We start from the raw sequence: 57,671 nt of genomic DNA, 5'->3' as shown, positions 1-57,671 counted from the left end.
GCACCGCTCCGGCTCTGACCGGCGGGACCGCGGCGCCCCGTCACACCGCGGCGGGGCGCGGCGGTGCCGTCGTCCCCCGCACGACGAGCCGCGGCGCCAGCACCACCTCCCGGGCCGCGGTCCGGTCGCCGTCGAGCCGCTCGGCCACCAGGTCGAGGACGTGCTCGGCGGTGCCCGGGACGTCCTGGCTGACCGTCGTCAGGTCCACGTGTGCCAGCCGGGACAGCGGGCTGTCGTCGTACCCGGCGACGGAGACGGTCCCCGGCACACCCGTCCCGGCCCGGCTCAGCGCGTCCAGCAGTCCGACGGCGCACCGGTCGTTGAACACCGCGACCGCGGTGGGCAGGTCCGCGGTGCCGTCCAGCAGGGTCGCGGCGGCGCGGGCGCCGTCGGCCTCCCCGTGCCCGCCGGGCAGCACCCGGTCGGTCAGGCCGGCCGCGCGCATCGCCGCCCGGTAGCCCTTCCGGCGGTCCGCGGCGATCGAGCCGCGCCCGCCGTCGACGTGCACGATCTCCCGGTGCCCCAGGCCGATCAGGTGCTGGACCTGCTCGCGGGCACCCTCGTCGTCGGGGACCCGGACGACGTCGACCCCGGTCCCCGGCAGCCGGCGCCCGACGGCGACGACCGGTAGCTGGCGGCCGAGCTCGGCGAGCCGGGCGGCCGGGGCGTCGCTGCCGAGCAGCACCAGCGCCTCGCACCGCGAGTCCACCAGCGACTCCACGGCCCGGCGCTCGTCCCGCGACGGCGACCGCGCGCCCAGCACGAGATCGTGCCCGCGGCGCTCGGCGATCTCGAGGAGCTGCTCGACGAGCTCGGCGTGGTAGGTGGAGCGGATGTCGAGGACCACGCCAAGGGTCCCGCTGCGCCGGCTCGCCAGCAGGCTCGCGGCCCGGTCCGGCCGGTAGCCGAGCCGGTCGGCCGCGGCCAGCACCCGTTCCCGGGTCTCCGCACTCGGGCCCGGCGCGCCGCGCAGCACCAGCGACACCGACGCCGGGGACAACCCGACCTCGGCGGCGACGTCCGAGAGCCGAGGACGGCGGGCGGTCGATCGGTCGGTCACGTCCCGCATCATCGCGCCGCACCTCCTCCACGAGTTTGTCTTGACATGATCAGCCACGAGCCCGGAGACTCGACCCGTCATTAAAGCGTTTTAAGGCGCGCTCGACGAGGAGCTGAGGAGGTCCCCGTGACCACGACACCCTGGGCAGCCACCCGCGACCCGGCCTGGCTGGACCCGGCCGAGGCCCGGGTCGAGGACCTGCGTGCGCACGTCGAGCGGGGCACCGATCCCGCCGCGCACCCGCGGGCGACGACGATCGAGCAGGGCGTGCCGCTCTACCGGGCCGCCGACCTGACCGCCGAGGCCGCGACGCCCGAGGGCCGGCGCGCCGTGCAGGCCGAGCTGGTGCACACCCTGCTCGACAGGCCCGGCATCGCCGTGTTCACCGGTGCGTTCGCCGCGGCCGAGCTGGGCCCGGCGACGTCCGCGTTCGATGCGATGATCGCGGAGCAGCGCGCCTCCGGCGCGGTCGCGGGCGACCACTTCGCGAAGCCCGGGGCGAACGACCGGATCTGGAACGCCGTCGAGAAGCTCGCGCTGCGCGCCCCCGAGGTGTTCACCGCGTACTACGCCAACCCGCTCACCGCGCTGGTGTGCGAGGCCTGGCTCGGCCCGGACTACCAGGTGACGTCGCAGGTCAACGTGGTGAACCCGGGCGGTGCCGCGCAGAACCCGCACCGCGACTACCACCTCGGTTTCATGGACGCGGCCGGTGCGGCCCGCTACCCGGCGCACGTCCACCGCCTCTCCCCCGCGCTGACCCTGCAGGGCGCCGTCGCGCACTGCGACATGCCCGTCGAGTCCGGGCCGACGATGTACCTGCCCGGCTCGCAGACCTACCCGCACGGCTACCTGGTCGCCGGCCGTCCCGAGTTCCGGGAGTACTTCGCGGACGCCCACGTGCAGCTGCCCCTCGCCGCGGGCGACGCGGTGTTCTTCAACCCGGCGCTGATCCACGGGGCCGGGCACAACCGGTCCGCCGGCGTCCGCCGGATGGCGAACCTGCTGCAGGTGTCGTCGGCGTTCGGCCGGGCGATGGAGAGCGCCGACCGGGCCGCGATGGCCCGCGCCGTGTTCCCCGCCCTGCGGCGGATGCTCACCGGCGGAGCACCCGACGAGCTGGTCGCGCACGCCGTGACCGCCGCCGCGGAGGGCTACGCCTTCCCGACCGACCTCGACGCCGATCCGCCGGTCGACGGGCTCGCCCCGCCGTCCCCGGCCGCGGTGCTGCTGCGCGCGGTCCGCGAGGGCTGGGACGCCGACCGGCTCGACGACGTCCTCGCCGGCCAGACCGCACGCCGCCGCGGGGTGCCCGCATGAGCGGCGCGGGGCTGCTCGACGGCAGGGTCGTGCTGGTCAGCGGCGGCACGGCCGGTGTCGGCGCCGCCTGTGCCCGCACCGCGGCCCGGGAGGGCGCGGCGGCCGTCGCCGTCACCGGGCGGCGCCGGGAGCCGGGCGAGAAGCTCGTCGCCGAGCTGGTCGAGCAGGGCGTCCGGGCACTGTTCGTGCCGTGCGACGTCGCCGACCCGGACGCCTGCCGGAACGCGGTGGCCGCCGTCGTCGCCGAACACGGACGGGTCGACTGTCTGGTCAACGCGGCGGGCCTGACCGACCGCGGCACTCTGCTCGACACCACACCGGAGCTGTTCGACCGGCACGTCGCGGTCAACCTGCGCGGGCCCTTCTTCCTGATGCAGGCGGCCGTCGCCGACATGGTGAGCCGCGGCGAGCCGGGGACCGTGGTGAACGTCGTCTCCGAGGCGGCGCACGGCGGGGCCCCGGTGCTCGCCCCCTACGTCGCGGCGAAGGCCGGGCTCGCCGGTCTGGTCCGCAACGCGGCGCACGCCCACCGGTTCGACCGGGTCCGGATCAACGGCCTCAACATCGGCTGGACCAACACCGAGGGCGAGGACGCGACCCAGCGCCGCTTCCACGGTGCGGGCGACGACTGGCGCGAGCGCGCCGGCGAGCGCCTGCCGATGGGGCGGCTGGCCACCGCCCGGGACGCGGCCGAGGTCGTCGTCTTCCTGCTCTCCGACCGCTCCGGCGTCGTCACCGGGTCCGTCATGGGCTGGGACCAGAACGTCGTCGGCGCCCACGACTGAACACGAGGGATCACCCATGAGGATCGGACTCATCGGCCTGGGCCGGATCGGCGCGTTCCACGCGCGGACGCTGGCCGGGCTCGACGCCGTCGGCGAACTGGTTGTCACCGCCGCCCGGCCCGACGTCACCGCCGTGAGCTCGCCGGACGAGCTGCTCGCGTCCGGGGTGGACGGTGTCGTCATCGCGGCGACCACCCCGGCGCACCCGGAGCTGCTGCTGGCCGCCGTCGACGCCGGGCTGCCGGTCTTCTGCGAGAAGCCGGTCGCCGGGCGGATCGACGACGCCGTCGACGTCGCGGCGAAGCTGACCGGCCGCGACGAGCGGGTGCAGATCGGCTACCCCCGCCGGTTCGACGACGGCTACGCGGCCGCCCGCGCCGCCGTCGCCGCCGGGGAGCTCGGCCGGGTGCACACGGTGCGCGCCACCACGCTGGATCCCGCCCCGCCGCCCGCCGACTACGTGCGGATCTCCGGCGGGATCTTCCGGGACTGCTCGGTGCACGACTTCGACGCGGTCCGCTGGGTCACCGGCCGCGAGGTCGTCGAGGTCTACGCCACCGGCGACGCGCACGGTGACCCGGTGTTCGCCGAGACCGGGGACGTGTCGACGTCCCAGGCGATCCTGACCCTGGACGACGGCTCGGCCGCCGTCGTGTCCAACTCCCGGTACAACCCGCGCGGCTACGACGTGCGCCTGGAGCTGCACGGGGACGCCGACTCGGTCGCCGCCGGCCTCGACGCCGGGCTGCCGCTGCGCTCGGTGGAGCCGGGCGTCACGTTCCCCGGCGGCACCCCGCACGGGTTCTTCATGGACCGGCTCGCACCCGCGTTCCGGGCCGAGCTGACCGCGTTCACCGAGCTGGTCGCGGGCACCCGGCCCTCGCCGTGCACGGTCGCCGACGCCATGGCCGCCGGCTGGATCGCCGAGGCCGCCACCCTTTCGCTGACGTCCCGCCGCCCGGTTCGGGTCGAGGAGGTCGTCCGATGAGCGGGCGGATCGCCGGAGCCCCCATCTCCTGGGGCGTGTGCGAGGTGCCCGGCTGGGGTCACCAGCTCGCACCGTCGCGGGTGCTCGCCGAGATGCGCGAGGTCGGCCTGTCGGCCACCGAGTTCGGGCCGGACGGCTTCCTGCCGGACGCGCCCGCCGAGAAGGCCGCCACCCTCGACGGGTACGGCCTGCAGGCGGTCGGCGGGTTCACCCCGACCCTGCTGCACGTCCCCGGTCACGACCCGCTGCCGGGCGTCGAGGAGCTGCTCGCCGGCTACGACGCCGCGGGCGCCGCGACGCTGGTGCTGTCCGCCGACTCGGGCGGCACCGGCTACGACTCCCGCCCCGAGCTGGACGGCGCCGGGTGGGCCCTGCTGCTGTCGAACCTGGACCGCATCACCGGGTACGCGGCGACCCGCGGCGTGACCGCGGTGCTGCACCCGCACGTCGGGACGATGGTGGAGACCGGCGACGACGTGGCGCGCGTGCTGGAGGGCTCGTCGATCCGGCTGTGCCTGGACACCGGGCACCTGCTGATCGGCGGCACCGACCCGGCGGCGCTGACCCGGCAGGCGCCGGAACGGATCGCGCACACCCCCCTCAAGGACGTCGACCTCGGGCTGGCGCGGCAGGTGCAGGACGGACGGCTGACCTACACCGACGCCGTCGGCAGGGGGATGTACCGGCCGCTCGGCGAGGGCGACGTCGATCTCGACGGCGTGCTGTCGCACCTGTCCGCCCACGGCTACGACGGCTGGCACGTGCTGGAGCAGGACACGATCCTGCACGGCCCGCCCTCCGGTGCGGGCCCCGCGGCCGACGTGCACACCAGCGTGCAGAACCTGCTGAAGGCGCTGGCCCGGTAGCGACCGCGCCGCACTCCTCCGCCCCGGGTCGTCGGTGACGGCCCGGGGCGGAGCCGTGTCCGGGGTCAGACCACCAGCGAGGTCTGCACGGTGTAGCGGTCCGCGCGGTAGAGGTGGCGGCCCAGCTCGACGAGGGCGCCGGCGTCGTCGTAGACGGTCAGCTCGGCCGTGACGCAGGCCAGCGGCGCCGGACGTTCGAGCAGCGCGGCCTCGTCGTCGTGCGCGAGCCGGGCACCGATGGTCTGGTGGGCGATCGCGATCTGCGCACCCTGCTCCCGCAGCAGCGCGTACAGGCCACGCTCGGCGAGCACGTCGTCGTCGAGGTCGAACCGCGCGGGCAGGTAGTTCGTCATGATCGACAGCGGTTCGCCGTCGGCGCGGCGGAGCCGCCGCAGCATCTGCAGCGGCTCGTCGGCCGGGAGGAGGTCCCGCAGCGCGGGCACCCCGGAGGTCGCCGGCGTGACGGCCTCGTGGGCGAGCAGCCGGGTCTCCGGTGCGCGCCCGGCGTCCGTCAGGTCCTCGTAGAGGCTGGTCAGGCGCACGTCGCGGTGGATCGCCGGGCGCACGACCTGGGTGCCGAGGCCGCGGCGGCGCACCAGCAGACCCTTGCGCACGAGCTCCTGGATCGCCTGGCGCGCGGTCGGGCGGGCGAGCCCGAGGCGCTCGGTCAGGGTGATCTCGTTCTCCAGCCGGTCCCCCGGCTGCAGCGCACCGCGGTCGATCGCCGTCTCGATCGCCTGCGCGAGCTGGTGGTAGAGCGGCACCGGGCTGGAGCGGTCCAGCCGGACGTCGATCTGCACGGCGTCGGAGCGGGTGGCCATGTCCCCCACCCTACCGCGCGACGTCATGTTGTCCTTATGTCTGTACAAACTATTGACCACGGAGGTGACCACGGCCTACCGTCGTCATCGTCACCGCCGCACACACGAGAGGTCGCCGAGGACCCATGAACGCCCCCGCTGAGATCCTCACCTTCGGCCGCGCCGGGGTGGACATCTATCCGTTGCAGGTCGGCGTCGGGCTGGAGGACGTCACCTCGTTCGGGAAGTTCCTCGGCGGGACCACCGCGAACGTCGCCGTCGCCGCCGCCCGGCTGGGGCGCCGCGCCGCCATCGTGACCGGGGTCGGCGACGACCCGTTCGGCCGCTACGTGCGCCGCGAGCTGCGCCGGCTCGGCGTCGACGACCGGCACGTCGTCACGAACACCGAGTACCCGACGCCGGTGACCTTCTGCGAGATCTTCCCGCCGGACGACTTCCCGCTGTACTTCTACCGGAAGCCGACCGCGCCGGACCTGCAGGTCGCGCCGTCGGACCTGGACCGGGACGCGATCGCCGGGGCGGGCCTGTTCTGGCTGTCGGTGTCCGGGCTGTCGGAGGAGCCGTCGCGCTCGGCGCACCACGAGGCCCTCGCGGCCCGGGCCGGTCGCCCGACGGTGCTGGACCTCGACTACCGCCCGATGTTCTGGGAGTCCCCCGCCGCCGCGACCGAGCAGGTCCAGAAGGTGCTCGGGCAGGTCACCGTCGCCGTCGGCAACCGCGAGGAGTGCGAGGTCGCGGTCGGCGAGACCGACCCGGAACGCGCCGCCGACGCCCTGCTCGGCGCCGGGGTGGAGCTCGCGGTCGTCAAGCAGGGCCCGAAGGGCGTGCTCGCGAAGTCCCGCTCCGAGCGCGTGGTGCCCCCGCCGATCGACATCACCCCCTACAACGGCCTCGGTGCCGGTGACAGCTTCGGCGGGTCGCTGGCCCACGGCCTGCTCGCGGGGTGGCCCCTGGACGAGGTGCTGCGGCGGGCGAACGCCGCGGGCGCGATCGTCGCCTCCCGCCTGGAGTGCTCCACCGCCATGCCCACCGACGCCGAGATCGACGTCCTGCTGTCGGGCGGCGACCCGAACGCCGCCACGACCTCCGAGGAGACAGCGTGAACTTCGCGCGGAACTACGACGAGGTCCGCGAGATCCGCGCCCTCGCCCCCGAGCGCATCCCGGCGCTGCTGGCGTCGCGGCGGCGGCGCCCGTTCGTCCCCGCCGACGGCCGGCTGATGATCGTCGCCGCGGACCACCCGGCCCGCGGGGCGCTGTCCGCCCGTGGCCGCGCCGACGCCATGGCCAGCCGCCCCGAGCTGCTCGACCGCCTGGTCACCGCGCTGCGCCGCCCCGGGGTCGACGGGGTGCTCGGCACCGCCGACGTCCTCGAGGACCTGTTGCTGCTCGGCGCGCTGGAGGGCAAGGTCGTCGTCTCGTCCATGAACCGGGGCGGGCTGCAGGGCTCGGTGTTCGAGCTGGACGACCGGTTGACCGGCTACGACGTGCGCGGCACCGTCGACGCCGGGTTCGAGGCCATCAAGATGCTCACCCGCATCGACCCGGCCGACCCCGCGTCGGTCGCCACGCTGGAGACCTGCGCGCAGGTGGTCACCGAGGCCAACCGGGCCGCGCTCGTCGCGATGGTCGAGCCGTTCTGGTCCCGGCGCGTCGACGGGCACGTGGTCAACGACCTCTCCCCCGAGGCCGTCATCCGGTCCGTGCACGTCGCCCAGGGCCTCGGCGCCTCCAGCGCCTACACCTGGATGAAGCTGCCCGTCGTCGACGAGATGGAGCGGGTGATGGAGGCGACCACGCTGCCGACGCTGCTGCTCGGCGGCGACCCGACGACCAGCCCGGACGAGACCTACGCGTCCTGGAAGGCGGCGCTGGAGCTGCCGTCGGTGCGCGGCCTGATCGTCGGGCGGGCCCTGCTGTACCCGGAGGACGGTGACGTCGCCGCGGCCGTCGACACCGCCGTCTCGCTCGTGCGGCCGCAGGAGGTGCGGGCCGCGTGAAGGGGAACGACGAGTACGTGATCCCGGCGGGATCCGCCCCGGCCGACGGCTACGAGCTGGAGGTCACCCCGAGGACGGCGGGCTGGGAGCACTCCAGCCTGCGGATCCTGGCCCTGCCCGCGGGCGGATCGCGCACCGTGGACACCGCGGGCGAGGAGATGTTCCTCGTCCCGCTGTCCGGCTCGGCGACGGTCACCCGCGGCGCGGAGTCCATCGTGCTGGCCGGGCGGGCCGGTGTGTTCGAGGGCCCGACCGACTTCGCCTACCTCCCGGTCCGGTCCGCGGTCTCCGTCACCTCGGAGGCCGGTGGCCGGTTCGCCCTCTGCGGGGCGCGCACCGAGCGGGAGCTGCCGTTCCGCCACGGCCCGCGGTCCGACGTCCCGGTGGAGCTGCGCGGGGCCGGGCAGTCGTCGCGGCAGGTGCGCAACTTCGGCGCCGCCGGGGTGTTCGAGGCCGCGTCGGCGATCTGCGTCGAGGTGGTGACCCCGGGCGGGAACTGGTCGAGCTACCCCGCGCACAAGCACGACGAGGCCGGTCCGCACGAGTGCGAGCTGGAGGAGATCTACTACTTCGAGATCGCCCCCGGCCCCGCCGGGCAGCCGGGCCTCGGCTTCCACCGCACCTCCAGCTCCCCCGGGCACGACATCGACGTCCTCGTCGAGGTGCGCGACCGGGACACCGTGCTCGTCCCGTGGGGCTGGCACGGCCCGTGCGCCGCCGCTCCCGGGCACGACATGTACTACCTCAACGTGATGGCGGGCCCGGGCGAGGAACGGGCCTGGCGGATCAGCGACCATCCCGACCAGGCCTGGGTCCGCGACACGTGGGCGGACCAGGAGATCGACACCCGGCTCACCGGAGGCCAGTGACCATGCCCGAGACGATCCGGCTCACCGTCGCCCAGGCGACCGTGCGGTTCCTGGGCGCGCAGTACAGCGAGCGCGACGGCGTGCGGCAGAAGCTGTTCGAGGGCTGCTTCGGCATCTTCGGCCACGGCAACGTCGCGGGCCTCGGCCAGGCGCTGCTGCAGGCCGAGCTGCACGACCCGGACCTGCTGCCCTACGTGCTGGGCCGCAACGAGCAGGCGATGGTGCACACCGCCGTCGCCTACGCCCGGGCGAACGACCGGCTGCGGACCTGGGCGGTGTCCTCCAGCGTCGGGCCGGGCGCGACCAACATGGTCACCGGTGCCGCGCTGGCGGCGATCAACCGGCTGCCCGTGCTGCTGCTGCCCGCCGACACCTTCGCCGACCGCGCCGCGTCGCCGCTGCTGCAGGAGCTGGAACGCCCCGACGCCGGCGACGTCACCGTGAACGACGCGTTCCGGCCGGTCTCGGCGTACTTCGACCGGGTGTGGCGCCCCGAGCAGCTGCCGGCCGCACTGCTGTCGGCGATGCGGGTGCTCACCGACCCGGCCGCCACCGGCGCCGTCACCGTCTGTTTCCCGCAGGACGTGCAGGCCCAGGCCCACGACTGGCCGGTCGAGCTGTTCGCCGAGCGCACCTGGCACGTCGCCCGCCCCCGGCCCGAGTCGTGGGCCGTCGACCAGGCCGCGGAGATCATCCGCGGCGCGCAGCGGCCGCTCGTCGTCGCCGGGGGCGGGGTGCACTACTCCGCCGCCGCCGACGCCCTGGCCGCGTTCTGCGCCGCGACCGGGATCCCGGCCGGGCAGAGCCAGGCGGGCAAGGGCACGCTGGTGTGGGACCACCCGCAGTGCCTCGGCGCCATCGGATCCACCGGCACCACCGCGGCGAACGCGATCGCCGCCGACGCCGACGTTGTGATCGGGATCGGCACCCGCTACTCCGACTTCACCACCGCCAGCCGCACCGCGTTCCGGAACCCGGACGTGCGGTTCGTCAACGTCAACGTGGCGCCGATCGACGCGGTGAAACACTCCGGGGTCTCCGTCGTCGCCGACGCCCGCGAGACGCTCACCGAGCTCACCGCCCGGCTCGACGGCCACCGCGTCGCCGACGGCTACGCCGCGGAGTACACCCGGCTCGACGCCGAGTGGGCCGCCACCGTCGACGCCGCGTTCCACCCCGCGGTACCCGCGCGCGGCACCGGCGGCCTGCTGACCCAGAACGAGGTCATCGGCCTGGTGAACGACCTGTCCGACCCGCGCGACGTCGTCGTGTGCGCAGCCGGGTCGATGCCCGGTGACCTGCACAAGCTGTGGCAGACCCGGGACGCGAAGGGCTACCACGTCGAGTACGGCTACTCCTGCATGGGCTACGAGGTCGCGGGCGGCCTGGGCGTCGCGCTCGCCTGCCCGGACCGCGACGTGTTCGTCATGGTCGGCGACGGCTCGTACCTCATGATGGCCACCGAGCTCGCCACGGCGGTGCAGGAGGGCATCAAGGTGATCACCGTGCTGGTGCAGAACCACGGCTTCGCCTCCATCGGCGCGCTGGCCGAGGAGCTCGGCTCACAGCGGTTCGGCACCCGCTACCGCTCGGCCGGCTCCGGACGGCTCGACGGCGACCGGCTCCCGCTGGACCTCGCCGCCAACGCCGAGAGCTTCGGGCTGCGGGTGATCCGCACGCACACCCCGGCCGAGTTCGCCGACGCGATCAAGGCCGCCAAAGCCGCCGACGACAGCACCGTGATCCACGTCGAGACCGACCCGCTGATCGGCGCCCCGGACTCGGCGTCCTGGTGGGACGTCCCGGTGTCCGAGGTCAGCGAGCTCGACTCGACACGGTCCGCCCACACGGTCTACGACGGGCACAAGACCACCCAGCGCCCGTACCTGCGCCCCAGCAGCTCCTGAGGAAGAAGAGGATCATGACGAGCACGCTCCCGAAGACCGACGTCCCGACGCTGCACCACTGGGCCGGCGGGAAGCGCGTCGAGGGCACCTCCGGGCGGTTCTCCGACGTGACCGACCCGGCCACCGGCGCGGTCACCGCACACCTGCCCCTCGCCTCGGCCGACGAGACCGCCGCGGTGATCGCCACCGCGAAGGCCGCGTTCCCGGGCTGGCGCGACACCAGCCTCACCCGGCGCACCCAGATCCTGTTCCGGTTCCGCGAGCTGCTCAACGCCCGCGCCCCGGAGCTGGCCGCGCTGATCACCGCCGAGCACGGCAAGGTCGCCTCCGACGCCGCGGGCGAGGTCGCCCGCGGACAGGAGGTCGTCGAGTTCGCCTGCGGCATGCCGCACCTGCTCAAGGGCTCGGCCACCGAGAACGCCTCCACCGGCGTCGACGTCCACTCCGTGCGCCAGCCGCTCGGCGTCGTCGGGATCATCAGCCCGTTCAACTTCCCCGCGATGGTCCCGATGTGGTTCTTCCCCGTCGCGATCGCCGCGGGCAACACCGTGGTCCTCAAGCCGTCGGAGAAGGTCCCCTCCGCCGCCCTGTGGATCGCCGAGCTCTGGCGCGAGGCCGGCCTGCCCGACGGCGTGTTCAACGTCGTCGGCGGCGACAAGACGGCCGTCGACACCCTGCTCACCAGCCCGGACGTCAAGTCGATCTCGTTCGTCGGGTCCACCCCGATCGCCCGCTACGTCTACGAGACCGGCACCGCGCACGGCAAGCGCGTCCAGGCACTCGGCAGCGCGAAGAACCACATGGTCGTCCTGCCCGACGCCGACCTCGACCTCGCCGCCGACCAGGCGATCAACGCCGGGTTCGGCTCCGCCGGCGAGCGCTGCATGGCCGTGTCCGCACTGGTCGCCGTCGGCGACATCGCCGACACCCTCGTCGGCAAGATCGCCGACCGGGCCGAGGCACTGCGCACCGGCGACGGCCGCCGTGCCAGCGACATGGGACCGCTCGTCACCCGCGCCGCCCAGGAACGCGTCACCGGCTACATCGACGCCGGGGTCGCCTCCGGTGCCACCCTCGTCGTCGACGGACGGACGGGCGAGTTCGACGCCGACGCCGCCCCCGGCACCGCCGGCGGCTTCTTCGTCGGCCCCACCCTGTTCGACCACGTCTCCACCGAGTCGAGCATCTACGGCGACGAAATCTTCGGGCCCGTCCTGTCGGTGATCCGCGTCGACACCTACGCCGAGGCCGTCGACCTGGTCAACGCCAACCCCTACGGCAACGGCACCGCCCTGTTCACCAACGACGGCGGCGCCGCCCGCCGCTTCCAGAACGAGGTCGAGGTCGGCATGATCGGCATCAACGTGCCCGTCCCCGTGCCGATGGCCTACTACAGCTTCGGCGGCTGGAAGAACTCGTTGTTCGGCGACACCCACGCCCACGGCACCGAGGGCGTCCACTTCTTCACCCGCGGCAAGGTCGTCACCACCCGCTGGCTCGACCCCGGCCACGCCGGCGTGAACCTGGGCTTCCCCACCAACACCTGATCCGCCCCGGGTGACCGCCGGTGGACGGCGGCCACCCGGTCCCCCGTCGATCCCACCGGGCCCCGCTCGCGGCCGGCCGCCCGGCGGTCACCCCTGTCCTCGTCCGCCGCGCCTCGATGTGGAGGAACCATGAGCGCTCACGGCGCGACGAACACTCCCGCCGGTCTGCCCCCGGACGTCCGCGGGCCGCACTCGGCACGCCTCGGCCTGATCACCGTCATCGCCACGTTCGGCGGGCTGCTGTTCGGCTACGACACCGGCGTCATCAACGGAGCGCTGGAGCCGCTCACCCGCGACCTGGGCCTGACCCCGCTCACCGAGGGCTTCGTCGTCAGCATCCTGATCTTCGGTGCGGCGTTCGGCGCCCTGTTCGGCGGGATGCTGTCCGACCGGCACGGCCGGCGGCACAACATCCTGCTGCTCGCCGTCGTGTTCATGATCGGGACGATCGGGTGCGTCCTCGCCCCGAACTGGCAGGTCCTCGCCCTGTTCCGGCTGATCCTGGGCCTGGCTGTCGGTGGCGCGTCGGCGACCGTCCCCGTCTACCTGGCCGAGATCGCCCCGGTGGAGCGGCGCGGCGGCCTGGTCACCCGGAACGAGGTCATGATCGTCTCCGGCCAGTTCGCCGCGTTCGTGGTCAACGCCCTGATCTACAACGTGTGGGGCGAGATCGACTGGATCTGGCGGGTCATGCTGCTCGTCGCCGTCGCCCCCGCGATCGTGCTGTTCGTCGGGATGCTGCGGATGCCGGAGAGCCCGCGCTGGCTGGTCGCGCAGGGCCGCGAGGACGAGGCGCTCGCCGTCCTCAGGCAGGTGCGCAGCACCGAGCGGGCCGAGGCCGAGATGGCGGAGGTGCACCGGCTCGCCGAGGAGGAGACGACCGCCCGCACCGGCGGTGCCACCGATCTCGGTGTGCGCTGGATCCGCAGGCTCATCCTGATCGGCGCCGGGCTGGGCGTCTTCCAGCAGGCCACCGGCATCAACTCGATCATGTACTACGGGACCCAGCTGCTCGCCGACGCGGGTTTCTCCGCCAACGCCGCGATCCTGGCCAACACCCTCAACGGGCTGTTCTCGGTCCTGGGCATCACCGTCGGCATCCTGCTGATCAACAAGATCGACCGCAGGCGGATGCTCGTCGGCGGGTTCGTGCTGACCACGACGTTCCACGTGCTGGTCGGGCTGTCGGCGCTGCTGCTGCCCGACGGGCCGGCGAAGGCCTGGTTCATCCTGGTGTTCGTCGTGGCGTTCGTGTTCTGCATGCAGGGCACGATCGGGCCGCTGGTCTGGCTGATCCTCTCCGAGAGCTACCCGCTGAAGATCCGCAGCCTCGCGATCGGCATCAGCGTGCTCGTGCTCTGGATCGCGAACGCCCTGGTGGCGCTGCTGTTCCCGCCGGTCGTCGAGGCCATCGGCATCGCCAACTCGTTCTTCCTGTTCGCGGCGCTCGGCGTCGCCGCGATCGTCTTCACCGTCCGCACGGTCCCGGAGACCCGGGGCCGCACCCTGGAGCAGCTCGAGGCCGAGTTCCGCTCCCGCTACGCCTGAGCATCCCCGTACGAGGAGGGAGAGACCATGAGCGTGCTCGTCGCCGTGAGCGCCGGGGCCGAGGGCCGGGCGGCCCGGACGGCCGGAGCCACCGAGGCCGAACTGCTCGGCACCGCGCTGGTGCTGCTGAACCTGACCCTGGAGCCGATCTCCGACGCCGGGCCGGGCGTCACCGTCCTGGAGCGCCGCGGCCCCGGGGACCGCGACCCCGCCGACGCCGTCCTCGACGAGATCGACGAGCGCGGCGACGTGCAGCGCCTCGTCATCGGGCTGCGCCGCCGCAACCGCCTGAGCAAGGCGCTGCTCGGCAGCATCTCGCAGCGGCTGCTACTGGAGAGCCCGGTCCCCGTCGTCGCCGTGAAGCCGGAGGGCTGAGCCGTGGGCGACGAGATCGGGATCGGCGTCGTCGGCGCCGGCTGGATGGGCCACCTGCACGCCCGCGCGTACGCCCGGGTCCCGCACCACGTCCCGGACCTCGCGCGGCGTCCCCGTCCGGTCGCGGTGGCCGATCCCGTGGCGGCGGCCGTGGCCGACCACCGGGCGCGCTACGGCTTCGCCCGCGGTCACGCCCGCTGGGAGGACCTGGTCGCCGACCCGGAGGTCGAGGCCGTCAGCTGCGCGGCGCCGAACAGCAGGCACCGGGAGATCGGCGTCGCCGTCGCCGAGGCCGGCAAGCACCTCTGGATCGAGAAGCCGGTCGGTCTGTCCACGGCGGACACCGCCGCCGTCGCCGACGCGGTGCACCGGGCCGGGGTGTGCGCGACCGTCGGCTTCAACTACCGGATGGTCCCGGCCGTCGCCCGCGCGAAGCGGGTCATCGACGAGGGCACACTCGGCACGCTCACGCACGCCCGGTTCCGGCTGCTCACCGACTTCGCCGTGCACGGCGTCGACCTGGTCCGGTTCCTGGTCGGCGACCTCACCACGGTCGTCGCCGACGGCGAACGGTTCGTCCCGCGGCGCCCGCTCGCCGGGGCGGGGGCGAGCCAGTACGTCCGGGGCGACGCGGACTCCCCCACGGGCGAGGTGGAGAACCTGGACTTCGTCTCGGTCCTCGGCCGGACCGGCGCCGGGTCGATCGTCACGCTGGAGGCCAGCCGGGTCGCCGCCGGCGACCAGAACGACTACGGGTTCGAGATCCACGGGACGCGGGGCCTCCTCTCGTTCGACTTCCGGCGGCCCGGCGAGCTCGTCGTCGCGGCCGGGGACCGCTACGTCGACCAGCCGGCGACCACCTGGGCCGCCGCGCCGGGCGACGGCGACTTCGGGCTGTTCCAGCCGGGCGCGGGCAACCCGACCGGCTTCGACGACCTCAAGGTGTCGGAGTGCACGGCGTTCCTGGCCGGCATCGCCGAGGGGCGCAGCGGCGGCGCCACCATCGACGACGCCCTGGCCGCGGCCCGGGTGCTCGACGCCGTCGCACGGTCGGTCGACGAACGCGCCTGGATCGACGTCGAGCACTGACCCGCTCCCCGCGGGGCGCCGCCGGTCCCCCGGCGACCGGCGGCGCCGTCGCGTCACAGGTCCAGCACCAGCCGGTCCGAGCAGGACCGGGACACGCAGATCATCATGCAGTCGCCGCGGGCCCGCTCCCCGTCGTCGAGGACCGAGTCACGGTGGTCGACCTCGCCGGCGAGCACCGGGGTCTCGCAGGTGCCGCAGGTGCCCTCCGCGCACGACGAGAGCACCGTCGCGCCCGCGGACTCGACGACGTCGAGCACCGACCGTTCCGGCGGCACGGTCAGGGTCACCCCGGTCCGGACCAGCTCCACCTCGAACGCCGTGCTGCGCCGCGGTCCGGCCTGCGGCTTCGGGCTGAACCGTTCGACGTGCAGCGCGCCCTCCGGCCAGCCCGCGCACCGCTGCTCCACCGCCGCGAGCAGCGGCTCCGGCCCGCAGCAGTAGACGAGCGTGTCGTCGCGCGGCGTGCCCAGCAGCGTGTCCAGGTCGAGCAATCCGGCCTCGTCCTGCGGGACGACCGAGACCCGGTCGCCGTAGCGGGCGAGCTCGTCGAGGAACGCCATCGACGCCCGACGCCGCCCGCCGTAGACGAGGTGCCAGTCCGCGCCGAGCGCGTCCACGGCGGCGATCATCGGCAGGATCGCGGTGATCCCGATGCCGCCCGCGACGAACAGGTAGCGGCGCGAGCAGGCCAGCGGGAAGTTGTTGCGGGGCCCGCGCAGCCGCACAGTGTCGCCCGCGGCGAGGGTGTCGTGCACGTGCCGGGAGGTGCCACGCCCGTCCGCCTCGCGGAGCACACCGAGCCGCCAGCTACCGGTGTCGGCCGGGTCGCCGCACAGCGAGTACTGCCGGGCCTGCACCCCGCCGCAGACGAGGTCGGCGTGCGCGCCCGGCGCCCACCCGGGCAGCGGCGCACCGTCGGCGGCCCGCAGGGTCAGGGTCACGACGCCGTCGGACACGGTCTCCTTGGCGACGACCGTCGCCTCGATCTCGGGCTCGGCCCGCGGCGCCGGGCGGCGGCGCGACGGTTCCGGCGCGGACGGCACCGGCGCGTCGAGCGCGAGCGGCATCGTCTTCCAGACGTACATGTTCGGGCTGCTGGCGTAGAAGCGCGGCTCGCCGTCGAGGGCGAAGTTCCCGAGCAGGGGCAGCGCCTCCTCCAGGGCGATCCGCGCCTCCAGCCGGGCCAGCGGCGCGCCGAGGCAGCCGTGCACGCCCTCGCCGAACCCGACGTGCCGGCCGAGCGGGCGGGTGATGTCGAACCGGTCGGGATCGGGGAAGCGGCGGTCGTCGCGGTTGGCCGCACCGGGGACCAGCACGACCCGCGAGCCCGCCGGGAGGGTGACGTCGTGCAGGGTCACCTCGCGCGCGGTGGTACGGGCGGTGAGCTGCAGCGGGGTCGCCCAGCGCATCGTCTCCTCGACCGCGGCCGGGATCAGCGACGGGTCGGAGCGCAGCAGCGCGAGCTGGTCCGGGTTCTCGGCGAGGAGCTTGAACATCGTGGTGACCAGCCCGGCGGTGGACTCCACCCCGCCGAGGAAGAGGATCATCATCAGGCCACTGATCTCGGAGACCGGGGTGATCTCGCCCGGCACGAACGGCTCGCCGTCGATCTCGGCGTGCACCATCGTCGTCATGAGGTCGTCGCGGCCCCGGCGGCGGCGCGACTCGAGCACGTCGACGAAGTACTGCTGGACCTTCGGCGTGGCCAACTTCGCCTTCGGGCCCAGGTGCGGGGTGCCGGGGACGCGGTCCTTGAGCTCGTGCGTCCAGTGCTCGAGCTGCGCGCGGTGGGCCCGGTCGGCGTCGGTCGCCTCGGCCCGGCCGGGGAACCCCATCAGGTGGAAGAAGACGTCGAACGGCATCGGCCACGCGAGCTCCTCGCCGATGTCGATCCGGTCCCGGCCCGACCACGACGACACGAGCTCCCGGACGACACCGCGGACGCCCTCCTCCAGGTGGGCGACCCGGCGCGGCACGAAGAACGGCTGCACGACCTGGCGGACCTGGTCGTGGCGCGGGTTGTCCATCGACCCGATCGAGCCCGGCGGGACGTGCTCGAGCCGGGAGTCGTCGATGTCCATGCCCTCGAAGCTGCGGAAGGTGTCCGCGTCGGTGATGGCGTCGCGCACGTCGTCGAACCGGGTCAGCGCGTACCAGCCGTAGCGCTCGCTGTAGTGGACCGGCGCCTCGTCGCGCATCCGCCGGTACACCGAGAACGGATCGGCCGGATAGAAGTCCGGGTCGAACGGGTCGTACTGGACTGCCGTCATGGAAGCCTCCTCCGGCCACGGGTACGTGTCGTCGAGGAGCGATTGAAGCGCTCCAACGACGAGATTAGAGCGCTTCAAAGCGAGGCGTCAACGGATCCGCGCGGGGCTCTCCCGCCGGACCGGTCAGGTATCCGGCGGCGGGTGCGCGGTCGAGCCGCGGACCACCAGCTCCGGGGTCAGGACGATCTCGCGGGGCTCCGGCCGCTCTCCCCGCAGCCGTGCGACGCTGCGCCCGACCGCGAGGCGGGCCAGCTCGTCCGGGTCCTGGCGGACCGTCGTGAGGCCGGCCTCGGGCAGCCGGGCGAGCGCGCTGTCGTCCCAGCCGGTGACGGACACGTCGTCGGGGACCCGGACGCCGCACGCCAGCAGCCCCTCGACCAGGCCGGCGGCGACGTCGTCGTTGAAGCCGATCACGGCGGTGGGCAGCTCCGGCAGGCGGAGCAGGGCGCGGGCGGCGCGGACCCCCGCGTCGAGACTGTCGCCGCCGGGCACGACGACGCCCCCGGCGCGCAGTCCCCGCTCCCGCAGCGCCGTGCGGTAGGCCGACCGGCGCGACGACGCGATCGGGCCGCTCCCGCCGTCGACGTGCGCGATCCGGGTATGCCCGGCCCCGGCGAGGTGGTCGGCGAGCAGCCGCATGCCCACCGGGTCCGCGGTCCGCACGACGTCCACCGACGGGTCGGGCACCCGGCAGCCGACGACGGTGACGGGCATCCGGCCGGCCACCACCGGCACCCGGTCCAGGTCGTGGCCGAGGAGGATCGCGGCCTCGCAGCGGAAGTCCAGCAGCGTCTCGACCGCGGCGCGCTCGTCGCGCTCCGGGGTCATCGCGGACAGGATCAGCTCGTGACCGACGGCGCCGGCGGCGCGGTAGAGGCCGTCGAGCAGCTCGGCGTGGAAGCGCCCGGAGAGGCCGAGGACGACACCGATCTGCCGCGCGCTCCCGCTGGCGAGCAGCCGGGCCCGCGCGTCCGGCCGGTACCCGACGCGCTCGGCCGCCGCGAGCACCTTCTCCCGGGTCGCCGGGCGCGAGCCCGCCGCACCACGCAGCACGATCGACACCATCGCCCGCGACACCCCCGCGACGGCGGCGACGTCGTCGAGCGTGGGGCGCCGCCCCCCGGCCGCACCACCCATGCCCGGGAACCTACCCGGTGATCACGGATCGGGAAGGGACCCGGCCGGATCCGGCCGCCTCGCTGCCCGATCCGTGATCAGGCGGGGATCGGGGTGGTGGGGAGGGATTCGTACAGGTGGGTCAGGGCGGTCAGGACGGGGTGGGTCCTGGGGAAGGGGGTGTCGTCGATCGCGGCGATCGGGCGGATCCCGGTCGCGTTCGTGGCGAAGGCGGCCTCGAACCGGGGCAGGTCCGCCGTGCGGACGGTCTCCTCCCGGTCGTCGACGCCGGGGAGCTCCACCGGGGGTTCCCGCAGCGCGTCCCGCAGCAGGGTGCGGGTGACACCGGCGAGCACCGGGCCCGCGGCCCAGACCACCCGGTTCCCCGCCACGAACCCGACGTTCCAGGTGCTGCCCTCCAGCACCGTGCCGCGCCCGTCGGTGAGCAGGACGTCGTCGAACCCGTCGCGGCTCGCGAGACGGCGCAGGTGCATCGTGGGGAACAGGCCGACGCTCTTGACCTCGGGCAGGTACCGCTGGTGCCCGACCGTCCGCACGCGCAGCGGGGGCGGCGCAGCCTGCGGTGCGGGCCGGGCGGTCACGGCGATCCGCGGGTCGGCAGGCGCACCGATCGTGGCGAGCCCGAGTGCGGGATCGGCGACCGACACCCGGACGACGACGGCGCCGTCGCCCGGCGCCACCGCCCGGATCCGCCCGCACACGGCGTCGCGGTCCGGGACGGTCCCGAACAACGCGCGGGAGTCCCGGGCCAGCCGGTCGAGGTGCAGGTCGAGGCCGCGGACCCGGCCGTCGGTGACGAGCATCGTCGTGAAGTGCCCGTAGCCGGTGGTCGCCAGTGCGCGGAGCACCCGGTCGTCGTCGGTGCCGGGGGTGTGTCCCGCGGAGGGTGCGGCCATGGCGGGGACGGTGTCACACCCGTCCGGGGTGACGGACCGCACCGGCCCTGACCGATGGAGTCCGCGGGGCGGCGTCCACACTCGTCACCGACCCGTCCCCGCCGGGCCAATCCGGCCGGCACGCATCGAGAGGAGCGCCGGTGAGCACCGCGCGGGACACGTCGTCGCCCGGGGCGGGGATCCGCACGCTCCTGGTCGACAACCACGACTCGTTCACCTACAACCTGTTCCACCAGCTGAGCCGGGTGAACGGGTGCGAGCCCGAGGTGGTCCGCAACGACGACCCGGCGTGGCGGCCCGCGCTGCTCGACGGGTTCGACCAGGTCGTCCTCTCCCCCGGACCCGGCACCCCGCACCGGCCGGCGGACGTCGGGATCTGCGCGGAGCTCGCCGCCCAGGACCGGGTCCCGGTGCTCGGGGTCTGCCTGGGGCACCAGACGATCGCGCTCACCCACGGGGCGCGGGTCGGGCGCGCGCCGGAGCCGCGGCACGGCCGCAGCTCCCCGGTCCACCACGACGGGACGGGGCTGTTCGCCGGCCTGCCGTCGCCGATCGAGGTGGTCCGCTACCACTCGCTGGCGGTCACGGACCTGCCCGCGGCGCTCGCGGCGACGGCGTGGACACCGGACGGGGTGCTGATGGCGCTGCGGCACCGCACGCTGCCGCTGTGGGGGGTGCAGTTCCACCCGGAGTCGATCGGCACCCTCGACGGGACGGCGCTGCTGCGGAACTTCCGTGACCTGACCCTGGACCGCGCGGACCGCGCGGACCGGCCACGGCGCACACCGGCGCCGGACCGTGCGGCCACCGGCCGGACGGGGTCCGCAGCCGGGTCCCACGGTCCGGGCGGAGCGGGCGGCCCCGGACCGGGCGCGGCCCCCGCCGGGCCGGGTTCCCCGGGGCACCGTCGGCCCGATCGCGGCGACCGGGGCGGCCCGGACCCGTCGCGCCGCCTCCGCGTGCTGGTGGAGCGGGTGCCGTCCGGGATCGACGGCGAGGTCGCGTTCGACCGGCTGTTCCGCACCGGGCACCACCCGTTCTGGCTGGACAGCAGCAGACCCGGCGGACCGCTCGGCCGGCTGTCCGCGATGGGTGACGCGTCGGGCCCGCTGGGCCGCACCGCCGAGGCCGACGTGCACGCGGGGACGGTCACGGTGACCACACGCAGCGGCCGCGAGGTCGTCCCGTCGCCGTTCCTGGACTGGCTGGAGCGCGACCTCGCCGGGATCCGGGCGGAGGTCCCCGAGCTGCCGTTCGACTTCGCCCCCGGCTGGGTCGGCTACCTCGGCTACGAGCTGAAGGCCGAGTGCGGCGGCGAGGCCGTGCACCGCTCGCCCGACCCGGACGCGTCGATGGTGTTCTGCGACCGCGCCCTCGTCCTCGACCACGAGGACGGCTCCGGGTACCTGCTGGCGCTGGCCGAGGGCGGCGACGACACCGCCGCCCGGCAATGGCTCGGCGCCGCCGCGGCGACCCTCGCGGGCGCGGCCGGACGCGAGCCGGATCCCGTCCCGGACGTCGTGGCGGACCCCGCCCCCGTCCGGCTGCGGCACGACCGCGGGACCTACCTCGACCTGGTCCGCGCCTGCCAGGACGAGATCCTCGACGGGGAGACCTACGAGATCTGCCTGACCAACATGGTCGAGGCCGGGGTGCGGCTGGACCCCTGGTCCGCGTACCGGCGGCTGCGCCGGGCGAACCGGGCACCGTTCGCGTCGTTCCTGCACTTCGGGCGCACCGCCGTGCTGAGCAGCTCCCCGGAGCGGTTCCTGCGGATCGGCCGGGACGGCGTCGTGGAGTCGAAGCCGATCAAGGGGACCCGGCCGCGTGGCGCATCACCCGCGCAGGACGCGCGGCTGCGCGCCGAGCTCGCGACGTCGGAGAAGGACCGGGCCGAGAACCTGATGATCGTCGACCTGGTGCGGCACGACCTGGGCCGCTGCGCGGAGGTCGGCTCGGTCGTCGCCGGCCCGGTGTTCGACGTCGAGTCCTACCCGACCGTCCACCAGCTGGTGAGCACGGTGCGGGCCCGGCTGCGGCCCGGGACGAGCCCGGTCGCCGCGGTGCGCGCCGCGTTCCCCGGCGGGTCCATGACGGGTGCCCCGAAGGTCCGCACGATGCGGATCCTCGACCGGCTGGAGGCCGGCCCGCGCGGGGTCTACTCGGGTGCCGTCGGCTACCTGTCGGTGACGGGCACGGTGGACCTGAGCATCGTCATCCGGACGGCCGTCCTGAGCGGGGACCGGCTCCGCTACGGCGTCGGCGGCGCGGTGATCGCGCTGTCCGACCCGGCGGCGGAGTTCGAGGAGACCGCGGTCAAGGCGACCCCCGTACTGGCGCTGCTCGGGGCGGAGTTCCCCGGCCGCGCCCCGGGGCCGGCCCGCCGGACGCGCCGGACCGTCAGGAGACCCCGTCGGCCGGCGACGACGGCAGCTCCGCCCGGCCACCGATGCCCAGCTTCCGGTAGCACCGGGTGAGGTGACCCTCGACCGCGCGCTGCGTGACGCCGAGCGTCCCGGCGATGTCCCGGTTGGTCGCTCCCCCGGCGGCGAGCCGGGCGACGTCGACCTCGGCCGGGGTCAGCGGGGACGGCCCGGAACGGCGCATCCGGCCACCGGCGGCGGCCAGCTCCGCGCGGGCACGGCCGGCGAGCACCGGCGCCCCGCACTCGTCGGCCAGGTCCAGCCCGTGCCGCAGCAGGGCCCGCGCCTCCCCCACGCCGCCGTGTTCCCGCACCAGCGCGCCCAGGTCGACGGTGCACCGCGCCCGGTCGAGCACCCGCGGCGACGCGGCCAGCTCGGCACGGGCCGCCCGCAGCGTCGCGAGCCCCCGCTCCCCGCCCTGCACGACCCCAAGCACCCGCAGCGCCCCGCCGACGTGCCCGCTGGTGCCCCAGCGCCGGCACAGCGCGAGGTGCTCCCCGGCCACGGCCAGCGCCGCCTCGTGCTCACCGAGGTCGTGGTGCAGCTCGGCGGCCCGCCGCCGCCAGTCGAGCGCGGCCGGGTTGACGATCCCGACGGCCGTCAGGCGGCGCCCGGACTCCAGCGACAGCGCGAGCGCCTCCCGGGTCCGCCCGGTCGCCGCCAGGACGGCGGCACGGGCGTCGAGCAGGCAGCTCCACCGCCAGGTCCGGTCGGACGCGCCGTCGGGGACGCCCGAGCTGAGCAGCCGCCCGGCCTCCTCCGGTTCGCCGAGCTCGACCAGCGCGAGCGCCGCCGAGTAGAGGACCATCAACCGCGCCTCGCCGCTGACCTCCCCGGTGAGGACGTCGAGCGAGGCGCGGGCGTCGGCGAGCGCCTCGGGGACCCGGCCGCACCGCAGGCGCAGCAGCGAGCGGACCCCGCGCAGGAACGCCTCGACGTCGGGGCGGTTCCGGCGGTGCGCCGCGTCGAGGGCACGACGGTGGACGGCGTCGAGGTCGGCGTCGGCCTCGGTCCAGGGCAGCAGGCCGAGCGCCCCCATCCGGATCGGCTGGAAGTACGCGCTGTCGTCGAGGTCGCCGCGCAGCACCTCCACGGTCCGGGCGGCGACCGTCGCGGCGTCGTCGTGCAGGCCCAGCGCGGAGAAGAACAGGTGCGCGCCGCGCAGCGCGTCGGCGCCGGTCCCGGCGCCCAGCGCGCCGGGATCGGTCCGCGCCACCCAGTCCCAGACCCGGCCGACGTGCGCGGTGTCCTCGGAGGCCGCGTAGAGCCGCAGCGCCTCCAGGCGCCGCCGCAGCTCGCGGTCCTCCGGCGTCCCGGCGCCGACGGTCCCTGCGGCGAGGTCCCGCAGGCCGTCGTCGAGCGTCCGGAGCAGGCCCGCGGCATCGGTCCCGGACAGCAGGGGCACGGTGTGCGCGAGCACCTCGGCCCGTTCCCGCGCGGAGGGCAGCAGGGCCAGTGCGTCGACGAGGTGGCCGGCGCGACGACCCGCCGACTGACGCCCAGGTCCACCAGCAGGGCGGCACGCCGGCGTCCGGTCACCGGGCCGGTGAGGGCGTGCTCCAGCAGGGCGGTCGCGTGTGCGCGGTCGCCACGCTGCTCGGCCCGCGACGCGGCGACGTGCAGCAGCTCGACCACACCGCCGTCCTGCGGCGGGCCGGCCGCGAGGTGGTGCTCCGCCACCCGCTCCAGCGGGGCGCCCTCGGAGTCGAGCACCCGGGCGGCGCGGGCGTGCACCTGCCGGAGCCGGTCGTCGCCGGCGTCCGCGAGGACCGCGTCGCGCACCCGCTCGTGCCGGAACCGGGTCCCGTCGAGCACGCCCAGCTCCGCGAGCCGTTCGGCGGCGCGGCTGGACTCGGCGTCGTCGAGCCCGGCCACCCGGGCGCGGGTGGGGGCGGTCGTGTCCGGGCCGAGTACCGCGGCGGCCCAGGCCAGGGCGACCACGCCGGACGGCTCGTCGCGCAGCGTCGCGACCGCGCTGCGGACGGACGGCGGCGCGGCCGGGACGGTGTCGGCGGGGTCAGGCGATGCGATCGGACCCGCCCTCCCAGACCCGGCGGAGCGCGGCCCGGCCGGACACCCCCAGCTTGCGGTAGACGCCGGTCAGGTGCTTCTCGACGGCGCGGACGCTGACCGCGAGGTCGCCGGCGATCTCCTGGTTGGTGCGGCCCTGCGCGGCGCGGGTCGCGACCCGCCGTTCGGACCGGGTCAGGGCGGGAGCGGGCCGGGCATCGCCGCCGGGGCGGCCCGCCGACGCCGGTGCTCCGGCCGGGTCGTCGCCGCGCGGCGGTTCCGCCGGGGCGCGGGGCGTCCGCGGGAGCGGCCCGGTGCCGGGATCGGCGGCCCGGTCCCGGTGCGCGGCCACCGCCCGGACCGCCCGGTCGGACTCGGTGCGGTCACCGGCGGTGTCCAGGACCGTGACTGCCTCGGTGAGAAGCTCGCCGGCACGGGCGGGAGCGGACAGCTCCCCGAGCATCCGCAGGGCCCGGCCCAGCTGCGTCGGTGCCCCCCAGCGGCGGGCGCGGGCCACCTCCTGCTCGGCGAGCGCCCTGGCCTCCGGCCACCGGCCACGCCCGGCGAGGATCTCCACCGCCCACGGGCGCCACGGCACCGGCGTCGCGGTCCAGCCGGCCCGCTCGAACCGGCGTCCGGCGTCGAGGCAGTACTCCAGAGCGGTGTCCGCGTCGCCGGCCTCGACCGCGGCGCGGGCCCGCAGCATCTGCAGGCAGGCGCCGAAGCCCGGCGGGACCGACGGGGCGGCGCCGTACCGGGCCAGGACCCGCTCGGCACCGGAGGGGTGGTGCACCGCGGTCAGGACCGGCGCGAGCACCATGCCGGGCAGCAGGGAGTCGTCGGCCAGGTCGTCGACGAGGTCGACCGAGCGCCGCACCTCCTCCTCGGCCTCCGCGGGGCGCCCGGAGCACAGGAGCACCGCGGCGAGCTCGGCGCGGATCACGGCCTCGGCGACGCCGGCCCGCTCGGTCCGCGCGTGCCCGGCCGCGACCGACAGCCAGGCCGGGAGGTCCTCGACCGCGTCCGCCATGCACAGGCAGGTCACCAGCATCCCGACGGTGCTGTGCACGTGCTCCGACGACGCCGGCTCGCGGGCCAGGACGGCCCGGCACACCGCCGCCACCCGGGCCGCCGGGCGGTGATCGCCGACGGCGGCGGAGTGGACCAGGACGCAGGCGAGCTCACGCTCGCCCGGGGTGTCCAGGGGCACCCCACCGGGACGCCGTTCGAGCTCGTCGAGGCGGGCGGCCGCGGCGGACAGCCCGGCGCGGGTGTGCTTGTCGACGTAGTGCAGCCGGGCCTCCAGCCGCAGCGCGAGCTCGCGGCCGGCGGCGTCCCCGGTGTCCCCGGCGACGGCGCGTCCCAGCTCCCCGGCCACCCCCCGGAGCATCGCGATCACCGGGGGCGCCGCGCCCTCCAGCGCGAGCGGCGTGACCCGGCACAGCGCCTCGGCCCGGTCACGCACCGGCCCGAGCAACGGCACCGCCTGGACGACCCGGCGCAGGGCGAGCCCGGCGTCCAGGCACCGCTCCAGACCCGCCAGGTCGACGAGCACGCGGGCCCGCTCGGCCTCGCCCGGCTCGGCGAGCAGCGCGTGCCGCAGGTAGCGGATCGCGGTCCACGGCTCGCCGCGGCCGGCGGCGGGACCCGCGGCCTCGCGCAGCGCGTCGATCGCCCAGCCCGGCGCCGCCGACCGCGAGCAGGTGCAGGGCGACCCGGTCGGAGGACCCGCCGAAGTCACGCAGCAGCTCCGCCGCCCGGAGGTGGGTGTCGCGGCGCTGCCCCGAGGACTGGACGACGTCCAGGGCGTCGCCGACGACGCGGTGCCGCAGCCGGTGCTCCGCGGGCCCGGTGAGCCCCATCCGCCGGGCGACGGACCCGGCGGCGGCGGTGTCGGTGGCGTCCAGCCCGGCGAGCCGGCCGAGCATCGTGTCGTCGGTGACGTCACCCGCCGCGGCGACCGCGGTCAGGTACCGGCGCTCCGGTTCGGGCATCCGCCGCACGGCGCGGGCGAGCCGGTCCCGCAACCGCGCCGGGGCGCACTCGCGCACCCGGTGCGCCAGCGTCTCCTGGCAGCCGTGCGGGCCGGCCGCGACCTCCTCGACCACGGCGGCGAGGAACAGCGGGTTCCCGCCCGTCGCCTCGGCCAGCGCGGCGACGACGACCGCGCCGTCCGAGAGCGGGCGCAGTGGACGCACGGCGCCGGCCTGCCCCACCAGGTCCGCCGGGACCGGTCCGGCGCCGCCGTCGTGGCCGCCGTCGCCGTCCAGCGCCGTGAGCACGATCGTCACCCGCAGCCCGGCCAGGCGGTGGCCGAGGAAGGCGAACCAGCGCAGCGAGTCCGCGTCGCAGCGGGACGCGTCGTCGACGAGCAGCAGCACCGGCCCGTCGGCCGCGTGCGCGGCCAGCTCGGCGTGCAGGGCCTCGAAGTCCCCGTGGGCGGCGCGTCCGGGCAGGTCGGTGGGGGCGACCGCGAGCAGGCGCCGGGCGGTGCTCAGGGGGACGCCGCGCTCGTCGTCGGTGCCGCGGGCGCGCAGCACCCGCACCCCGCGGGCGGTGCCGCGGCGCGCGCACTCGTCGAGCAGCGCGGTGCGCCCGATGCCGAGCGGGCCGGTGAACACGAGCAGGCTCCCCGACCCGCCGACGGCGCGGTCGACCGCCGCGTCGACGGCACCGAGGTCATCGTCGCGGTCGACCAGCACCGGCCGGGGCATCAGCGGCAGCCCCGCCGACGTACCGGGGCCCGGGTGGTGTCCGGGTCCGCGCGGCGGCCGGTGCCCTCGGGTACGCCCTCGACGCTCATGCGACCTCCGACACGACGGACGGGAACAAGTCGATCATGACCTTACGGCCCCCGTCCGGTGGGGAACGGAGCACCTCGGTCGGACGCCACCCGACTACGGAACGCACCGGGAAAACACCCGTTCTTCGTCCGCTCCGGGCAGTGCGGGTTCGATCCGCGCAGTGGATACTGGTGGTATCCGGGTTTCGCCGAAGGCATAGTCCACCGCGATGACGATCGAGGACGGCGAACGTGAACACATCATGTCGGCAGTGCGGCCGACCGGCGATCCGGCCGGCCGCAGATTCACGGACGGACCCCGTCCGGCACCGAGGGGGATGGACGTGGAACCGGTTCCAGGACTGACCGTCCGGGTACTCGACACCGGCTGGATGGAGCTGGGGCACCCGGGGCACGACGACCGGCTGCTGTGCGACGAGCTCGGCACCGCCATGTGGATCGCCCTGTGCCGGTCCGCCTGGAACCTCGGCGACGCGGCCGCGCACCTCGCCGAGCTCTGGGACGCCGATCCCTGGTGGATGCGGGACATGATGGACGACTGGCTGGCCGACCTGCAGGAAGCCGGTCTCGTGCAGCACTGAGCACCCGCACTGCGGAGCGCCGGAGCGGCCCCGCACGACCGCCGGCAGCACACCTCGCGCACCCGCCGGGCGCGCACGCGGACCACGGTGGCGACCAGCAGAACCATAGTGTCCGCACCCCGCACCGTAGTGATCCAGCTCACACACCGTACGCACCCCACCGAACCCCCGTACCTCCGATGCCACAGTGTTAAGCGCTTACGTCCGGGAGCCGTTGACCCCCGTCGAGTGTCCTCCATACGGTCGAAATCGGTTATCGAGAACGGCTACCGCGACTGTCCGGTCCGCTCCCGGAACAGCGCGTTCCGTTGAACTTCGGGGAGTTATTCCATGCGAGCACTGCCATACGACGGCGCCACCGACGAGCGAATTTCCCAGGAATCCACCAGTGCGTGCATGGTATCGCTCGACCGGGGTCTGCGCGTGGTCGCGGCGAATCAGGAGATGTTCCGCCGGATGTGCGACATCGGCTCCGGTGACGTGTGCGGGTCGGCGTTCTGCGACCTGCTGGACGCGAGCATCCGTACCCGCGTCCGCCACCAGATGGAGCGGCTGCTGGACGGTCAGCAGCCCCGGTTCCAGGAGCGGTCGGTTGCCCTCGCGGGGCCCGACTCGTCGCTCCAGGGCGACCTGATGGCGACCGCGATCGCGCGGAACGCCGGCCGGGTCGAGGGTGTCGTCGCCGTGCTCCGCACCGGTGACGCCGAGCCGTCGTCGGCCAGGAGCGGGCCGCGCCGGCTGCTCTCGGACATGGACGCCAAGATCCTCGAGGGCGTCGCCTCCGGAGCCTCCACCGTGCAGCTGGCCTCCACCCTGTTCCTCAGCCGCGGCGGCGTGGAGTACCACGTGACCGCGCTGCTCCGGAAGATGAAGGTCAAGAACCGGCCGGCACTGATCTCCAAGGCCTACTCGATGGGTTTCTTCGAGCTGGGGTCCTGGCCGCCCCAGGTCGTTCCCGACCACGTGAAGTGACCACGTGACGTGACGCCGACGGCCCGAGGCGAGGGGTGAGGACATGACCGCCACCGACGACATCCAGACCACCACGGCCGACCTGCGGTCGCGGGTGGCCGAGTTGCACGCGGCCCGCGAGCAGGCCCGGTCCGGCCCGTCCGCCAGGGCGACCGAACAGCAGCACGCCCGCGGCAAGCTCACGGTGCACGAGCGCCTGGCGATGCTGCTCGACGAGGGCAGCTTCCGCGAGATCGAGCAGTTCCGCAGGCACCGCGCCACCGGGTTCGGGCTCGAGGACCGGCGACCGCACACCGACGGCGTCGTCACCGGCTGGGGCACGATCGACGGCCGCACCGTGTTCGTCTACGCCCACGACTTCCGGATCTTCGGCGGCTCGCTCGGCGAGGCGCACGCGACCAAGATCCACAAGGTGATGGACCTGGCCGAGTCGGCCGGTGCCCCGCTGATCAGCCTGAGCGACGGTGCGGGCGCCCGGATCCAGGAGGGCGTCACCGCACTGGCCGGCTACGGCGGGATCTTCCGGCGCAACGTCCGGGCCTCGGGCGTCGTCCCGCAGATCAGCGTAATGCTCGGCCCGTGCGCCGGGGGTGCGACCTACTCCCCCGCCCTGACCGACTACGTGTTCATGGTCCGCGACATCGCCCAGATGTACATCACCGGACCGGACGTGGTGTCGGCCGTGACCGGCGAGGACATCACCCACGAGGAGCTCGGCGGCGCGGAGGTGCACAGCACCGAGTCCGGGGCCAGCGCCTTCGTGTACGACGACGAGGAGTCCTGCTTCGCCGACGTCCGGCACCTCGTGTCGCTGCTGCCGTCGAACAACCGCGAGCAGCCCCCGGTCGCGCCCACGGCGGACCCGCCGGACCGCGCCACCCCGTCGCTGCTCGACATCGTCCCCGCCGACACCACCCGCGCGTACGACATGCGCGACGTCGTCGCCGAGGTGGTCGACGACGGCGACCTGTTCGAGGTGCACGCCGGGTGGGCGACCAACATCGTGTGCGGGCTCGCCCGGCTCGACGGGCACACCGTCGGGATCGTCGCGAACCAGCCGGCGTCGCTGGCCGGGGTGCTCGACATCCACGCCTCGGAGAAGGCGGCCCGGTTCGTCTCCACCTGCGACTCCTTCAGCATCCCGCTGGTGACGCTCGTCGACGTCCCGGGCTTCCTGCCCGGCGGCGACCAGGAGCACGGCGGCATCATCCGGCACGGCGCCAAGCTGCTCTACGCCTACTGCGCCGCCACCGTCCCGCGGGTGCAGCTCATCCTGCGCAAGGCCTACGGCGGCGCGTACATCGTGATGGACTCCCGCTCGATCGGCGCGGACCTGTCCCTGGCCTGGCCGACCAACGAGATCGCGGTCATGGGCGCCGAGGCCGCGGCCAACGTCGTCTTCCGGCGCGAGATCGCGGCCGCACCCGACCCCGAGATCGCCCGCGCCCAGCGGATCAAGCAGTACCGCAACGACCTCATGCACCCGTACTACGCGGCCGAGGCCGGACTCGTCGACGACGTCATCGACCCGGCCGACACCCGTTCGGCCCTGGTCGACGCGCTCGCGATGCTGCGGGCCAAGCGCACGGACCTGCCGGTCCGCAAGCACGGGAACCCGCCGACGTGAGCGCCGCGACGGACGCCGCCCCGCGGATCAGGATCACCGCCGGTCACCCGGATCCGGCCGAGGTCGCGGCGGTGACCGTGGCGCTGCTGGCCCTGGCCGGCCGTGCGGACGGCGCCCCGGAGGCGCCCCGGCGCCGTCCCACGACCTGGGCCGGGCCCGGCGGCTACCAGTCCCCGGCGAGCTGGGCCGGGTCCACCGCGGGCCGGGCCGGGGCCGCCCGCTGAGCTCCTCCTCCGGTGCCGGGACCACCCGGCACCGGAGGAGGCCGTCAGCCCGCGCCCGGCAGCGCGGTGCGACCGCTCACCCCGAGCTTGCGGTAGGCGCTCGTCAACCGCTTCTCCACGGCCCGGCGGCTGACACCCAGCTCCTCGGCGATCATCTGGTTGGTGGCCCCGCCGACCACCCGGTCCACGACCTGCCGCTCCGCATCGGTGAGGACGTCGGCAGGGCCCGCGGTCGCCGCGCCGTCGGAGCCGTCGGAGCCGGTCGGGCCGGCGGCGCCGTCGGTCCGTACCGGCATCTCGACGGCCGGTGCCACGGCCTGCGCCGACCCCGCCGCACCGGCGTCGCCGGTCCCGGCCTCGTCGACGCGACGGCGGCCCCGGCGCAGCAGGTCCTCCCCCGCCGGGTCCCCCGCCGCGGCGAGGTGCCGCCCCAGTGCGATCTCGGCGCGCCCCAGGCCGGCCGTGTCGGCGGAGTCCCCGAGCACGGCGACGGCCTCGCGCAGCTGCGCCTCGCCCGCGGACCCGCCGACGAGCGAGCCCCGTACCCGCAGGGCACGCCCGAGCGCGGCCGGCGCCCCCCAGGCCCGGGCCAGCGCGAGCTCCTCGTCGGCCCAGTCGAGTGCCGCCGTCGTCTCGCCGCGCCGCCGCAGCAGCCGCGCCGCCCAGCTCCGCCACGGGAACAGCGCCGGGTTGGACCAGCCGAGGTGCTCCAGGTGGCGGCCGCAGTCGAGGAAGCACTCCAGCGCCAGGTCCCGCTGCTCGCCCAGCAGCGCGCCCGCCGCGCGCACGAGCTGGTGGGTGGCGTGCGCGACGAGGCCCCCGCCGGGCGGCCGCCCGGCGGGCTCCGGGCCGAGGGCAGGCACCCGGGCCTCGATCGCCGCGGCGATCAGCGCGGCGTGGAACGCCGCCGACGCGGGCGGCACCCGCTCGCGCAGGACGCCGCCGGGCAGCGCGGCGGCCTCCGCGGGGCGCCCGTGCGCGAGGAGCACGAGCGCGAGCTCGTCGGCCGTGGCCGCCGCGGGCGACGCCGGGTCGGGCACGAGCCAGGTCCCCAGCGACCGCGGCCGGTCCGCGGCGACCAGCGCGAGCACCAGCAGGCCGCGCGGGCCGTCGCCGGGCGGTACCCCGTGCGGTGGCCGGACCTCGCGGGCCGGGGTGATCCGCAGCAGGCGCTCGCCGAGGTGGGCGACGTCGGCCGCCGGGACCCGCCCGGACAGCGCCGCGGCGTGCAGCAGCACGCCGACCAGCTCGCGGCCGGCCGAGGTGCTCAGGAGCTCGTCCGGCGCGTCGATCACCTCGCGGAGCAGCGCGCACGAGCGGGCCAGTCCCTCGGGGCGCTGCTCGTCCAGCCGCCGGGCGCGGGCGCGGATCCGCACCGTCACCGCGCGCCCGTCGTCGTCGGCGGGACCGGTCCCGCCGACGTCGCGGTCGTCGCGGTCGGCGGCGCGGACGGCGTCGCGGACCGGGTCCGTGGCGTCCCGGACCGTCGACGGGTCGATCAGGGTGAGAGCGGTCGCCCGGTCCCGCGCCGACGCCAGCAGCGGCAGCGCCTGCGACACGTGCCGGACCGCCGTGCCGGGCTCGGTGAACCGCTCCGCCGCGGCCAGCTCGACCAGCAGGACACCGCGCTCGTGACCGGTGACGTCGCTGTCGAGCAGCGCACGGCGCAGGTAGCGGACCGCGGCCGGGTCGCCGTCGTGGTCGTCGGCGGAGTCCGGGCGGTGCGCCGTGGTCGCCTGGTGGGCGGCGGCCCGCAGGACCTCGACGGCCCAGTCGTCGAGCGGTGCGGCGACCGCGAGCAGGTGCACGGCCACCTCCCGGACGTGGTGCCCCGTCTCGTGCAGCAGCCACGCCGCGCGCAGGTGCAGCCGCTCCCGCTCGGCCGGTCCGGTGGCGACCTCCCGCACGAGCGGGTGCGCGAACCCGGTGTGGTCCTCGCTGAGCAGGCCCTGCTCGGCCAGCTGTCCCTGCACCGTGCGGAGCCCGTGGGGGTCCAGGTCGGCGAGGCGCTGCACGGTCGCCGGGTCGGCGTCGGTCCCGAACACCGCGAGCGCGCCGAGGTACCGGCGGGCCGGGTCGTCCTGGGCCCGCAGGCACCGGGCGAACCGCTCGCGCAGGGCGGCGGGCAGTGCCTCCCGCACCCGGCCGGCGTGCACCGCGAGCGGGCCGCAGCCGGTGGCGGCGACGTCGTCGAGCACGGCGTGCAGCACCGACGGCGTGCCCGTGGAGACGTCCCGGCACGCCTGCACGAACTCCGGCTCGCCGTCGCGGCCGAGGCGGTCGGCGACGACCCCGCGGACGGCGGCGGCCCCCAGCGGGCGGGTCCGCAACGGCGTGGCCGACCCGGCCAGGCCGCGCACCAGCGCCCGCCCCGCGCCCGGGTCGCCGTGCAGGACGGTGCCGACGAGGGCGACCGGCAGCTCCGGGACGCGCGCGGCGAGCCGGTTCAGCCACCGCAACGACGCGGTGTCCGCCCACTGCAGGTCGTCGACCAGCACCAGGACCGGCCGCTCGGCGCTCACGGTCTCGAGCAGCTCCTGGAGCTCGCGCACCCGGCCGTGCCGGACCTCCGGGGCCGGCGGGTCGACCGGCTCCGCGGCGAGCGCGGCGGGGAGCTCGCCGCCGCCAGCGGCCAGCCACCGGCTGCGGGTGCCACGACCGGCGGCGAGCATCGGGTCGAAGAGCTGCCGGGCGACGCCGTGCTCGAAGTCGCGCTCGACGAGCGCCGCCGCGGCCCGCAGGACGGTCAGGCCAGTCCCGGTCGCGGCACCGGCCGCCGCGTCGAGCAGGGCGGTACGACCGGTGCCGACACCGCCGCCGACGACGAGGGCGGCACCGCGGCCGTCGGCGGCGCCGGCGACGGCGTCGCGCAGGCTGCGCAGTTCGGGGTCACGGTCGTACAGCACGCCGCACCCCGTCCCGCTCGGGTCCACCGGTGGCGGCGGGGTCCCCGTCCAGGCCGGCCAGGGCGGCCTCGGCCACCGCGATCGGGCCGGGCGCGCCCCACCGGACGGCGAGCCGGTGCTCGTCGTCGGCCATCCGGCGGGCGGCCGCGTGCGTGCCGCAGGCCTGCAGCGAGGTCGCCGCCGCGGACCGCCACTGCGCGAGCACGGGGTTGACCCGGCCCCGGTCCAGCAGCAGCCGCCCGCACCCCATGAACATCTCGATCGCCTCGCGGTGGCGTCCCTCGACCGCCCGCACCCGCCCGCGCGCGTACTCGAGCAGCGCGGACCCGGGCCGTTCCCGGCCGGCGACCGGGTGCGCGAAGGCGGCGGCGGCCGCCGCGGCGTGGTCGGACTCCGCCAGGTGCAGCAGCACCCGGGCGGCACCGGCGAGCGGATCGGCCCCGTCCGAGGAGACCGGTGCGTCGCCGGCCGCGCGCAGGTCGCGCCGGGCTCCGTCGAGGTCGCCGGCCCGCAGCCCGACGAGCGCGGAGACGGCGAGCACCGCGGGCGGCACGGGCCGGTCCCGGGTGATCTCGAGCAGCAGGTGGTGCATCGTGTCGACGGCCTCGCCGCGGCAGCCCGCGGCGTCGAGGGTGAGCGCCGCCATGACCTGCGGCATCGCGGGGGCGGCGCCGACCGGCCCGGCCAGGGCGGCGCGGGCGAGCCGGGTGGCGCGGTCCCGGTCCTGGCAGCGCAGGACGAGGGCCCAGGCCGTGGTGCCCCGGGCGACGGGCCCGCCGTCGTCGGACCCGGCGACGGCGGCACCGACCGGCCCGCGCAGCGCGGCGCGCTCCTCGAAACCCAGCTCGTCGGTCAGCCGGGACAGCGACAGCAGGTCCTCCCGGGTCGGCGCGTCCTCCGGGCAGCGCCGGACGGCGATGTTCAGCGCCCGCCGGGCCGCGCCGACCTCGCCGTCGGACAGCAGCAGGTCGACCGCCCGTTCCCCGTGCGTGCTCGCCGCCAGGTCGGTGTCGAGGGTGATCCGGGCGAGCACCCGGGCCGCCGTCCCGGGGGCGCTGTGCGCACGGGACAGCGCCAGCTCCACCATCAGCGCCCCGCGCAGCTGCTCCGGTACCGGTTCCTGCAGTGCGCGCTCGGCGACGTCGGCGGCGTCGGCGTGCCGGTTCCCGGCCCGGTGCCGGGTGGCGACCCGGTGCAGCAGCTCCGCCGCCCACGGCTCGCCGAGCGCGGGCGCGGCGAGCAGGGCGCGGGCGATGCGGTCCTCGGGCAGACCGGCCCGGGCGGCGAGTCCGGCGGCGGAGGCGAACAGTGCTCGGCGCCGCTCGGGGTCGATCCCGGCGAGGACGGCGTCGGTGACCGTGCCGTCGGCGGGCAGCTCGGGATCGGTGCCACGGACCAGGCCGGTAGCGGCCAGCGCGGCGCGCGTCCCGTCCCCGGTGGACGGCCCCGTCCCGCCGATCCGCTCCCGCACCGGCGCCAGCTCGGTGCCGCACACCGCCGCGGCGCGCAGCGCGTCGACCAGCGCGGCGGGCAGGCCGTCGAGCACCCCGGCGACGTGGTCGCGGCGGGCGGTCGCGGCGCACCGCACCAGTTCGGGCACCGCGGCCGCGGTCGGGGACTCCGAGCGGTCCAGCCGGGCCAGCGTCGCCGCGAGCACCGCAGGGTTGCCGCCCGTCGTGCGGCGGGCGAGGACGGCGAACACGCGGTCGGGCAGCATCCCGTACTCGGTGGTGACCACGGCCCGGACCGCGTCGGCGGACAGCGGACCGGTCCGCAGCACGACGTCCGACGGGGCGGTGGGCGCGGTGGCCCAGCCGAGGCCGTCGTGCGTGCCGTTGAGGGCGACCAGCAGCCCGATCGGCGCCTCGCTCCGGCGCCGCAGCAGCATCTGCAGCCACTGCCGGGACTCGTCGTCGGCCCAGTGCAGGTCGTCGACGACCAGCAGTACCGGTCCGGTGCGGGCGGCGTCGAGGACGGCGCGGCACCACTCGTGCAGGAGCCCGGCGCCGACCGGGCCGGACCGGGGCAGCGCGGGCGCCGGGTCCAGGCCACCGACCAGGCCGTGCGCCACCCCGAGCAGGTACCCGCTCTCCGCGGGGACGGCCCGTGCGGTCAGCACGCGCACGTCGCGGGCCGTGGCGCGCCCGGACGCCCGCCGCAACAGCGCCGACCGGCCCGTGCCGGGCTCGCCGGTGACAGCGACGAACGGCGACGACCCGGCCACCAGCGCGTCGAGGGCGCGGTCGAGGGCGGTGCACTCGGCGTCGCGCTCGCGGAGCAGGCGCTCGTTCATCCGAGGCGGGTCCGTGCCGCGCCGACGATCCCGGCCAGTGCGGCCCGGTCGGGGACGCCGAGCTTGCGGAACGCGCTGGTGAGGTGGACCTCCACGGTGCGGAGGGTGACGAACAGCGCCTCCGCGATCTCGCGGTTGCGGGCGCCCTCGGCGGCGAGGGCGACCACCCGGCGTTCGGCGCTGGTCAGCGGGTCCAGCGGGGACCCGGTGGGCGGGCGCATCCGGCCGCCTGCCTGCACGAGCAGCTCGCGGGCCGCCGTCGCCGCCCGGAGGGCCCCGCACCGCGCGGCCAGGGTCGCCGCCTGCCGCAGCTCCTCGCGGGCGGCCTCGGGGTACTCGGCGTCGAGCATCGCCCGGCCGAGGAGGTGGTGGGCGAGGATCAGCTCGGTCCGGGCGGGCGATCCCTCCAGGACCGCGACCGCCTCTCCGAGCAGGTCCGTGCCGCCCCGGCCCGGCGTGACCACGCCGCGGGCGACGAGCGCGAGCCCCCGCCCGCGGGCGGTGCCCCAGCGCCGGGCCCGGTCGGCGCCGCGCTCGACGATCCCGTGCGCCTCGTGCGCGCGGCCGCTGCCGGCGAGCAGCACTGCGGCGTGCAGCCACCACGGCGCCAGGACGGGGTTCGCGATGCCGGCCGCCTCCAGGCTGTCGCCGCAGCGCCGGTAGGTCGCGAGCGCCCAGTCGGTGTCGCCGGTGTCGGCGGTCGCCCCCGCCCGGGCCATCAGGTAGTCGTGGTACTCCCAGGCGAAGTCCTCCAGCCGGGGCCGGACGATGCCGTCGAGCAGGGCGAGCGCCGCCTCCGGGTCGCCCTGCAGGTGGCGCACGTTCGCGAGGGCGATCCTCGGCACCACGGTGTTGCCCCGCCAGGCCTCCTGCTCGGCGATGTCGAGCGCCGTCCGGGCGTCGGCCTCGCCCTCGGCCAGGTCGCCGACGACGACGTGGTTGGTCGCGCGGGTCCCCACGGCGAGGCTGTAGGTCCAGGCCGATGCCTGCTCGCGGCTCTGCGCGACGAGCCGGTCGAGCACCGCCGTCGACTCGTCGACCTCGTCGGCCAGCCGCAGCACCAGCGACGACGCCAGCACCGCCCAGCCGCCGAGGGTGGCCTCATCGACCAGCAGCACCCGGCGCGCGAGATCCACGGTGGCGGGCGCGTCCTCGCCGTCCATCGCCCTGGTCACCGTCATCATCGCGAGCTTCTGGCGCTCGGCGGGGGTGCGGCCGGCGGGCGTGGCCATCCGGCCCATCCGGTCGATCGTCGCGGCCACGGTCTTCTTCTCGTCGAGCCCGACGACCAGCAGCGCGGCCTCGACGTGCGTGCGCAGCTCGGTCGCCCCGGGGCCGGGGTCGGACGGGAGCTCGCGGTCCATCGTGTCCAGGACGTCCTCCAGCACCCGGACCGCGCGGGGCGCCTGCTGCACCGCCAGCGACGTCATGGCCAGCTGCACCGCGACCTGCGCACGCGACGGCAGGTCGGCGGCCCGGTCGAGCGCGTCGCGCAGGTGCGCGACGGCCCGCTCCGGCTCGTTCTGGCCCAGCGCCGCGGCCAGCCGGGTGCGGACGCCGATGTCGCCGGGCCGTGCCGCGACCACCGGTTCCAGGTAGCGGGCGACGGCGGGGCGGGCGCCGCGGTGCGCGGCCGCGTCCGCCGCCTCCAGCAGGACGTCGATCATCCAGGGCTCGCCGGCGCCGGGCAGGACGAGCAGGACGGCGGCCACCACCTCGGCCGGACGGCCCGCGTCGCTGAGCACCCGCGCCCCGCGCCGGCGCAGGTCGTCGAGCTCGTCGCCGGGGAGCCCGCGCAGCACCGCGGAGCGCAGCAGGTCGTGCCGGAAGTCGGAGCGGTCCGGGGCGAACACCTCCGTCCGGGCCAGCGTCCCGACCGCCTCGACGACCGAGCCGGCGGGCACCCCCGACAGCGTGGCGAGCACCGCCGTCTGCTCGGCACCCACCACCGCGACCGCCGACGCGACGGCGCGGACGTGCGGCGGGGCGTCGAACACGTGCCGCTCGACCAGGCTGTCGATGACCTCGCGGCCGAGCCGGTGCACCCGGTCGGTCGCCCCCTCGCCGGTCGCCGGGCCGAGCTCGGCGACGAGCTGCTCGACCAGCAGCGGGTTGCCGCCGGACGCCTCGGTCAGCGCGTCGAGCAGCGGGGCCTGCGGCAGCTCGGGGACCGTGCCGCCGGCGCCGCCGGCGCCGCCTCCGCTGCGCGCCGCCGCGAGACGGCCGACGCCGGACCGGTCCAGCGGGCGCACCTCCGTCAGCGCGGCGCCGACCTGGGCGCCGACCTCGGCGAGCCGCTCCGGGAGCGCGCCCGCGCCGTCGGTGCGGGAGGCGAGCACCACCCCGAGCGGGAGGCCCACCGACCGCCGCAGCAGGAACCCGACGAAGGCCAGCGACGCGTCGTCGCACCACTGCAGGTCGTCCACGACCAGGACCAGCGGGGACCGGGCGGTGAGGTTCGCGGTCAGCCAGTAGAGGCCGTGCAGCACCGGGTAGAGGTTGTCCGGCTCGGCGCCGGCGGAGCCCTCGTCGAGCGCGGAGACGCTCCACCGGGCGCCGCCCTCGAACAGGTCCGGGTCCTCGGTGGCGTCACCGGGCACGAGGTCACGGAAGAGGTCGCGGACCACCGCGAACGAGATGTCCGACGTCCGTTCCCGGCCCCGGGCGCGCGCGGTCCGCACGCCCGCCGGGACGCCCGCGCAGAACGCGTCCAGCAGGGCCGACTTGCCGATCCCGGGCGGGCCGACGAGCAGCCGTGCGGTGTGCGTGCCGGCGGCGGCCCCGGTGCCGGCCGACGCCAGCCGGTCCGACTCGGTCCCGCGGCCCACCAGGCGCTCGCGGAGATCGGTGGCGTCGGACATCCTGGGCTACCTCCACGAGCGACCGGGCCGGCCGGGCGGACCCGGCTCGACGATCTTGAGCCTAGGAGATTCTGTCCCATACCGGGCACCGGACGCAGCGCGGCGGGACGGCGACAGGGAGTCGCGTGGGCGGGGTCATGCCAGGGTGGTGAGGACCTTCCGGAGCATCGCGATGATCGCCGGGGCGTCGGAGCCGAGGAAGAAGTGCCCGCCCGGGCGGACGTGCAGGTCGAACGGTCTGGTCGTGTGGTCGCGCCAGGACTCCGCCTCGTCGTGGGAGGTCTTGGGGTCGCTGTCCCCGGTGAGGACGGTCAGCGGCGCGCGCACGGTGGCCCCGGGCGCGCAGCGGTAGGTCTCGATCGCCTGGTAGTCGCTGCGGATCGTGGGGAGGATCATCCGGAGGATCTCCTCGTCACCGAGCAGCGCGGTGTCGGTGCCCGCCAGCAGCGTGAGCTCCTCGACGATGCCCTCGTCGGTCAGCCGGTGCACGTTCTCGTCCCGGACGCGGGACGGGGCGCGCCGCCCGGAGGCGAACAGGTGGGCGATCTCGCCGCCGCCCGCCTCGTGCCGGCGGGCGACCTCGAACGCCAGTGTCGCGCCCATGCTGTGTCCGAAGAAGACCGTGGGGCGGTCCTGCAGGGAGTCGCGCAGTGCGGCGTGGACCTGGTCGGCGAGCGTGTGGAGGTCGCCGGGGCTGGTCTCGCGGCGCCGGTCCTGGCGGCCCGGGTACTGCACCGCGAACACCTCGGCGTCGGACTGCAGCTGCGCGGAGACCGGGAAGTAGAACGAGGCCGAGCCGCCCGCGTGCGGGAAGCACACGAGCTGGACGGGTCGCTCCGGCGCCGGGTGGAAGCACCGGACCCAGAGGCTCTCCTCGGTGGCGGTCGTCGTCATGGGGTTCCCTCCTCGCGGACGCACCCGGCGTGCTGCCGGACGGCCCGCCCAGTGAACCGGCCGGCAGGCCGGTGAATCCCTAGTCCTGGTCCCGGGGGGGGCAGGGCGGCCGGGACCGGCCGCCCCACCCCGGGACCACGGCGTCAGCCGAGCCCGAGCTCGTCGTTGAGCAGGGCGAACATGTCGTCGTCGGACGCGTCGGCGAGGGTGTCGCCCTCGCCGCCGTCGACGCCGTCGCCGGTCTCCGACGGCCGGTCCTCGGCGCGCGCCCCGGCCCACTTGGTCCGGAGCACCTCGATCCGGCCCGCCACCCGGCGGTGCTCCCCCTCATCGTCGACGCTGAGGCCGGCGATCGCCCGCTCCAGGCCGTCGAGCGCGGCGAGGACGGCGTCGGCGCCGACGGGCTCGGCGACGACGAGCCGGCTCCGCAGGTGTCGCACGACCTCGGCCGAGGTCGGGAAGTCGAACAGCAGGGTGGCCGGCAGCCGCAGCCCGGTGGCCGCGTTGAGCCGGTTCCGGTACTCGACCGCGGTGAGCGAGTCGAAGCCCAGCTCCTGGAACTGCTGTCGGACCCCGACCGCGGCGGCGTCGGTGTGCCCGAGGACCTCGGCCGCCTGGCCCCGGACCACGGCCAGCAGGATCTCGTCCTGCTCGGCCGCGCCGAGCCCGGTGAGCCGCCGGGTCAGCGCGTCGGCGTCCGGTGCGGCGCCCGCGGTGGCGGTCCGCCGTGCCGGGGCCCTGACCAGACCCCGCAGCAGCGCCGGGACCTCCCCGAGCGCCCGCAGCGCGGCCAGGTCGAGCCGGACCGGCAGGGCCAGCGCCCGGCCGGTCGAGCCGGCCGCGAGCAGGGCGTCGAAGAGTTCGAGGCCCTGCCCGGCGGGCAGCGGCGGCATCCCAGAGCGGGCCAGGCGCTGCGCCTCGGCCTCGCCCAGGGTGCCGGTCATGCCGCTGCCCTGCTCCCACGGTCCCCAGGCCAGGGACAGCCCGGGGAGCCCGTCGGCGCGGCGGCTCGCCGCCAGCGCGTCCAGGTAGGCGTTGCCCGCCGCGTAGTTGGCCTGCCCGGCACCGCCGAGCACGCCCGCGACCGAGGAGAACAGGACGAACGCGTCGAGGTCCAGGCCGCGGGTCGCCTCGTGCAGGTGCCACGCGGCGTCGGCCTTGGGCCGCAGCACGGTGTCGAGCCGGGCCGCGTCGAGGGAGCCGACCACACCGTCGTCGAGGACGCCGGCGGTGTGCACGACCGCGCGGAGCGGGCGCTCCCGCCCGGCCTCGGCGACCAGTGCGCTGACGGCGTCGCCGTCAGCGACGTCGCAGGCCACCACCCGCACCCGGGCCCCGAGCGCCTCGAGACCGGCGACGAGCTCCGTCGCCCCGGCCGCGTCCGGGCCGCGGCGGCCGGCGAGGACCAGGTCCCGCACGCCCCGCTCCGCGACGAGGTGCCGGGCGACCAGGCTGCCGAGCCCACCGGTCCCGCCGGTGACGAGCACGGTGCCGTCGGTCCGCAGAGCCGGGGCCCGGTCGGCGTCGCCACCGTCGCCGCTCCCCTGCTCCGGAGCCGCGTCGATCCGGGCCAGGCGCGGGGCGCGCAGCTCGCCGTCGCGCAGTGCCAGCTCGGGCTCCTCGGACACCGCGGCGAGCGCCGCGGCCAGCTGCGCCGGATCGGTGCCCGTCGCGTCCGGGTCGAGGTCGAGCAGGCCGAGGACCCCGGGGTTCTCGTTCCCCGCCGACCGGACCAGGCCCCGGACCGCGGCGGCCGCCAGGTCGGGCACGCCGCCGTCGTCGACCGCGACGGCGCCGCGGGTGACGACCACCAGCCGGGCCGCCTCGAACTCCTCGGTGGTGAGCCACTGCTGGACCTGCTCCAGGACCCGGGTGGTGCAGGCGCGCACCTCGCCGGGCCGTCCGGTCACGCCGGGCTCGGCCGCCACCGGGACCAGCACCACGTCCGGCACCGGGTCCGTGGCCGCAGCGAGCGCGGCCAGGTCGTCGGCCTGCACGGCGTCCGGCACGGCCCCGGCCAGCTCGAACGGGTCGGCCCCGACGACGGCGACCGCGGGTGCGGCCTCCTCCGCCGCGCCGACGACCGTCCAGTCCAGACCGAACAGCGCGTCGCGGCCGGTGCGGGCGGCACGCAGCTGCTCGGCGGCGACCTGCCGGGTGTGCAGGCCCTCGACGGTCACGACCGACGCGCCCGCCCCGTCGACCGCGTGCACCGACAGCACGCCGTCCCCGGCAGGGGCGAGCCGGACCCGCAGCACCGCGGCTCCCCCGGCGAGCAGCGACACCCCGGACCAGGAGAAGGGCAGCGCCCCGCCGCCCGTCCCGCCGGTGCCGTCGGGGGCCAGCGCGGTCAGCAGCGACGCGTGCAGCGCGGCGTCGAGCAGTGCCGGGTGCACGCCGAACCCGTCGGTGCCACCGGCACCGTCGGGGAGCTCGACCTCGGCGAACAGCTCCTCGCCGCGGCGCCAGGCCGCGCGCAGGCCGCGGAACACCGGGCCGTAGGCGAACCCGGCGTCGGCGAACGTGTCGTAGCAGCCGTCGGCGTCGATCGCGACGGCGTCCTGTGGCGGCCACACCGCCGCGTCGAACCCGGCCGGTGCGGCGGGACCGGCCGGCGCCAGTGCACCGGCCGCGTGCCGGGTCCAGTCGCCGTCGCCCGTGCCCTCGGGCCGGGAGTGGATCCCGATCCCGCGGTGCCCGCCGGCGTCCGGGGCTTCGACGGTGACCTGCGCCTGCAGGGCACCCTGCTCGGGAAGGGCCAGCGGGGCGGCCAGGGTCAGCTCCTCGACCCGGCCGCAGCCGACCTCGTCGCCGGCCCGGATCGCCATGTCGAGCAGCGCGGTCCCGGGGACGAGCACCTGGCCGAGGACCGTGTGGTCGGCCAGCCACGGGTGCGAGCTCCGGGAGAGCCGCCCGGTGAGCACCACGCCCTGTCCGGACGCGAGCTCCACGGCGGCGCCGAGCAGCGGGTGCTCGGGTGCGCCGAGCCCGGCCGCGCGGACGTCGCCGCCCGAGGTCCGGGCCGCCGGCCAGAACCACTGCCGCTGGAACGCGTACGTCGGGAGGTCGACGCGGGCCGGCCGGGTCCCGGTGAACAGGTCGTCCCAGCCGCCGGCGCGGCCGGCGGCGTGCAGCTGCGCCCGCGCGGTGAGGGCGGTCGTCTCCTCGTCGCGGTCGCGGCGCAGCAGCGGCACGGTGACGGCGCCGTCCGAGGCGGTCTGCGCGGCCAGTGCCGACAGGACACCGTCCGGCCCGATCTCCAGGTAGGCGGTGACGCCCTCGGCGTCGAGGGTCGCGACGCCGTCGGCGAACCGGACGGCCTCCCGGACGTGGCGCACCCAGTACTCCGGGTCGCACAGCTCCCCCGGACCGGCGAGCGCACCGGTCAGGTTCGACACCACGGGAACGACCGGCTCGGTGTAGGCCAGCTGCTCCGCGACCGCGCGGAACTCCGCCAGCATCGGGTCCATCAGCGGCGAGTGGAACGCGTGCGAGACCTGCAGCCGGGTGGTGCGCCTGCCCTGTCCGGCGAGGCTCCTCCCGACGGCCAGCACGTCGTCCTCGGCGCCGGACACGACCACCGAGGCCGGTCCGTTCACCGCGGCGACCGCGACGTCGCCGGTGAGCAGCGGCGTGACCTCGTCCGCTGCTGCCTGCACCGCGATCATCGCCCCGCCGGTCGGGAGGGCCTGCATCAGACGGGCCCGCGCTGCGACCAGCCGGGCGGCGTCGGCCAGGGAGAACACCCCGGCCACGTGCGCCGCGGCGATCTCACCGATCGAGTGCCCGGCCAGCAGGTCCGCGCTGATCCCCCACGACTCGACGAGCCGGTGGAGCGCGACCTCGATCGCGAACAGCGCGGGCTGGGCCCAGCCGGGCTCGTCGAGGCGGCCGGACTCCCGGTCGTCACCGGACGCCCACATCACCTCGCGCAGCGACGGTGTGCCGCCGCCGGCGGGGTCGAGCTCGGCGTCCAGCGCCGCGACGACGGCATCGAACGCCTCGGCGAACACCGGGAACCGGTCGTACAGCTCCCGTCCCATGCCGGGCCGCTGCGAGCCCTGCCCGGAGAACAGCAGGGCCGTGCGGCCGCCGTCGCTCTCGCCGGTGACCGCCGCCGGGTCGGGGCGGCCGCAGGCGAGCGCGTCGAGCGCCGCGAGCGGGTCGGTGCCGTCCGCGGCCAGGACGACGGCGCGGTGGGCGAACGCGGACCGGGTGGTCGCGAGCGCGTGGGCGACGTCGACCCGGCGCGGGCCGGGCCGCTCGTCCAGCGCCTCCCGCAGGCGCGCCGCCTGGGCGCGCAGTGCCTCCGGCGAGCGGCCGGAGAGCACCCACGGCACGAGGCCGGGCTCGGGCGCCGCGGGCCCGGCCGGCTCCGCCGGTTCGGCGACGGCGGTGGGCTGCTCCAGCACGACGTGCGCGTTGGTCCCGCTGATGCCGAACGACGACACACCCGCCCGGCGGGCACGCCCGGTCTCCGGCCACACGGTCTGTTCGGTGAGCAGCTCGACGGTGCCGTCGGACCAGTCCACGTGCGACGACGGCGCGTCCACGTGCAGCGTCCGGGGCAGCACCCCGTGCCGCATGGCGAGCACCATCTTGATCACCCCGGCGACACCGGCCGCGGCCTGCGTGTGCCCCAGGTTCGACTTGACCGACCCGAGCAGCAACGGCCGCGCCGGATCGCGGTCCCGACCGTAGGTCGCGATCAACGCCTGCGCCTCGATCGGGTCGCCCAGGGTGGTGCCGGTGCCGTGCGCCTCGACGGCGTCGACGTCCGACGGGCTCAGACCGGCGTTGGCCAGCGCCCGCCGGATCACCCGCTGCTGCGACGGCCCGTTCGGCGCCGTCAGCCCGTTCGAGGCGCCGTCCTGGTTCACCGCCGACCCCCGCAGCACCGCGAGGATCTCGTGACCGTTGCGCAGCGCGTCGGACCGCCGCTCCAGCACCAGCATGCCCACGCCCTCGGACCAGCCGACGCCGTCGGCGGACTCCGAGAACGCCTTGCAGCGGCCGTCCGGGGACAGGCCCCGCTGCCGGGAGAACTCGACGAACGTGCCCGGCGTGGACATCACGGTGACGCCACCGGCGAGGGCCAGCGAGCACTCCCCCGCCCGCAGCGCCTGCGCGGCGAGGTGCATGCCCACCAGCGACGACGAGCACGCCGTGTCCACGGTGACGGCCGGGCCCTCCAGCCCGAACGTGTAGGACACCCGGCCCGAGGCGACGCTGCCGGCGCTGCCCTGGCCCTGGAAACCCTCGAACTCCTTGCCGCCCAGGAGCGAGCCGTAGTCGCTGTACATGACGCCGGCGAACACGCCGGTCGCGCTGCCGCGCAGGCGGGTCGGGTCGATCCCGGCCCGCTCCACCGCCTCCCACGACGTCTCCAGCAGCAGCCGCTGCTGCGAGTCGGTGGACAGCGCCTCCCGCGGGCTCATCCCGAAGAATCCGGCGTCGAACCCGCCGGCGTCGTGCAGGAAGCCGCCGTGCCGGGTGTAGGAGGTCCCGGCGTGCTCCGGGTCCGGGTCGTAGACCGACCCGATGTCCCAGTTCCGGTTCGTGGGGAACCCGGAGACGGCGTCGACGCCGTCCCCGACGAGCTGCCACAGGTCCTCCGGCGAGGACACCCCGCCGGGGAACCGGCACGCCATCCCGACGACGACGACCGGGTCGTCGGCCACCGCGGCGGCGGGCGCCACGGACGCCGGCACGGCCCCGTCGGCGCCGTCGGCACCGAACAGCTCGTCGTGCAGGTGCTCCGCCAGCGCGGTGGCGGTCGGGTGGTCGAACACCAGGGTCGCGGTGAGCCGCAGCCCGGTGGCGGTGCTCAGCCGGTTCCGGAGCTCGACCGCGGTGAGCGAGTCGAACCCGAGGTCCCGGAACGGTGCCTCCGCGTCGACCACGGCCGGGTTCGCGTGCCCCAGCACCAGTGCGATCCGGGTGCGGACCAGGTCGAGCAGCTCGCGGCGGCGCTCGTCGGGCCCGAGGGCGACGAGCCGGTCCACCAGCCCCGCGACGGTCGCCGAGCCGCCGGCCGCGGCGCGGCGGGTGCGGGTCCGGACCAGGCCGCGCAGGATCGCGGGCACCTCACCGGACGCCGACAGCGCCGCGAGGTCCAGCCGCACCGGCGCGACGAGGGGGTGACCGGTCCCGCTCACGGCGAGGGCCGCGTCGAACAGCGCCAGGCCGTCCTGCGCCGACAGCGGCGGCATCCCGGACCGGGCGAGCCGCTGCGCCTCGGCGTCGTCGAGGGTGCCGGTCATGCCGGTGCCCTGCTCCCACGGCCCCCAGGCCAGCGAGACACCGGGGAGGCCGGCGGCGCGGCGGTGTGCCATCAGGGCGTCGAGGAACGCGTTGCCGGCGGCGTAGTTCGCCTGCCCGGCACTGCCGAGCACGCCCGCCACCGAGGAGAACGCGACGAACGCGTCCAGGTCCAGGTCCCGGGTCGCCTCGTGCAGGTGCCAGGCCGCGTCGGCCTTCGGCGCCAGCGCGGTGCCGAGCCGCTCGGGGGTGAGCGAGGCGAGCACGCCGTCGTCGAGCACACCGGCGGTGTGGACGACCGCGGTCAGCGGCCGCTCCGCCCCGGCGGCGGCGACCAGCGCGGCGGCCGCAGCCGGGTCGGACACGTCGCAGGCACGCACGGACACCTCGGCGCCGCGCGCCGTGAGGTCGTCGACCAGCTCGGCGCTGCCGGGGGCGTCGGGTCCGCGCCGGCCCGCCAGGACCAGGTGCCGGACGCCGTGGACGTCGACCAGGTGGCGCGCGAGCCGCGCGCCGAGGCCGCCGGTGCCGCCGGTGACCAGCACGGTGCCGTCCGGGGTCCAGACGGCCGGGTCGCCGCCGGCCGGCAGCCGGGTGAGGCGGGCGGCGAGTACCTGCCCGCCGGAGACCGCCAGCTGCGGCTCGTCGGAGGCGAGCGCCGCGGCGAGGGCCTGCCCGTCGGTGCCGGTCCCGTCCAGGTCGACGTGGCCGACGGTGTCGGGGTTCTCGGTCTGCGCCGACCGGACCAGCCCGGCGACGGCGGCGGACGCGAGGTCGCTGCCGTCGCGTGCGCCCCGGGTGACGACGACCAGCCGGGACCCGGCGAGCGCGTCGTGCCCGAGCCACTCCTGCAGCGTCTCCAGGACCTCGGCGGTGTGCCGGTGGGTTCCGGCCACGGGGTCGCCGGTGCCGCCGGCACCGAGGAGGACGACGTCGGGGACGTCGGGGCCCGCGGCGAGTTCAGCGGGACCGGTGCCGGTGCCGACGGTCACGCCGGCGTCGCCGAGCGGGCCGGCGAGACCGAGGGGGTCGTCGCCGAGCACCGCGACCGTCCGGGGCGCCCCGGTGGCCGCGACGGGCTGCCAGGTGACGCCGAACAGGGCGTCGCCCACGCCGGGGACGGCCGCGTCGCCGGTGACGGCGCGGGTCAGCAGCGACTCGACGGTGACGACCGGTCTCCCGGCCGGGTCGGTCGCCCGCACCGACACCGCGTCGGCGCCGGCCGGGGCGAGCCGGACGCGCAGCGCCGTGGCGCCGAAGGCGTGCAGCGTCACGCCCTGCCAGGAGAAGGGCAGGGCCGCCGCCCCGCCGTCGCCGAGCCCGGCGAGCAGGGAGGTGTGCAGGGCGGCGTCGAGCAGGGCCGGGTGCAGGCCGAACACGTCGGCGGTCTCGGCCGCCCCGTCGGGCAGGGCGACCTCGGCGAACAGCTCCTCGCCGCGGCGCCACGCCGCGCGCAGGCCGCGGAACACCGGGCCGTAGCCGAACCCGGCGCCGGCGAACGCGTCGTAGCAGCCCTCGACGTCGACCGGATCGGCCCCGGCGGGCGGCCACTCGGCCGTCGCCGCGTCGGGGGCCGGAGTGCCGGTGCTGCTCAGCGCGCCGGTGGCGTGCTGTGTCCAGGCGCCGTCGCCGCCGGGGCGCGACCAGATGCCGACGGTGCGGTGCCCGTCGTCGTCCGGTGCCGTGACGGCGACCTGGACCTGCACCGACCCGGAGGCGGGCAGGACCAGCGGGGCGCCGAGGGTGAGCTCGTCGACCCGGTCGCAGCCGGCCTCGTCCCCGGCGCGGACGGCCATCTCCAGCAGCGCGGTGCCGGGCACGACGGCCCGGCCGGCCACGGTGTGGTCGGCCAGCCACGGGTGGGTCCGCAGCGACATCCGCCCGGTGAACAGGAACCCGTCGTCGGCGGCCAGGCCGACGGCGGCGCCGAGCAGCGGGTGCCCGGCCGTGCCGAGCCCGGCCGACCGCAGGTCGGCGCCGCCGCCGAGCGGCCCGGTGGGCCAGTACCGCTCCCGCTGGAACGCGTACGTGGGCAGCTGCACCCGGCGGCCGCCCGCGAGGAGCGCCGGCCAGTCGACCGGCGTGCCCGCGGTGTGCAGCCGGGCCAGCGCGGCGAGCGCCGCGTCCGGCTCGGGGCGGTCCGTGCGCAGCAGCGGGACGACGGTGGCGCCGTCGGCGGCCTGGCCCCGGACCAGCGCGGACAGGACGCCGTCCGGTCCGAGCTCGAGGAACGTGCCGACGCCCGCGCCCTCCAGGGCGGTGACGCCGTCGGCGAAGCGGACGGCCTCGCGGACGTGCCGCACCCAGTACCCGGGGTCGCACAGCTCCCCCGGACCGGCGAGCGCACCGGTCACGTTCGACACGACCGGGACCGACGGCTCGGCGTAGGTGAGCCCGGCGGCGACGGCCGCGAACTCGTCGAGCATCGGGTCCATCAGCGCCGAGTGGAACGCGTGGGACACGCGCAGCGCGGTGGCCCGGTGCCCGTCGGCGGTGAACCGGGCGGCGACCTCGCGGACGGCGTGCTCGTCGCCGGAGACGACGACCGACTCCGGGCCGTTGACCGCGGCGACCGACAGCCGGTCGGTGACGTACGGGGTGACGTCGTCCTCGGTCGCGCGGACGGCGATCATCGCGCCGCCCGCCGGGAGCGCCTGCATGAGCGAGGCGCGGGCGGCGACCAGCCGGGCGGCGTCGGCCAGCGAGAACACCCCGGCGACGTGCGCCGCCGCGATCTCGCCGATCGAGTGCCCGGCCAGGACGTCCGGGGTGATCCCCCACGACTCCGCCAGCCGGTAGAGCGCCACCTCGAGCGCGAACAGCGCCGGCTGAGTCGTGCCGGTCCCGTTCAGCGCGGCCTCGGCGGCGTCGCCCTCGCCCCACACGACGGCGCGCAGGTCGCCCCCGAGCTCGGCGTCCAGCGCCGCGACGACCGCGTCGAACGCCTCGGCGAACACCGGGAACCGGCCGTACAGCTCACGGCCCATCCCGAGCCGCTGCGAGCCCTGCCCGGAGAACAGCACCGCGGTGCGTCCGGTCCGGGCCGTCCCGGTGACGACGGCCGGGTCCGGGGTGTCCGCGGCGAGCGCGGCCAGGGCACGCAGGGCGTCGTCACGGTCACCGGCCAGGACGGCGGCGCGGTGGGTGAACCGCGACCGGGTCGTGGCCAGTGCCGCCGCGACGTCGGCCGGGACCAGACCGGGCCGGTCCTCGAGGTGCGCGCTCAGGCGGTCGGCCTGGCCGCGCAGCGCCTCGGAGGTCCTGCCGGACAGGACGAGCGGCAGCAGGCCGTCGCGTGCGGGCTCGGGCTCCGCGGTGTCCGCGGGCTCGACCGGCGCCGGCTGCTCCAGCACGACGTGCGCGTTGGTGCCGCTGATCCCGAACGACGAGATCCCGGCCCGGCGGGCACGGCCGGTCTCCGGCCAGGCCGCCTGCTCGGTGAGCAGCTCGACGGCGCCGGCCTCCCAGTCGACGTGCGACGACGGCTCGGTGACCCCGAGCGTGCGGGGCAGCACCCCGTGCCGCATCGCCATGATCATCTTGATGACGCCTGCGACACCCGCGGCGGCCTGGGTGTGGCCCATGTTGGACTTCACCGACCCGAGCAGCAGCGGCTGCTCACGGTCCTGCCCGTAGGTCGCGAGCAGCGCCTGGGCCTCGATCGGGTCGCCCAGCGTGGTGCCGGTGCCGTGGGCCTCGACGGCGTCGACGTCCGCGGTGGACAGCCCGCCGGAGGCCAGCGCCTGGCGGATCACCCGCTGCTGCGACGGCCCGTTCGGCGCGGTCAGGCCGTTCGAGGCGCCGTCCTGGTTGACGGCCGACCCGCGGACGACGGCCAGGATGCGGTGGCCGTTGCGGACCGCGTCGGACTGCCGCTCCAGCAGGAGCATGCCGACACCCTCGGACCAGCCGACACCGTCGGCGGACTCGGAGAACGGCTTGGACCGCCCGTCGGGGGCGAGGCCGCGCTGCCGGGAGAACTCGAGGAAGGTCTCCGGGCCCGACATGACGGTGACACCGCCGGCAAGCGCCAACGAGCACTCCCCGCCGCGCAGGGCCTGCGCGGCGAGGTGCAGGGCGACCAGCGACGACGAGCAGGCGGTGTCCACCGTCATCGCCGGGCCCTCGAAGCCGAACGAGTAGGAGATGCGGCCCGACGCCACGGACAGCGCGCTGCCCTGGCCCTGGAAGCCCTCGAACTCGTCGCCGTCGAGGCGGGTGCCGTATCCGGAGTACATGACGCCGGCGAACACGCCGGTCCGGCTGTCGCGCAGGCTGTGCGGGTCCAGCCCGGCGCGCTCGACGGCCTCCCACGACGACTCCAGCAGCAGCCGCTGCTGGGCGTCGGTCGCCATCGCCTCGCGCGGGCTCATCCCGAAGAAGTCCGCGTCGAACCCGGAGGCGTCCTCGAGGAACCCGCCGGAGCGGGCGTAGGAGGTGCCGCGGTGCGCGGGGTCGTCGTCGAACAGGTCGTCGAGGTCCCAGCCGCGGTCGGTGGGGAACCCGGTGATCACGTCGGTGCCCTCGTCGAGCACCCGCCACAGGTCCTCCGGCGAGCCGATGCCGCCGGGGAACCGGCAGCTCATGCCGACGACGACGACCGGGTCGTCCGCCGTGGCGATCCCGGCCGTGTCGGCGCCGGTCCCGGCGCCGGTGTCGGTGTCCGGGCCGAGGAGCTCGACGAGCAGGTGCTCGGCGAGCGCGGCGACCGTCGGGTAGTCGAAGATCGCGGTGGCGGGCAGCCGCAGGCCGGTGGCGGCGCCGAGCTTGTTGCGCAGCTCGACGGCGGTCAGCGAGTCGAAGCCGAGGTCGCGGAACGCGAGCTCGGGGTCGATGCGGTCGCCGCCCCCGTGCCCGAGCACGGTCGCGGCCTCGCCGCGGACCAGGTCGAGCAGGGTGGCGCGCCGCTCGGCGCGGTCCAGGGTGCCGAGCCGCCCGGCGAGGCCGCCGGCGGCGGCCGTGGCGGTCGCGGCGCGGCGGGCGGGGGCGCGGACGAGGCCGCGCAGCAGCGGCGGGACCGTCCCGCGACGGCGGAGCGTGGCCAGGTCGAGCCGGACCGGGACGAGCGCGGGGCGGCCGGTGGCGAGCGCCGCGTCGAACAGGGCGAGTCCCTGGCCGGCGGCGAGCAGCGGCATCCCGGAGTCCGCGGCGCGGCGGACGTCGCGCTCGTCTAGACCGGCGGTCATGCCGGCGCCCTGGTCCCACGCACCCCAGGCCAGGGAGACGCCGGGGAGGCCGGCGGCGGCGCGGTGCGCCGCGAGGGCGTCGAGGAACGCGTTGCCGGCCGCGTAGTTCGCCTGACCGGCGCCGCCGAACACCCCGGCGACCGAGGAGAACAGCACGAACGCGTCCAGGTCGAGGTCCCGGGTCGCGCGGTGCAGGTTCCACGCGCCGTCGACCTTCGGTGCCAGCACGCGGGCGAGGCCCTCGGGGGTCTGCGAGGCGAGCACGCCGTCGTCGAGGACACCGGCGGTGTGGACGACCGCGGAGACCGGGTGCGCGCCGGGCACACCGGCGACGAGCGCGGTGACGGCGTCGGCGTCGGCGACGTCGCAGGCGGCGACCGACACGTCCGCGCCGTGATCCTCCAGCTCCGCGACGAGCTCCGCCGCACCCGGCGCGTCCGCGCCGGAACGGCTTGTCAGCAGCAGGTGCCGGACGCCGTGGGCGGTGACGAGGTGGCGGGCGACGAGCCCGCCCAGTCCACCGGTGCCGCCGGTGACGAGGACGGTGCCCTCGGACGACCACGTCCTGCCGCCGGTCGCGGAGGCGCGGGTCAGGCGGGCGGCGAGGACCTCGCCGCCGCGGACGGCGAGCTGCGGCTCGTCGAGGGCCGGTGCGCCGGCCAGGTCACCGGTCGCGGCGGCGTCGGCGGCCGGGTCGAGGTCGAGCAGGCCGAACGCACCGGGGTTCTCGGTCTGCGCGGAGCGGACCAGCCCCCACACCGCGGCGGCGGCGAGATCGACGGGCTCGTCGCCGGTCGCGACGGCGCCGCGGGTGACGAGCACGAGCCGGGACCCGGCGAGCCGGTCCTCGGCCGACCACCGCTGGAGCAGGTCGAGGTGGCGTCGACCCGGGACCGCACGTCGCGCGGGGTGTCCGCGGCGGGCACTGCGGGCACCGCGGCGAGCACGGTCGCCGGCACGGGCGCGACCCCGGCACCGGTGACGGCTGCGTCGGCTGCGTCGGCGAGGAGTGCGTCGAGGGAGTCGTACCGGGTGCGCCCGTCGGCGAGCGCGTCGGTGACGGGGTCGCCTGCGGCGCCGAGCACCGCGAACGGCACGGTCTCCGCACCGGCGGACGGGGTGACGGGGGTCCAGTCGAGCCGGAACAGGGCGTCGCGCACGGCCGCGCCGGTGCCGAGGGCAGCGGGATCGACCGGGCGGGCCAGCAGGCGTCCGGCGGTCGCGACGGGCTGCCCGCCGGGGTCGGCGACCGCGACGGTCAGACCGCCGCCGTCGGCGGGCTCCAGGCGCACCCGCAGCGCGGTCGCACCGGTGGCGTGCAGGGTGACGTCCTCCCAGGCCCACGGCAGCCCGCCGGTGCCGTCGCCGGTGAGCAGCGCGGCGTGCAGGGCGGCGTCGAGCAGGGCGGGGTGCAGCCCGAAGCGAGCGGCGTCGTCCGCCGCACCGTCGGCCTGCTCCGGCAGCGCCACCTCGCCGTAGACGGTGTCGCCGTCCTGCCAGGCCGCGGTCAGACCCCGGAACACCGGGCCGTAACCGAACCCGGCGTCGGCGAACCGCTCGTAGCACCCCTCGACGTCGAGCTCGGCCGCCCCGGCCGGGGGCCAGGTCGTCGCGTCGAACCGCACCGGCTCCGGCGCAGCCGTGGTGAGGGTGCCGGTGGCGTGCTCGGTCCACTCGCCGGTGTCCCCGGGGCGGGCGTGCACGGTGACGGGCCGGCGGCCGGACCCGTCGTCGGCCCCGGCCCGGACCTGGACGGCGACGGTGCCGCCGGTGGGCAGGGTCAGCGGTGCGCCGAGGGTGAGCTCCTCGACGGCGGTGCAGCCGACCTCGTCGCCGGCCCGGACGGCGAGCTCCAGCAGCGCGGTCCCGGGCAGCACGACGGTGCCGGCGACGGTGTGGTCGGCGAGCCACGGCTGCGCGGACGCCGAGAGGCGGCCGGTGAGCAGCGCGCCCGCGCCGTCCGGGAACGCGACGGCGGCGCCGAGCAGCGGGTGCCCGGCGGCGCCGAGCCCGGCCGAGCGGACGTCGCCGCGGGCAGCGCCGGCTCCCGGCCAGTAGCGGCGGTGCTGGAAGGCGTAGGTCGGCAGGTCGACGCGGGTGACACCGGTGCCGTCGAACACCGCGGCCCAGTCGGCGCGGACGCCGCGGACGTGCAGCGCGGCCAGCGCGGTGACGACGGCGACGTCCTCGGAGCGGTCGCCGCGCAGCACCGGAACGGTGACGGCGGTCCCGCTGCCGGGCAGGGAGTCCTGGGCGATGGCGGACAGCACGCCGCCGGGCCCGATCTCGACGAACGTGGCGGCGCCGCGGCCGGTGAGGGTGGTGACGGCGTCGGCGAACCGGACAGGCTCGCGGACGTGCCGCACCCAGTACCCGGGGTCGCACAGCTCCTCGGCACCGGCGAGGTCACCGGTCAGCGAGGACACCACCGGCACGGCGGGGGCGGCCGGATCGAAGCCGGCGACGACGGACCGGAACTCTTCGAGCATCGGCTCCATCAGCGGCGAGTGGAACGCGTGGCTGACCCGCAGCCGGCTGGTCCGCCGTCCGCGGTCGGCGAGCACCGCCGCGACGGCGTCGACGGCGTCACCCGAGCCGGAGACGACGACCGAGGACGGGCCGTTGACCGCGGCGATCGCGACGTCGTCGCCGGTGAGCAGCGGAGCGACCTCGTCCTCGGTCGCCTCGACGGCCACCATGGCGCCACCGGTGGGCAGCGCCTGCATGAGGGTGCCGCGGGCGGCGACCAGGCGTGCGGCGTCGGCGAGGGTGAACACGCCCGCCACGTGCGCGGCGGCGATCTCGCCGACGGAGTGGCCCGCGACCAGGTCCGGGGTGACGCCCCACGACTCCAGCAGCCGGTACAGCGCCACCTCCAGCGCGAACAGCGCGGGCTGGGTGGCGCCGGTCTCGTGCAGCGCGGCCTCGCCGGTGTCGCCGCGGCCCCAGACGACCGGACGTAGGTCGGAGCCCAGCTCGGCCTCCAGCGCGGACAGCGCCGCGTCGAACGCCTCGGCGAACGCCGGGTAGCGGGCGTGCAGCTCCCGGCCCATGCCGAGGCGCTGTGAGCCCTGCCCGGAGAACAGGAACGCGGTGCGGCCGGTGGCGGCGCTGCCGGTGACGACGGCCGGGTCGGGCTCGCCCGCGGCGAGCGCGGCCAGGCCGCGCAGCGCCTCGTCCGGCCCGCTGCCGACGACGACGGCGCGGTGCTCGAGGGCGGCGCGGGTGCTGAGCAGGGACCAGCCGACGTCGGCGGGGCGGAGTGCCTCGTCGTCGCGGACGCGGGTGAGGAGGCGGGCGGCCTGGTCGCGCAGCGCGTCGGCGGAGGCGCCGGACAGCGCCCACGGCACGGCCGGGAGCTCCCGCGAGCCGGTGGTGACGGCGGGCGTCACGACCGGGGCAGGCTGCTCGACGATGACGTGGGCGTTGGTGCCGCTGATCCCGAACGACGACACACCGGCGCGGCGGGCGCGGCCGGTGTCCGGCCAGGCCACCTGCTCGGTGAGCAGTTCGACGGTGCCGTCGGACCAGTCCACGTGCGACGACGGCGCGTCCATGTGCAGCGTGCGGGGCAGGACCCCGTGCCGCATGGCGAGCACCATCTTGATGACGCCGGCGACACCGGCGGCGGCCTGGGTGTGCCCGAGGTTGGACTTGACCGACCCGAGCAGCAGCGGCCGCTCCGGGTCCCGGTCGCGGCCGTAGGTCGCGATCAGAGCCTGGGCCTCGATCGGGTCGCCCAGGGTGGTGCCGGTGCCGTGCGCCTCGACGACGTCCACGTCGCCGGCGGCCAGCCCGGCGTTGGCCAGGGCCCGGCGGATCACCCGCTGCTGCGACGGCCCGTTCGGCGCGGTGAGGCCGTTGGACGCGCCGTCCTGGTTGACCGCCGACCCGCGCAGCACCGCGAGGATCTCGTGGCCGTTGCGGAGCGCGTCGGACCGCCGCTCCAGGACGAGCATGCCGACGCCCTCGGACCAGGCGACGCCGTCGGCGGCGGCGGCGGCGAAGGCCTTGGAGCGGCCGTCGGGGGCGAGCCCGCGCTGGCGGGAGAAGTCGACGAACGTGCTGGGGGTCGACATGACGGTGACGCCGCCGGCGAGGGCGAGCGTGCACTCCCCCGCCCGCAGCGCCTGCGCGGCGAGGTGCATCCCGACCAGCGACGACGAGCACGCGGTGTCGACGGTGACGGCCGGTCCCTCCAGCCCGAGGGTGTAGGAGACCCGGCCGGACGCGACGCTGGGGGCGCTGCCGTTGCCGCGGAACGCCTCGTGCTCGTCGCCGGTCAGCGTGGTGCCGTAGTCGTTGTACATGACACCGGCGAACACACCGGTTGCACTGCCGCGCAGGCTGGTCGGGTCGATCCCGGCCCGCTCCACCGCCTCCCAGCTCGTCTCCAGCAGCAGCCGCTGCTGCGAGTCGGTGGACAGCGCCTCGCGAGGGCTCATCCCGAAAGAACCCGGCGTCGAACTCGGGGGCGGTGTGCAGGAACCCGCCGGCGCGGACGTGGGTGTGCCCGGGGCGGTCCGGGTCCGGGTCGAACAGGTTCGCCAGGTCCCAGCCGCGGTCGGTCGGGAAGGGGCCGGTCGCGTCGGCGCCGTCGCCGACGAGCCGCCACAGGTCCTCGGGCGAGGCGACCCCGCCCGGGTAGCGGCACGCCATCCCGACGACGACGACCGGGTCGTCGGCGACCGCGGCGACCGGGACCGGGGCGGCCGGGACGGCGGCGTCGGCGGTGTCGGTGCCGGTGCCGGTGCCGGTGCCGAGCAGCTCGTCGCGCAGGTGGTCGGCGAGCGCGCCCGCCGTCGGGTAGTCGAAGACCATCGTCGCGGGCAGCCGCAGCCCGGTGGCGGCGTTCAGGCCGTTGCGCAGCTCGACCGCGGTGAGCGAGTCGAAGCCGAGGTCCTGGAACTGGCGGCCGGTCTCGACCTGGCCGGGGTCGGCGTGCCCGAGGACCTGGGCGATCCGGTCGCGGACCAGGTCGAGCAGCGCCTCGCGGCGGCCGGCGGCGTCCAGCCCGCCGAGCCGGGCGGCGAGGTCACCGGCCGACGGCGACGCCTGCGCGGCGGCGCGGCGGGCGGGGCGGCGGATCAGGCCGCGCAGCAGCGGCGCCGGCTCACCCTGGGCGCGCAGGGCGGGCAGGTCGAGCCGGACCGGGGCGAGCGCGGCGGACGTGGCGTCACCGGTGACGGCGAGCGCGGCGTCGAACAGGGCGGTCCCCTGCTCCGGGGTCAGCGGCGGCATCCCGGAGCGGGCGATGCGCTCGACGTCGACGTCGCTGAGCGAGCCGGTCATGCCGACGGCGCGGCTCCACGGGCCCCAGGCGAGCGCGACGGCGGGCAGTCCGGCCGCCCGGCGGTGCACGGCCAGCGCGTCGAGGAAGGCGTTGCCCGCGGCGTAGTTGGCCTGGCCGGGGCTGCCGAAGGTGGCGGCGACCGAGGAGAACAGGACGAACGCGTCCAGGTCGAGGTCGCGGGTGAGCTCGTGCAGGTGCCAGGCCGCGTCGGCCTTCGGGCGGAGCACGGTGTCGAGGCGCTCCGGGGTCAGGGACCCGATCACGCCGTCGTCGACGACGCCCGCGGTGTGCACGACGCCGGTCAGCGGGTGCGCGTCCGGGACGCCGGCGAGCAGCGCGGCGAGCGCGGCGCGGTCGGTGACGTCGCAGGCGACGGCGCGGGCGGTCGCGCCCAGCGCGGACAGCTCGTCGACCAGCCCGGCGGCGCCGGGGGCGTCCGGGCCGCGGCGGCCGGCCAGCAGCAGGTGCCGCACGCCGCGCTCGGCGACGAGGTGCCGGGCCAGGACGCCACCGAGCCCGCCGGTCCCGCCGGTGATCAGGACGGTGCCGTCGGGGTCCCAGTGGTGCGGCTCGGCGCCGGCCGGGACGCGGACGAGCCGCGGCACGAGCACGGTGTCGGCGCGGACGGCGAGATCGGGCTCGTCGGCCGCGGCGGCCAGCGCGGAGACCAGCGCGGCGGTGTCGACGGCCGGGTCAGCGCCGGTGGCGTCGTCGGGCAGGTCGAGCACCGCGAGCCGGCCGGGGTTCTCGGTGCGGGCGGTGCGGACGAGGCCGTGGGTCGCGGCGGCGGCCAGGTCGGTGCCGTCGGTGGCGCCGCGGGTGAGCAGCACGAGGCGGGCGTCGGCGAACTCGGCGCCGGCGAGCCACTGCTGGACCAGCTCCAGGGTCGCGGCGGTGCCCGCACGGGTGGCGTCGGCGACGGTGCCGCGGCAGGGCACGGTGGGGACGGTCCCGGCCAGCACCAGCTCGGGGACGGGTTCGCCGGACGCGGCCAGCGCGGCCAGGTCGGGGTAGGTGCGCACCGGGATCCCGGCGGCCCGCAGCGCGGCGGTGCCGACCGGGCCGGGGCCACCCGCCTCGGGACCGACGACGGCGACCGCCGCCGGGGCCTGCCCGGTGCCGTCGCGCAGCGGGGTCCACTCCTGGCGGAACAGCGCGTCGTCGTGGCGGTCGGTGCCGGTGCCCGCGGGGACCTCGCGGGAGACCAGCGAGTCCACGGACAGCACGGGCCCGCCCGCGGCGTCGTGCACCGAGATCGTGACGGTGTCGTCGCCGGCAGCCGCGATCCGGGCCCGGACGGTGCCGGCCCCGGCGGCGAGCAGCTGCACGCCCTCCCAGGTGAAGGGCAGGCCGCCGCGGCTGATCGCGCCGAGGTCGCCGTAGGCGGCGGCGTGCTGCGCGGCGTCGAGCAGGGCGGGGTGCAGGCCGAAGTCGGTCGCGTCGGTCCCGGCGTCGTCGGGCAGCGTGACCTCGGCGAAGACCTCGCCGTCGCGGCGCCACGCGGCGCGCAGCCCGCGGAAGGCGGGCCCGTAGTCGAACCCGATCCCGGCGAGGCGCTCGTAGCAGCCGTCGAGGTCGACCGGCTCGGCACCGGCCGGCGGCCAGGCGGTCGCGTCGAACCCGTCGGAGGCGGGGGCTCCCGCGCCGAGCACACCGGTGGCGTGCTGCGACCAGGGCAGGCCGTCGGCGTCCTCCGGGCGGGAGAACACGCCGAGGGTGCGGCGCCCGCGGACGTCCTCGGGGCCGACCCGGACCTGCACGCGCACGCCGCCGCGCTCGGGCAGCACCAGCGGCGCGGCGAGGGTCAGCTCCTCGACGCGGGTGCAGCCGACCTCGTCACCGGCCCGCACGGCCAGCTCG

At 76.5% G+C, this 57,671-nt stretch carries 30 protein-coding genes and 1 pseudogene (2 of these 31 cut by a window edge); 18 read left to right on the top strand and 13 right to left on the bottom strand.

The window, feature by feature from the left end:
* On the top strand, positions 1-18 hold the final stretch of the coding sequence (locus Ae150APs1_RS00425) for a Gfo/Idh/MocA family oxidoreductase (RefSeq protein ID WP_075294997.1). It extends 993 nt beyond the left edge of the window; 18 of the gene's 1,011 nt are visible here — the last part of the coding sequence; its start codon lies beyond the left edge, outside the window; it ends in the stop codon at positions 16-18.
* Between the two features lie 22 nt (positions 19-40).
* Here the strand turns inward: Ae150APs1_RS00425 and Ae150APs1_RS00420 are convergent, their stop codons facing one another.
* On the bottom strand, positions 41-1,060 hold the full coding sequence (locus Ae150APs1_RS00420; protein WP_249266156.1) for a LacI family DNA-binding transcriptional regulator: 1,020 nt from the start codon (positions 1,058-1,060) through the stop codon (positions 41-43).
* 126 nt (positions 1,061-1,186) lie between these two features.
* Here Ae150APs1_RS00420 and Ae150APs1_RS00415 point away from each other — a divergent pair, with 126 nt between their 5' ends.
* From Ae150APs1_RS00415 to Ae150APs1_RS00400, 4 genes are read left to right on the top strand one after another with little or no spacing between them, the layout of a single operon-like run.
* Positions 1,187-2,380: a phytanoyl-CoA dioxygenase family protein gene (locus Ae150APs1_RS00415; protein WP_075294994.1), complete on the top strand. Its 1,194-nt coding sequence runs from the start codon at positions 1,187-1,189 to the stop codon at positions 2,378-2,380.
* Complete coding sequence (locus Ae150APs1_RS00410) at positions 2,377-3,165, top strand: SDR family oxidoreductase (protein WP_075294992.1); 789 nt, start codon at positions 2,377-2,379, stop codon at positions 3,163-3,165. The genes Ae150APs1_RS00415 and Ae150APs1_RS00410 overlap by 4 nt, the downstream gene beginning before the upstream one ends.
* 16 nt (positions 3,166-3,181) lie before the next feature.
* Entirely contained in the window at positions 3,182-4,153 is a 972-nt protein-coding gene (locus tag Ae150APs1_RS00405; RefSeq protein WP_075294990.1) for a Gfo/Idh/MocA family oxidoreductase, read from the top strand.
* A complete protein-coding gene (locus Ae150APs1_RS00400) occupies positions 4,150-5,019 on the top strand; it encodes a sugar phosphate isomerase/epimerase (protein WP_075294988.1) in 870 nt (289 codons plus the stop codon). The genes Ae150APs1_RS00405 and Ae150APs1_RS00400 overlap by 4 nt, the downstream gene beginning before the upstream one ends.
* Before the next feature lie 65 nt (positions 5,020-5,084).
* Here Ae150APs1_RS00400 and Ae150APs1_RS00395 read toward each other — a convergent pair whose 3' ends face one another.
* The gene (locus tag Ae150APs1_RS00395) at positions 5,085-5,840 is read right to left on the bottom strand and encodes a GntR family transcriptional regulator (protein WP_060575859.1); all 756 of its coding nucleotides are present in this window, start codon (positions 5,838-5,840) and stop codon (positions 5,085-5,087) included.
* A 125-nt stretch (positions 5,841-5,965) separates the two neighbouring features.
* Between Ae150APs1_RS00395 and iolC the strand changes: the two genes are divergently transcribed.
* The 8 genes from iolC to Ae150APs1_RS00355 all read left to right on the top strand — a co-directional run bounded on the left by iolC (position 5,966) and on the right by Ae150APs1_RS00355 (position 15,174).
* Entirely contained in the window at positions 5,966-6,943 is a 978-nt protein-coding gene (iolC, locus tag Ae150APs1_RS00390; protein ID WP_075294986.1) for a 5-dehydro-2-deoxygluconokinase, read from the top strand.
* Positions 6,940-7,839, top strand: coding sequence for a deoxyribose-phosphate aldolase (locus Ae150APs1_RS00385; RefSeq protein WP_075294984.1), 900 nt, complete (start codon positions 6,940-6,942; stop codon positions 7,837-7,839). The genes iolC and Ae150APs1_RS00385 overlap by 4 nt, the downstream gene beginning before the upstream one ends.
* Positions 7,836-8,708, top strand: a complete 873-nt coding sequence (gene iolB, locus Ae150APs1_RS00380; RefSeq protein ID WP_075294982.1) for a 5-deoxy-glucuronate isomerase — start codon at positions 7,836-7,838, stop codon at positions 8,706-8,708. The genes Ae150APs1_RS00385 and iolB overlap by 4 nt, the downstream gene beginning before the upstream one ends.
* A 2-nt stretch (positions 8,709-8,710) precedes the next feature.
* A complete protein-coding gene (iolD, locus tag Ae150APs1_RS00375) occupies positions 8,711-10,615 on the top strand; it encodes a 3D-(3,5/4)-trihydroxycyclohexane-1,2-dione acylhydrolase (decyclizing) (RefSeq protein ID WP_075294980.1) in 1,905 nt (634 codons plus the stop codon).
* A 14-nt stretch (positions 10,616-10,629) separates the two neighbouring features.
* On the top strand, positions 10,630-12,162 hold the full coding sequence (locus Ae150APs1_RS00370) for a CoA-acylating methylmalonate-semialdehyde dehydrogenase (protein ID WP_139316763.1): 1,533 nt from the start codon (positions 10,630-10,632) through the stop codon (positions 12,160-12,162).
* Positions 12,163-12,291: 129 nt separating this feature from the next.
* Positions 12,292-13,710 (top strand): sugar porter family MFS transporter, encoded by a 1,419-nt coding sequence (locus Ae150APs1_RS00365; RefSeq protein WP_075294978.1) that lies wholly within the window; start codon positions 12,292-12,294, stop codon positions 13,708-13,710.
* A gap of 27 nt (positions 13,711-13,737) precedes the next feature.
* Positions 13,738-14,085 carry a universal stress protein gene (locus Ae150APs1_RS00360; protein WP_060575854.1) on the top strand — a complete coding sequence of 116 codons (348 nt, stop codon included), beginning with the start codon at positions 13,738-13,740 and terminating at the stop codon, positions 14,083-14,085.
* A gap of 3 nt (positions 14,086-14,088) precedes the next feature.
* Positions 14,089-15,174: a Gfo/Idh/MocA family oxidoreductase gene (locus Ae150APs1_RS00355; protein WP_075294976.1), complete on the top strand. Its 1,086-nt coding sequence runs from the start codon at positions 14,089-14,091 to the stop codon at positions 15,172-15,174.
* Positions 15,175-15,227: 53 nt separating this feature from the next.
* On the opposite strand, the gene Ae150APs1_RS00350 is transcribed toward Ae150APs1_RS00355, so the two are convergent.
* The 3 genes from Ae150APs1_RS00350 to Ae150APs1_RS00340 form a co-directional block, all read right to left on the bottom strand.
* Complete coding sequence (locus Ae150APs1_RS00350; RefSeq protein WP_075294974.1) at positions 15,228-17,444, bottom strand: cytochrome P450; 2,217 nt, start codon at positions 17,442-17,444, stop codon at positions 15,228-15,230.
* Positions 17,445-17,567: 123 nt separating this feature from the next.
* Positions 17,568-18,581: a LacI family DNA-binding transcriptional regulator gene (locus Ae150APs1_RS00345; RefSeq protein ID WP_075294972.1), complete on the bottom strand. Its 1,014-nt coding sequence runs from the start codon at positions 18,579-18,581 to the stop codon at positions 17,568-17,570.
* 77 nt (positions 18,582-18,658) lie between these two features.
* Complete coding sequence (locus tag Ae150APs1_RS00340) at positions 18,659-19,477, bottom strand: aminotransferase class IV (protein ID WP_075301512.1); 819 nt, start codon at positions 19,475-19,477, stop codon at positions 18,659-18,661.
* A gap of 140 nt (positions 19,478-19,617) precedes the next feature.
* On the opposite strand from Ae150APs1_RS00340, the gene pabB reads away from it, so the two are divergent.
* Positions 19,618-21,954 carry an aminodeoxychorismate synthase component I gene (gene pabB / locus Ae150APs1_RS00335; protein WP_249266155.1) on the top strand — a complete coding sequence of 779 codons (2,337 nt, stop codon included), beginning with the start codon at positions 19,618-19,620 and terminating at the stop codon, positions 21,952-21,954.
* Here pabB and Ae150APs1_RS00330 read toward each other — a convergent pair.
* The 3 genes from Ae150APs1_RS00330 to Ae150APs1_RS33110 all read right to left on the bottom strand — a co-directional run bounded on the left by Ae150APs1_RS00330 (position 21,878) and on the right by Ae150APs1_RS33110 (position 26,624).
* The gene (locus Ae150APs1_RS00330) at positions 21,878-23,320 is read right to left on the bottom strand and encodes a LuxR family transcriptional regulator (RefSeq protein WP_075294970.1); all 1,443 of its coding nucleotides are present in this window, start codon (positions 23,318-23,320) and stop codon (positions 21,878-21,880) included. The two genes, pabB and Ae150APs1_RS00330, sit on opposite strands and share 77 nt — an antisense overlap.
* A gap of 597 nt (positions 23,321-23,917) precedes the next feature.
* Positions 23,918-24,373, bottom strand: a complete 456-nt coding sequence (locus Ae150APs1_RS33115) for a LuxR C-terminal-related transcriptional regulator (RefSeq protein ID WP_249266516.1) — start codon at positions 24,371-24,373, stop codon at positions 23,918-23,920.
* Positions 24,374-25,367: 994 nt separating this feature from the next.
* Entirely contained in the window at positions 25,368-26,624 is a 1,257-nt protein-coding gene (locus Ae150APs1_RS33110; protein ID WP_075294966.1) for an AAA family ATPase, read from the bottom strand.
* Between the two features lie 412 nt (positions 26,625-27,036).
* On the opposite strand from Ae150APs1_RS33110, the gene Ae150APs1_RS00315 reads away from it, so the two are divergent.
* The 4 genes from Ae150APs1_RS00315 (at position 27,037) to Ae150APs1_RS00300 (ending at position 30,117) form a co-directional block, all read left to right on the top strand.
* A complete protein-coding gene (locus Ae150APs1_RS00315) occupies positions 27,037-27,294 on the top strand; it encodes a hypothetical protein (RefSeq protein ID WP_139316762.1) in 258 nt (85 codons plus the stop codon).
* Between the two features lie 330 nt (positions 27,295-27,624).
* The gene (locus Ae150APs1_RS00310; RefSeq protein WP_075294961.1) at positions 27,625-28,266 is read left to right on the top strand and encodes a PAS and helix-turn-helix domain-containing protein; all 642 of its coding nucleotides are present in this window, start codon (positions 27,625-27,627) and stop codon (positions 28,264-28,266) included.
* A 43-nt stretch (positions 28,267-28,309) separates the two neighbouring features.
* Positions 28,310-29,893, top strand: a complete 1,584-nt coding sequence (locus Ae150APs1_RS00305) for an acyl-CoA carboxylase subunit beta (protein ID WP_010230831.1) — start codon at positions 28,310-28,312, stop codon at positions 29,891-29,893.
* The gene (locus Ae150APs1_RS00300; protein ID WP_075294959.1) at positions 29,890-30,117 is read left to right on the top strand and encodes an acyl-CoA carboxylase epsilon subunit; all 228 of its coding nucleotides are present in this window, start codon (positions 29,890-29,892) and stop codon (positions 30,115-30,117) included. The genes Ae150APs1_RS00305 and Ae150APs1_RS00300 overlap by 4 nt, the downstream gene beginning before the upstream one ends.
* A gap of 44 nt (positions 30,118-30,161) precedes the next feature.
* On the opposite strand, the gene Ae150APs1_RS00295 is transcribed toward Ae150APs1_RS00300, so the two are convergent.
* From Ae150APs1_RS00295 to Ae150APs1_RS33105, 5 genes and pseudogenes are all read right to left on the bottom strand, one after another.
* A complete protein-coding gene (locus Ae150APs1_RS00295) occupies positions 30,162-33,023 on the bottom strand; it encodes a LuxR family transcriptional regulator (protein ID WP_170918021.1) in 2,862 nt (953 codons plus the stop codon).
* Entirely contained in the window at positions 33,007-35,316 is a 2,310-nt protein-coding gene (locus tag Ae150APs1_RS00290) for an ATP-binding protein (protein WP_075294955.1), read from the bottom strand. Before Ae150APs1_RS00290 ends, Ae150APs1_RS00295 begins: the two co-directional genes overlap by 17 nt.
* A complete protein-coding gene (locus Ae150APs1_RS00285; protein WP_075294954.1) occupies positions 35,313-38,177 on the bottom strand; it encodes a LuxR family transcriptional regulator in 2,865 nt (954 codons plus the stop codon). The genes Ae150APs1_RS00290 and Ae150APs1_RS00285 overlap by 4 nt, the downstream gene beginning before the upstream one ends.
* Positions 38,178-38,312: 135 nt before the next feature.
* Positions 38,313-39,071 (bottom strand): alpha/beta fold hydrolase, encoded by a 759-nt coding sequence (locus Ae150APs1_RS00280; protein WP_075294952.1) that lies wholly within the window; start codon positions 39,069-39,071, stop codon positions 38,313-38,315.
* 416 nt (positions 39,072-39,487) lie between these two features.
* Positions 39,488-57,671, bottom strand: a pseudogene (locus tag Ae150APs1_RS33105) (SDR family NAD(P)-dependent oxidoreductase); its annotated part runs 2,855 nt beyond the window's last position; the annotation flags it as partial.

Source organism: Pseudonocardia sp. Ae150A_Ps1, from assembly GCF_001932315.1.
Classification (GTDB): domain Bacteria; phylum Actinomycetota; class Actinomycetes; order Mycobacteriales; family Pseudonocardiaceae; genus Pseudonocardia.
Note: the sequence above shows the minus strand (reverse complement) of the source record. Positions and strands in the feature narration are given on the sequence as shown.

What these genes read in the sequence shown, in the direction of transcription:
- iolD (WP_075294980.1), top strand. Translation starts at nt 8,711, where the DNA reads ATGCCCGAGACGATCCGGCTCACCGTCGCCCAGGCGACCGTGCGGTTC.
- Ae150APs1_RS00280 (WP_075294952.1), bottom strand. Translation starts at nt 39,071, where the DNA reads ATGACGACGACCGCCACCGAGGAGAGCCTCTGGGTCCGGTGCTTCCAC.
- Ae150APs1_RS00310 (WP_075294961.1), top strand. Translation starts at nt 27,625, where the DNA reads ATGCGAGCACTGCCATACGACGGCGCCACCGACGAGCGAATTTCCCAG.
- iolC (WP_075294986.1), top strand. Translation starts at nt 5,966, where the DNA reads ATGAACGCCCCCGCTGAGATCCTCACCTTCGGCCGCGCCGGGGTGGAC.
- Ae150APs1_RS00370 (WP_139316763.1), top strand. Translation starts at nt 10,630, where the DNA reads ATGACGAGCACGCTCCCGAAGACCGACGTCCCGACGCTGCACCACTGG.
- Ae150APs1_RS00365 (WP_075294978.1), top strand. Translation starts at nt 12,292, where the DNA reads ATGAGCGCTCACGGCGCGACGAACACTCCCGCCGGTCTGCCCCCGGAC.
- Ae150APs1_RS00290 (WP_075294955.1), bottom strand. Translation starts at nt 35,316, where the DNA reads ATGAACGAGCGCCTGCTCCGCGAGCGCGACGCCGAGTGCACCGCCCTC.
- Ae150APs1_RS00405 (WP_075294990.1), top strand. Translation starts at nt 3,182, where the DNA reads ATGAGGATCGGACTCATCGGCCTGGGCCGGATCGGCGCGTTCCACGCG.
- Ae150APs1_RS00400 (WP_075294988.1), top strand. Translation starts at nt 4,150, where the DNA reads ATGAGCGGGCGGATCGCCGGAGCCCCCATCTCCTGGGGCGTGTGCGAG.
- Ae150APs1_RS33110 (WP_075294966.1), bottom strand. Translation starts at nt 26,624, where the DNA reads ATGCCCCGGCCGGTGCTGGTCGACCGCGACGATGACCTCGGTGCCGTC.
- Ae150APs1_RS00410 (WP_075294992.1), top strand. Translation starts at nt 2,377, where the DNA reads ATGAGCGGCGCGGGGCTGCTCGACGGCAGGGTCGTGCTGGTCAGCGGC.
- Ae150APs1_RS00350 (WP_075294974.1), bottom strand. Translation starts at nt 17,444, where the DNA reads ATGACGGCAGTCCAGTACGACCCGTTCGACCCGGACTTCTATCCGGCC.
- Ae150APs1_RS00395 (WP_060575859.1), bottom strand. Translation starts at nt 5,840, where the DNA reads ATGGCCACCCGCTCCGACGCCGTGCAGATCGACGTCCGGCTGGACCGC.
- Ae150APs1_RS00340 (WP_075301512.1), bottom strand. Translation starts at nt 19,477, where the DNA reads ATGGCCGCACCCTCCGCGGGACACACCCCCGGCACCGACGACGACCGG.
- Ae150APs1_RS00345 (WP_075294972.1), bottom strand. Translation starts at nt 18,581, where the DNA reads ATGGGTGGTGCGGCCGGGGGGCGGCGCCCCACGCTCGACGACGTCGCC.
- Ae150APs1_RS00305 (WP_010230831.1), top strand. Translation starts at nt 28,310, where the DNA reads ATGACCGCCACCGACGACATCCAGACCACCACGGCCGACCTGCGGTCG.
- Ae150APs1_RS00285 (WP_075294954.1), bottom strand. Translation starts at nt 38,177, where the DNA reads ATGTCCGACGCCACCGATCTCCGCGAGCGCCTGGTGGGCCGCGGGACC.
- Ae150APs1_RS33115 (WP_249266516.1), bottom strand. Translation starts at nt 24,373, where the DNA reads ATGCTCGGGGAGCTGTCCGCTCCCGCCCGTGCCGGCGAGCTTCTCACC.
- Ae150APs1_RS00360 (WP_060575854.1), top strand. Translation starts at nt 13,738, where the DNA reads ATGAGCGTGCTCGTCGCCGTGAGCGCCGGGGCCGAGGGCCGGGCGGCC.